Genomic DNA, 52,109 nt, shown 5'->3' with positions numbered 1-52,109 from the left:
GATCTCCTTCTCGTCGAAGATCAGCAGACTGCAAATCGTAGCTTATGTCAGTGTCCGAATTTCGGGGGGTAGCTCAGGGTTCCCCTACTTGGGCGGGGGAAGGCTAACAGCATCGCGGCTAAGAACTGCGAGATTGTCCAGAAGATGCTCGGAAGGAAAAGGGCACGCAAAGCTACCGCTCGATCAAACGAGGTATAGGCCCATGCCGGTGGTCTGGTACTTTAGGGTCTCGAGCGATGACGCTGGTTCAGGGCTAATCCAGGTTGGCCTCAGCGGAATTGCCTGAACAACCCGCCGGCGATATCGGCGATGTCGAAGACCCGCGCGTAGAGATGCTCGCGCGCCACGAAGGGTGCCGTGTCCGACCCTGTCATGTCCCGCTCCACCGCGGTAACCAACCGGCGCAGACGAGCCTGGTGAACACCGAGCCGGGTCTGGACGGGATCGGCCAGGATGCCGGCAAAGGCCGTGACAATTGACGCCGTGACAATCAGCATCAGAGCGACTGTGACAATGGTCAGGGGCGAGGCGCCGACAGGGAAAGCGCCGTACCAGAGGCCGCCCAGTCCACGGCCGAGCGGGAAGTTCCCAATCGCAGTGTCCATGACGTAGGTATCGGCCAGCGCAGGCGCCAGAGACAGCATGCCCGGGGTCAGGCGATGGAACAGCCAGGCGCCGAAACAGATCGTCAGAAGTGCCGTGGTCATCTCGGCCACGGCCGACCGGGTGCCGGTGTAGATCTTGATGGTCGCGGCGGCCCGCTCCGCCCGCCTGCGCGTCTCATCCTCGCTGAAGGAAGCGCCACCTTGAAGCGGAAGGGCCTCGGCGAAGCGATCAGCGATCGAGCGCCCCGAACCGTCCGGCCGCAGGGCAAAGACATGCTCGAGAAGCCCTTCCTCCACCGCGCGAGCCGTGCGCGTGGGCAGGATCAGGTGGACGCGCCCCAGAAAGCCTGAAGCATGTCTCAGGCGCACCATCCGGAGCAGGAACGCGCTGAGGCGCAGGAGCGCATGCAGGGGCGCCAGGACCACGTTGAGCGGAGCGCAGAGGATATCGAGGCCCAGGGCCCTGCGATGCAGTCGGGCCGTGCCCGCAAGGGAGAAGGTCGATGTGACATGACCCTCGACGCGCGCCCGCGCCTCGGCAAAATAGTCCTCGGGCCTCGAGGGCTGGGTCGCTTCACGCTGCATTGTCGTCCTCTCACCGGGCCGAGCCCCCTGCCCTCCCCATTCGCAGATAAGACACCCGCGGCCTGCTTCCAAGCGATGAGCAATGCCTGGCGCGCCAATAGCGGCTCACCCCGGGCGCAAGGAGTGTGCAAAACCTGGTGTTCATGCGGCTAGCTTTGTGACGCTCAACCTCCCGTCAAAGACGGTGGCCCGTGTAATCGCAACACGATGTGCGCCCTGAGGAGACCATCTCATGCGGCGCCGCTTGCCCATGCGGGGTGCCAACTTTGAGGCGCCCTGAACTATGTTCCGCATTCAGAGAAACGGGAAGCCCAGTTCACGAAGCTCTTCCCGAAGCGCCGTTCGCTTGGGTGACGCGAGCTTTTCGCTCAACACTTTCGTCCAGGCGGCTTCCGGAGTTTCGACCCCTCGTGCGCGGTAATAGTCAGCCAGTTGCCCGTCATAGGCGTGAACGGTCGCTTCGTGCGGGTCGGGCCGGTAGACATCTTGGTGAAGGACGCCCGTCAAACCGTGCCGGGGCTTTGGCAGGGGTGGGCGTTCCGGCCATCCGACACAGAGGCCGAAGACGACATAGCACCGGGGCGGGAGTTCCAGCACCTTCGCGACCTCGACCGGGTGGTTCCGCGCCGCGCCGATCATGACGCTGGAGAGGCCGAAGGATTCCGCAACGTAGGACATCGTCAGTCCGACAAGGGCGGCGTCTATCGATGCGACCAGTCCGGCCTCGAGGCCATACGCCGGATACTCCTTATCATACAGAGACAGAGCGTGTGCCACCCGATTCTGGTCGGCGCAGACTGCAAAGAAGGCCGGGCAGTCTACGATATGTTGCTGGTTCGTGCAGAGCTTTGCCAGGGCACGTCGCTTTTCAGGGTCGTGTACCTGGACGACGCTGTATTCCTGACGATTGGACGACGTAGGCGCCCGCATGCCGAGTTCGACTATCGACCGGGCCCAACTGTCCGGCACCGGATCGGGACGGAAGCGGCGCACCGTGCCTCTCCGCGTCAGCATCTGAGTGAATTCCGTGATCGGGGGTGCCGATTCGGTCTCTGTGGTTCGTTCCACAGCATCGGATGTTCCGTTTGTCGTCGCGTTCAAGGCTTCATCCCTTTTGTCACGGCCGCCGATCCCTAAGATACTGATCCCCAAGTGATAACTCAGGAATCCCGAGGGTGCTGGCCCGCCGCCAGTAAAGCACCATTGCCGTTCGGGGGAAAGAGGGCATCCACTTTCCCATACAATTTTGCATCCAAAACTTGACAGAATGCGGCGGCTCACTCAGTCTCGGTAAAATACGGACGGGAACTCTGGAGGAGAGGACCCCCAAGGCGGTCCAGGGAGGACACATCAATGACCATCAACGCCGATCCGGCGAAAGACACTCCGGCGCTGTTCGGACTCCGCAGTTACCTTGACGGGTCCTTGGGGAACAGCCGGGCGTTCGTTCTCGGGGCGCTGTCGCTCATCCTCGTCGGCGTGGGCTGGGAAGCCTCGGCGATCTATGGATGGGTGAACCCTCTGTTCCTGCCCACCATGGGCGAGGTCGGGGAGGCCATCGTCAAGATCGTGAGTCGCGACGACTTCGCCCATCACCTGGCGGTCTCTGGTTACGAGTTCGGCTGGGGCCTTGGGCTGTCGGTGCTGATCGGCGGAATTCTCGGCATCCTTGCGGGCTGGTTCAAGCCGGTCGAAGAATTTCTTCAACCGATCATAATCGCGGTGAATTCGATCCCGAACCTGGCCCTGATCCCGCTGCTGATCCTTGTCTTCGGCATCGGCACGCTGCCCAAGATCATCCTCGTCATGCTGGCCTGTATCGTGGTCATGGTGATGAACACCGCCGCAGGTGTGCAAAGCGCCGACAAGCAACTCATGCGCATGTCGCGCAGCTTCAAGGCGAACCAGTTCCAGCTTATCAGGACGGTCGTGATCCCATCGGTGGTGCCCTACTTCATGACGGGTGTGCGCATTTGCGTCGGCAAGGCGGTGGTGTCGGTCGCCGTGGCCGAGATCTTTGGCTCCACGGCGGGGCTTGGCCATATCCTGATCATCGCGCAATCGTCGTTCAACATGCCCGACATGTACGCTGCGGTCATCATCCTGACCGCGATCGGCATCGCGCTCACCCAGACGGCAGCGGTCGTCGAGCGGTTCTTCCTGCGCTGGAGGGGCTGAGACAGCGATGACCTACGTGATGCAATCCAATTCCTACAGAACGGAGGGCCCGACGGTGGCCGCAACAGCCCAAGCCGCCCGCGCGCATCTGACGGCGCCGGAGACAGACCCCAATCCCAAACTCAAGGTGGAGGACGCATGGATCACCTTCGGCACCAAGGCCGCTCCGTTTGTGGCCTGTGGCGGGGTCGAGTTCGAGGTGGCGGATCAGGAATTCATCGCCATCGTTGGTCCTAGCGGCTGCGGCAAGAGCACCTTCCTCATGGCGCTCGACGGGCTGCAGAAGCTCACCAGCGGCCGCATCGAGGTGAACGGCACCGAGGTCAGGGAGCCCGGGCGCGACCGCGCCGTGGTGTTCCAGGACGCGAGCCTACTGCCCTGGCGGTCGGTGATCGACAACGTCGCATACGGGCTCGAACTGGCCGGTCAGGGCAAGGCCCAACGATATGCCACGGCCCGGGAACTGATCGCGCTGGCAGGTCTCGCCGGGTTCGAGGATTTCTATCCTTCGAAGCTCTCCGGCGGCATGCGGCAGCGGGTGAACATCGCCCGCGCGCTGGCCGCAGACCCCGAAGTGCTGCTGCTCGACGAGCCGTTCTCCGGCCTTGACGCGCAGACCCGCGAGGTGATGCAGGCGGAGTTGCTGAAGATCTGGGGCGAGCGCAGGAAGACGGCGATTTTCGTGACCCACCAGATCGACGAGGCAGTGTTCCTCGCCGACCGGGTGATCGCCTTCGGTCGGCGCCCGGCGAAGGTGGTTCAGGAATGGCGCATTCCTTTCGACCGCCCGCGCGAGCTCTCGATCAAGCACAGCGCGGAGCACCGGCGCATCGAGAACGAGATCTGGGAGGTGTTGCAGGCCGAAGGTGCCGGCAGCGAGGAGTAACCCACCACACCGACATTGCATCCGCTTCGCGCGGCAGATGAGACGCCCGTGGCCATTACGCCCCGGGCGAACTGGAAAGTCCGGTCTATCAGGGAGGAAACGAAGACCATGAAACCCAAGTTCAAAAGTGCTGCCCTCTTGCTCGCGACCACGGCTGCGGTCGCTACGTCGAGCGGGGCGCTGGCGCAAGCCTGCGACATGAACGCCGAGGAGAACAAGCTCACCATCGCATCGACGGATGGTGTCAACCATGCCACGCCGTTCTTCGTGGCGCAGAGCGAAGGCTTCTTTGACGACGCCTGTCTGAACCTCACCAAGGTCACGCTCGGAAGCGCCGGAGCGCCGATGCTGGCGGCCCTGGCGGCTGGCGATGTGGACGTCTCCATCGCAGGTGCGGGCGCCTATCTCGCCTCGATCGTGAAAGGTATCACGCCCGGAAAGATCATTGGAGTGAACACCGACAGCAACTACATGATGCTGGCCCGCGAGGGGATCGACAGCCCTTCGGACCTGGCCGGCAAGGCCTACGGGATCTCTGGCATAAACTCCGGCGATCACCTCTGGTCGCAGGCAGTGGTGGAGCATTACGGGGTCGGGACGAAGGATGTGAACTGGATTCCGGTCGGCAACCCGGCGACCCGCCTCGCCGCGCTCATGCAGGGCTCGGTGGATGCGATCCAGATGAACGGCGCCTCCGCGCCGCCCGAAGCCTACGAGCATGTCATCGTTTCGATGGACGATAGCCCGGTACACTGGCTGGCCAACGGCTATTTCGCGCGTCAGGAGATCATTGACACCAAGCGCGATGCCCTGGTGCGTTTGCTCGCGGCCATCGGCAAGGGTGCTGCCGCGGCGCGGGCTGACAGCGCGAAGGCGATGAAAGGCTGCATGGATTCGGGCTCGACCGAAAAGGTCTGCGAGACGGTGGTAGACTTCGTGATGACCTCGAAGAACCCCTACAACTGGTCTGCGACCACCGGCATCCCGCGCGTCTCCGTGGAGGAGATGGTCAAGGCGATGGCCGAGTCCGTCCCCGAACTTCAGGGCAGGACGGCCGAAGACGTGGCCGACTTCACCATCGCGGCCGAGGGGAGCTGACAGGGCGCCTTCTCAACGCAAACAATGCGACGGGCGGGGCAAGCATATGCCCCGCCCTCTTCGTCAGTCGAAAGGGATCATTTGATGACTGAGGGAACACCCAGAACGATCGTCGTGAAATCCAGCGGCTCGGCGGAACCCGCTCTGGATCATGTTGCCGATGCCTTCACCAGGGAGACCGGCCACCTGGTCGAAGTCTGCTACAGCGCCGATCTCGACCGATATGATGTCCTCCTCGCGTCCCGGGATGCGGTGGAGCGGAAATTCCGGCCGGCGGGCACTGTCACGGGTCAGGGCGTGGTTGTCGGGCGCACGCAGCTTGGCATCGCCGTGCGGTCGGGCGTGCCTTGCTCCGACATGAGCACGTTGAAGGGCTTCTGCGACGCACTTCTGAATTCGGACCGCATCGTGCTGACACGCAACCACACATCGGGCCTCTACATGGAAGAGGTCCTGAGGAAGCTGGATCTAATTGAGCGCCTTTCCTCGAAAATCGAATATGCCGAAAATGGCCCCCGTCTCATGGATCGCCTCGTTGCCGGTCAGGGTGCGGAATTCGGCGTGCTGTCGATGAATGCCATCCGCACCTACTTCGGGCGCGGCATCGACCTCGCGGGTGCCCTGCCCGATGAAATCCAGTTGTCCAGGGATTTCGTCATCATCGCAGCCAACGGAAGCGGTCCGCAGGATGTTTCCGAAACCTTCGTCACCTTCTGTGGGGGGCCGGGCAAGGCCCTGTTCGAGACATGGGGGTTCGGGTGAGGCTGCCGCCCTCGGAACCCTGAACCCGGTGCCGCGCAAGGGGGAGGACCCGCGCGGCACCGGGTCGGTGTGTCACATCCAGACGTCAGGCAGCCAGCAAAAGGCGTTGCCGTCGCGTGCGATGTGACCGATTGCCGGAAAGGGCGCGTGGAAGAAGGCCAGCCGGATGTTGGCGTCGGCCACTTCCGAGAACTGGCGGCGGCGGGTGTCGGTCGCCTGATCGCCGTTCATGTCGAACGCCGCATGCCAGTCGGGCTGTCGGGCAAAGACGGTCGGATTGTTGCAGACATCCGCCATGAAGCGCAGCCGGTCCGTGCCGGACACGATGTCGAAGGCTGTCATGCCGGGCGTGTGTCCGGCACCGGGAATGGCCGTGATGCCGGGCAGAACCTCGTCGCCCCAGACGAAGCGTTCGACGCGCTCGCCGAGCGTGCCGAAAATCCTGCGGACATTCGCGAAATTGCCGCGCAGAGCCTCCGGCGCCTTCCCCATCTCTTCGTCCGACATCCAGAAATCCCACTCCGCCACCGGCACCAGAACCCGCGCGTTCGGCCAGGACGGGGCGCCGTCCGAGGTCAGGAGGCCAGAAATATGATCGCCATGAAAATGGCTGATCAGGATGCGGTCCACATCGCCGGGTGCATGGCCGGCTGCCTTGAAGTTCGCCGCGATCCGCCCCGCTGTAGGTGGCCCGTTTTCCCCGAAGCCGGGGTCGATCAGTGCCAGATGCTGCGGAGTCACGATCATGAAACCAGTGAAGGTGATGACCAGCCTGCCCGGACCGAACCCGGCCTGGGAAAAGACGGCCTCGACATCGGCCCCATCCGCGTTGCAGATGAAGCCGTCGCCGCGATCACGCGACACCGTTCCGTCATGCAGCGCCGTGACGGTGAAATCGCCGACGCTGGTGCGGCAGAAGGCGGGTGCTGTCATGTCGTTAGGTCCTTTGGCAGTCCTGCGGTCAACTCAGAGCTTGTCGCAAAGCTCTGGCACGGCGGTGAAAAGGTCGGCGACGAGGCCATAATCCGCCACCTGGAAGATGGGCGCCTCCTCGTCCTTGTTGATCGCGACGATGATTTTCGAATCCTTCATGCCGGCAAGATGCTGGATCGCGCCCGAAATGCCCACGGCAATGTAAAGGTCCGGTGCCACGACCTTGCCGGTCTGGCCGACTTGCAGGTCGTTCGGCGCGAACCCCAAATCCACCGCCGCCCGTGAGGCGCCGACAGCGCCGCCCAGCTTGTCCGCAAGCCGTCCAACCAGGGCAAAATCCTTCTCCGAACCGACGCCGCGCCCTCCGGACACGACAATGCCCGCCGATGTGAGCTCCGGCCGCTCGCTGACGGCAATCCGGTCCTCGACCCATGCCGACAGGTCCGGAAGATCGACGGCAGCCACCGTCTCCACTTGCGCGCCCGCTCCGTTTCCAGCCGCCTCGAAGGAAGCCGTCCGGAAGGTGATGACCTTGACGGGGTCGGTCGACTGGACGGTCTGGATCGCGTTACCGGCATAGATCGGCCGTTCGAAGGTCTCGCCATCGATGACTTTCGTGACGTCCGGCAGGATCATCACATCAAGCAGCGCGGCGACGCGCGGCAGGATGTTGCGGGCGTCCGTCGTCGACGGGGCGACGATATGGCTGAACCCCGCTGCCAGATCGGCAACAAGCACAGCCGTTGGCTCTGCCAGGCGCGGCCCGAACGCCGGGTTCTCGGCAACCAGGACCTTGGTAACGCCGTCGATCCGCGATGCCGCCTCCGCAGCCTCTGCGGCACGGTCCCCGGCGCAAAGCACCGTGATCTCTCCGAGGGGCGCGGCGGCGGCGATGCATTTCGACGTGGCATCCTGCGCCAGCTTTGACCCGTTCAGCTCTGCCAATACCAATACGGCCATCAGAGCGCCCCCCTATCCTTCAGTTTCGCGACCAGCGTGTCGACGTCGGCGACCATCTCGCCCGCCGTTCGCTGCGCCGGTTCCGTGGTCGAGACGACCCGCAGGCGAGGAGTGGCGTCGATGCCCAGGTCCGACAGCGCGATCTCATCCAGCGGCTTGCGCTTCGCTTTCATGATGTTCGGAAGGGAGGCGTAGCGCGGCTCGTTGAGGCGCAGGTCGACCGTCACGATGGCGGGCAGTCGCACCCGGATGGTCTGGAGGCCACCATCCACCTCGCGTGTGACAAGAACCATCCCCTCCTCCAGAGCCATCTCCGAGGCGAAGGTCGCCTGCGACCAGCCGAGGAGGGCCGAGAGCATCTGCCCTGTGGCATTCATGTCGTTGTCGATTGCCTGCTTTCCCGCGATCACCAGTCCCGGCGCCTCGCGGGCGATCACCTCCCGGAGGATCTTTGCCACAGCGAGAGGCTCGATGTCGGTATTCACGTCATCCGTGGCAACCACGAGGATCGCCCGATCCGCGCCCATGGCCAGCGCGGTCCGCAGCGTTTCCTGCGCCTGGCGGACGCCGATGCTCACGATGACGACCTCGTCCGCCTGCCCGGCCTCCTTCAGCCGGATCGCCTGTTCGACGGCGATTTCGTCGAACGGGTTCATCGACATCTTGACGTTTGCGAGATCGATGCCACTACCGTCCGGCTTGACGCGGACCTTCACGTTGTAGTCGATCACCCGTTTGACGGGTACGAGAACTTTCATGCGTTTTCTCCTCGGAATTCGGTCAGTGCCGTCCTGCCAAGCTGCGGCTCTCGGCGTTTTGACGGCATATATCCTGAGTGGCGCCCGGATCAGGCCGGAACGAAAGGGCGCGAAACCGGCCGGCCCGCTGACAACGGAAGTGCAACCACACCCTTGCCCGGCGTGGAATCCTTGCCTGCCTCGTTGCGGATATTGAGATCGAAGGTCACCAGACCGTGGTCCGATTTCTCGTCGAGCCCGGTGACTTCAGCCCAGGCGGTGAGCGTTTCACCCACCACGTTCATGGCACGAAACTGGAAGCTTGCCGACACGAGCCAGCCGGAGGGGCCGGCCCATCTGCTCAGAAGTTGCACGATGAACTGCTGCTTGAGCGAACCGCTGATCAGCAGCCCCGGCAACTTTTCATGGTTCAATGAGAAATCGAGGTCGTAGTGGATGCGGTGCCAGTTCTCCATCGCGGAGGACCAGCGCATCAGGTGGGTTTCGCGCAGCGGACCACGTGTCAGTTCGATCCGGTCGCCGAGGGCCACCCTGGCAAAGATCCTGTCTTCGGTCATCGGTAGATCCCCGTATTCTGGACCTTCAGCAATGGCCGGTCGTCAGACGTGTAGTAATCGGTGTCGATGACCACGAGGATCATCGGCCCCTTGCTGCCCTCGCGTTCGGTGATGGAGGCATAGCGGGACGTCATGCGCACCCGCTCACCGTGCCGCGCATGGTCGAAGAACTGCACCGTCACGCCGCCGTTCAGGCGCACGAGGTTCCGGACCGGGAGTTCAGGCAAGCCCCGGCTGCTCGACGCGACGCCGCCATCGAAATCGGGATTGCCCGCGTTCTCGGTGAGCACATCCGGAGAGCCGAAGGCTGCGCGGAACATGTGGGTCGGGAACAGCAGCGGGGCGATGGCACCGTCGCCCGCATACCGGGGGTCATCGTCCATCGTCGCCTGCGCGTAGCGCCTGACCTCGCTGCTTTCGACCGGGTGCGGAGCCTCGACCTCCGGGCTGGATATGCCCACGAAGTCAAGGATTTCATTGGTCAGCAATGGCAATTTCCGCCCTCCTCACCGGCGTCACCAAATTTGGATGCAAAATTACATACAAAAAATGTGGTGTCAATCGCCGGACCGTCAGAAACTCCCTCATTGCTATCGGATCATGCGGTGGCGGACAGATCGAAAACCGTCTGGTCTTCGAGCGACATGCCGAAGCTGGCCAGAATGCCCGCATCGCGTTGACCGACCAGCCGGACCTCGCCGTCCACGAGGATCATCGGCAGATCGTGACCCGGCAGCAGGATATTTCCCTCTCTCGCCCGCAGCAGGGACCACATCTTTTCGATGGTGGCCTCGCTCAGCGCGGCGTCGATGGTCATGTCAGTCCGTTTCGAGACGAACTCTGCCCGCGTCTTGGCCGCGTCCTGGGCGAAGATCACGTCATGGGTGTCGCCGGTGAGGACAAAGACGAGATGTCCCAGGGTATGTCCCGGACCCATCTCGACCCGCAGGTTCGGAAAGACTTCGTCGCCTTCCTCCAGCAGTGTCAGGCCGGGTTCGCGGGACAAGGCTTCGACATACATCTCCGGAACCGCCGTTTCGCCGGGCGGCATCGACCGTGCCCAATCCATCTCGATCCGACCGATGTAGAGCCGGGCCTGCGGAAAAAGCTGGTAGTTCACAATGTGATCCCAATGGGCATGGCTGAGCAGCAGGTCCGTGACGTCGGCGGGTGTCAGTCCGAGCACCTGCAGCCGATGCATCAGCGGCTTGCGCACACCGAACCCGCCGGTGTCGAGCAGGATGACCCGTCCGTGCCCCCGCAGAAGGACCACCGTGCTCCAGCCAATGCCTCCGTTCTGCGTGGATTTGCCGGGATAACCCGCCACGAGGATGTCGATCCTGTATCCACCCACTTCGGCGGGAAAGGCTGGCGGTTGTGACATCGGTCTTCCTCTATTGTACAAGATTTGGCTGGCGCGCGTACCCGTCCGGCCTTCCCAAAACGCCCGGGGGCTCACTTCCACAGCGCGGATGTTATTTTGCATCCAGAATAGCATTCAAGAAACTTGTTGCAACCATGATGAGCAGTTGGGCATACTCCCGAGACCGAAGAGCAATAACATTACGGGTGCAATCTTGAGCCAAAGCCAGGAGTCCTCCTCCCCGCGCAAAGCCGGCGATCTGAACGAGTCGGTGTATAACGCCCTGAAGGAAATGATCCTTTCCGGGCGCCTGCGACCGGGAGTGAGGCTTGTGCACCAGGATCTGGCGGATCAGCTTTCAGTGTCCCGTACGCCGGTGCGGGAATCTCTGGAGCGGCTTTACCAGGAAGGTTACGCCGGCCGCCGTCAGCGCCGCGGGTATTTCGTCGCAGAGGTGGGCGCGTCGGATGTCCGCGACCTTTACGGAACGCGCGAGGCGCTGGAGACCTACGCATTCCACGTTCTGGCCGCGCGCGGCTTCACCGCGGAAGAAGTTGACGAGCTGGAGCGTATCAATACCGAATACGCCTCGATGTTTCCGGCATCGGTCAACCGGGCACGCCTGAAAGTCGATCAGACCTTTCACCACACGCTGGCGTCCTTTACCGGGAATCAGCACCTCTGCAAGATGCTGGCGGCGGTCAACGAGAAGATCGAGCTGAAGCGGCGGCTCGACGGCTATGGGCTGGTTGTCGGCAACGAACCGCTCGAAGAGCACCTCGCCTTCGTTGCGGCCACCAAGAGCGGAAAATACGCGGAGGCAGAGGAAATCCTCCGCCACCACATCCGCGAGGCCAGCGTCCGCCTTCTGAAGCACCTCGAGGAAAACTTCGCCTTCAATGGCGACGTCTAGCGCAATTCCCCCGCGCGCGTCGACGCCGCCGCGAGCAGAAGCGCGACGTCGGCCTGGGTGGTGACAAAGCACACTCCCTCCCCGATATAGCGCCGCTGCCGCTCGCGGTCGCGGTCCCCGCCGAAACCTGCGATCTTGCCATGGCCCTTGCAGGCCGCGATCACCTGGCGCACGGCGCCGGCGATTTCGTCGCAGGCAAAATCTCCGGGCCGCCCCATCGCCATGAGCAGGTCGTTGCACCCGATGTGCAGCACGTCGACGCCGTCGACCGCCGCGATCTCCTCGACGTTGGCGAGGCCCTCGGTTGTCTCGATCATGCAGATCACCAGTGTCTCGCCATTCAGCGCCTCCGATGCGGCGGCTGGTGGCATCGCCTCGTACCCCAGCGCAAGGCAGGGGCCGGCGAAGGACCTCTTGCCGACGGGAGGGTAGCGGCAGGCATCGACCACCCGTCGCGCCTGCCCGGCGGAGGCGATGTCCGGCACGATCACACCCCCGGCCCCGGCGTCGAGCCAGATCGGGATCATCGGGTCGTCGAAGCCGCGCACCCGCACGAGCGGCGTAATCCCAGCGACGTTCGCCGCCACCGCGATGTTGCCCACGGCCTGCGGGTCGAACACCGCATGCTGGGCGTCGAGAAACAGGAAGTCGTGCCCCGACTGCAGCGCGATGGGCACGATTTCTGCCGAGCGGACCACGCGGACGATCAGCCCAAGCGCCAGTTCGCCGTCGTCGAGCAGGGCCTTCGTCCTGCTCCGTCGGAGGGGGTGCCCGCTCATTCGGCGGCTCTGGTCGCGGTGCCCGCGGCCCGGCGTTGCAGGTAGGACCGCAGGGCGGCGACGCATTCAGCGGGTTTCGAGGCCGAGATCATCCGCCCCTCGGTGGTGATCGGAACAACGGCCAGTTCCACATCCGGAATGCGGGCCTGCCACTCGCGACGGAAGGCGACCGGCGGTTTCGGCACGTCGCTGTCGATGACCAGTACCGGAACCGACAGACCGGGGAGCATCTCATGCTCTTCGGTATCCCAGGCGAGGTCGAAGATTCCGCTGATCACGCTTGGCTCGGACCGGGAGTAGAGCGCGTTCCACCAGTCCAACATCTCGGCGCTCACCTCGCCCAGCCGCTCCGGCATGGTCCGCTCGGACCATTCCCGCACCGACTCGCTGCCGCCTTCCAGCGTCGGACGCAGCGCCCGGGAATCTCCGGGAATGGTGCGGATGCTGACCGGCGTGCAGACCAGCGTCAGGCTGTGCAGCCGCTCCGGGTGGGCATGGGCGAAGTGCAGGCCGATCCGCCCACCCAGCTTCGTGCCGACGAAATGCACCTTCTCCAGCCCGAGCCGGTCCATCAGCGCCACGAGATCGTCCGCGAAATTGCGCATCGACCACGGAAAATCGAGCGGCGGAACCGTCGACCGTCCCCAACCGCGCAGATCGACTCGCAGCACCTGGTAATCCGCCGAAAGCGGCGGCACCCAGGCGAACCACTCTTCCGACGCGCCTCCGATCCCGTGAACCAGAAGGATCGTCTCCGGCTTTGTCCACGGTTCTGCAAAGCAATCCAGCTCATAATGCAGGGTCAGCGTCTCGTCGATCTTCACGTCGGGCATGCCCGTATCCTCCCCGTTTTCAGCCTTCTCCTCCGAAAGCCGCTTGACAGTCTGCCATTTAGGATACCAAATTGCATCCAATTATTCATCCGGTAAAGCATCGTCTGCACGATTGCAAGCCGGGGAATGACGGATCAGGCTGAGGCGTCGGACAACGGCCAAGGCGACGGGCTGCTCCCGCCGCTGCGGGCTGCCGATGCCTTTGGCGGCAAGACTGGAAGGAGGTTCGAGGATGTCCCAAAGCGGCGGCGTCTATCTGTACGTGTCCGAGGACAAGGCGAAGCGGATCAGGGTGCTGAGGCTCGGTTCCGATGGCACGCTGGAGCCGGTGCAGAACTACGACCTCGGCGGCGAAGTCCAGCCGATGACCGTGTCGCCGGACCGGCGGACACTTTATGCGGTTGTCAGAAGCGAACCGCGAACCGTGGTCAGCCTTGCAATCAACCGGGCGGACGGCACGCTGTCGACCCAACACCGAACGCCCCTTCCGGAAAGCTCGCCCTACCTCAGCACCGACAAGACCGGCCGTCACCTGCTGGTGGCCTTCAACATCGTCGAGCCGAGGACGCGGCGCAGCGGGCTGATCGGCAGCTATCCGATCGGCCCGACCGGCGCGCCGCTACTCCCGGTGACATTGATCCGCACACCACCCAAGATGCACGCCGTCCTCACGGACGCGTCGAACCGCTTTGCATTGGGGCCGAGCTGCAACGGCGACATGATCATGCGCTACCGCTTCGACGAGCGGACGGGAGAGCTTGACCCGGACGGGCTGGCGCCGATCCTCGTGCGACCGGGCTCCGGCCCGCGCCACATGCGATTCCACCCGAACAACCGCTACCTCTACCTGATGAACGAATACGACGCCTCGGTGGTGGCTTTCCGCTGGAAGCCCGAGACAGGCATGCTCTACGAGCTGGAAACCTACAGCGCCGCCCCGGACATGGAGCCCGGCGAGGACTGGGAGGGCGGCTGGCGTGGCGCCGATGTGCAGATCAGCCCCGACGGGCGCAATCTCTATGCCTCGGTCCGCAACTCCAACACCGTCGCACATTTCCGGGTCGATCCACTGACCGGACTGCTGAGCCTTGTCGCCCACCACGACGCCGCGCGCGAGCCGCGCAGCCTGTGTGTCGACCCGTCCGGCCGTTTTCTGATCGCGACGGGGATGCAATCGGCCTGCCTCGTCGTCTATGCCATCGACCCCGCAGACGGGACCCTGAGCCGCAAAGACGTCGTCCCGACGGGCAAGGGGCCCAACTGGATCGAATGTGTCCCGCTGCCCTGAGCGCCGGGACCACAACGGAAGGACTTGACTATGAAATACACGAACCTCGGTGCGTCCGGCCTGCAAGTCAGCCGCGTCTGCCTCGGCGGCAATTCCTGGGGATCGAAGGGCAAGCGCAAGTGGACCGGGCTCGATGCCGAGGACACGAAGCCCTTCCTGAAACGCGCCCTCGATCTGGGTGTCAATTTCTTCGACACCGCGCCCTCCTACAACGCGGGCGCCAGCGAGGAGATTCTGGGCGAACACCTCGTGGGCTCTGTCCCACGCTCGGAACTGGTGCTGCTGACCAAGGCCGGAATGCCGCGCGGGGAGCCTCATCAATGGGGCCTAGGGCGAAAGCGCCTGATCGCCAGTGTCGAAGACTCCCTGCGGCGGCTTCGGACCGATCACCTCGACCTGCTGGTGCTGCACCGCTTCGACCCGCGCACGCCGATCGAGGAGATCATGACCACGCTGCACATGCTCGTGACGGCGGGCAAGGTGCGCTACGTCGGCGCCTCCACCATGCCCTTCCGGCATTTCATGCGCATGCACCTGTTCGCAAAGGTCAACGGGCTGACGCAGTTCATCGAAATGCAGAACTTCTACAACCTCCTCTACCGCGAGGACGAGCGAGAGCTGGTGCCGTTCTGCGAGGAAGAAGGTATTGCCCTGACCCCCTACAGCCCGTTGGCCAAGGGCATCCTGTCCGGCAACCGGGCCGCCGATGGCTCCGGCGCCTCCGAGCGTGCGCAGGCCGATGCGGCGCGCACGCAGGAATTCTACCGCGACCACCAGCCGGCCATCCTCGATGCGCTGGCAAAGGTGGCCGGGGCGCATGGGGTGAAGCCCTCGCAGATAGCGCTGGCCTGGCTGCTGCATCAAAGATCCGTCGCCGCGCCGGTCGTAGGCGCGACCAAGCTCGACTACATCGACGATGCGGCGGCGGCGGTGGACATCGCGCTCGGCGCCGACGAGTTTGCGAGCCTCGAAGCGCCCTATCAGGCGCGCAGCGTGGTCGAGTGATGCCCGTGGCGCCTCCCGTCAGGGAAGCGCCACAATTTCCAGCCAGTTCGGCCCCTCGCCCGTGGCGGTATCCGCCATCCGGTCGAGGGCGCCGGTCTCCGGGTCGATCCGGAACGCGGCGATGCAGGCGGAAAGCTGCCCCGCCGCGTAGAGGAAACGCCCGCCGGGATCGACGGCAAGGCTGCGCGGGGTCCTGGCGGTTTCATGGTGCCCGGCCAGCGCCAGCCGCCCGGTTCCCGGGTCGGCCCCGAAGACGGCAATCGTATTGCACTCCCGCACCGAGGCGAACAGCCAGCGCCCGTCCGGGGTGAAGGCAAGGTCCGCAGCCTCCACGTTGGGGTGAACGAAGCCGGGGGGCACGGCGGAGGCGATCTGGATCTCGTGCAGCGAACCGTCCGCCGTGTCGAATTCCCAGGCGACGACACAACCGTCGTATTCGTTGACGGCATAGAGAAACCGCCCGTTCGGATGAAACTGCAGATGCCTCGGCCCGGCCTTGGGCAGCGTCATCACCGGCGCCAGCCCGTCGGCGCTGAGCCTGCCCCGGGTCGTGTCGAGCCGGTAGCGCAGGATCAGGTCGCTGTCGCAGGAGGTGGCAAGGACGAAACGGTTCGTCGGATCGGGGATCGCGCAATGCAGCTTGGCGGACGTCCGCAAGATCGCGGGCGGCTGCGTTACAGCGCCATCGGGTGCAAGCCTGTTGAGCGACAGGATGCCGGTGCGGCGCTGGCTCCTGGGCGGGTTGCAGGCCCCGATCAGCCAGCACCCGCTGCGTTCGGTCGTGAGGTAGACCGTGCTATGCGCGGCCTCCGCGACATCCAGCAGAGTCAATGTGCCGGTTGCCCCGTCGATGGCGAAGCGGGCGATGCGCCAGGGCTCCTCGCGCAGCGAGGCATAAAGCTGTGTCCGGTCTTTCGACAGCGCAAGCGGCATGACAGGGCCGTCGAGCTCGGCCTCCTGTATCCGGGCAAGCGCACCGCTCAAAGGGTCGAGCGAGAAGACAGAGACCCGGTTCCCTCCTGCTTCGGAGGCATATAGAAAAATGCCTCCGCCCATCAGGCGTTCACGTCTGCGGCTTGGGTGAAGCCATGTGCGGCAAAGATGGCGGCTCCGGCCTCGGCGCAGAACCGGACGAACGCCTCGGCGATCAGCGGATCGCGGGCGGAGGACGCCGGAGCGACGATGAAATCGCGCAGGTATTGTACGGGGGCCGGAAGCGGCCCGACCAGCGTGACGCCTTTGCCGGCATAGGTCCGGAACTCGTTCATCGAGAGAAAGGCCAGATCCCGCCCCTGCCCGGCAGCAAGGCAGTCCATCACCGCCGGACCGTTCTCCAGCCGCAGGATGCGCCCGGCGATGCGGTCGTGAAGGTGCAGCCTCTGGAGCATATCCTCGACGTAAAGACCGGTGCTGTGGTTGAGGGTCACAAGCACCGTCTCCGCACCAAGCACGGCCTGGGACAGCGCGGCAACGGACCCGATTTCCGGCACTTTCACGCCGGACCGGATGCCCACACCGATCCCCATCTGCCCGACCACGACGCCCTCGTCCGCGATCCTCCCTGCCGGACGAAGCTTCCGCTCTATCGCATCGCGGGAGGCAACGATGACATCCGGCGCGGGAATATCCCGATTGTAGGTGACGCCGACGGAATACCCAGTGGCCGCGTGGAACGCCCCGGCGACCACATCCAGCGCGGGCTCGGCGGACCCGCTGGACATCACGGTCAGGGTCACTGGAACCCCGCTTCGGCGAGGATCGGCAGCCCCTCCGCCCCACAGAACTCAGAAAAGGCCCGCGCCACCGACTTGTGGCGGCTGGCGATCAGCGGCACCGCCACGAAATCCCGGAAGAGCTGCGCGCCTTCGGGCAGCGGCCCGGCGAGCGCGATCCCCCGGCCGCGATAGCGCTGGATCTGGTTCAGCGAGAGCACGGTGCATTCGCGCCCGGTCCCCTTCAGCAACCGCTGCATCGAGGTTGGGCCGTCCGGAAAGAACTCGATCTTTTCCGACATTTCGACGCCCATCCCCCACTCCTCCAGCAGATCGCGCATGTAGAAGCCCGAGGAATGAGTGGTCAGCACCAGCCCGTCGAGCGCCCGCAGGCTGCCCTTGAAAGCCTCCAAGCCGGAGACATCGGGCAGCGGCGCACCGTCGCGCACCGCCACCCCCAGCCCCATCCGGCCGATGGGCACCTCGCCGGTCTCGACGGCCCCCGCAGGGCGGAACCGGCGGGCAAGCGCGTTGGTCGAGGAGATGATGACGTCGAACGCCTCGCCCCCCTCTCCGATGATCTTGTCGTCGTAAGTCACGTTGACCTTGTGGCCCGTCGCCGCCTCGAAGGCCCGCGCCACCTGTCCCAGGGCAGGGTCGGCCGAGCCGCTCGACATGACCTTGATCTCTTCACCCGGCATCCCGGCACCCTCCCCTTTCGACTGGTCAGACCATCTTGATGAACAGCGTCCGCCGGGGCTCTCCGTTCAGCGCCTTGGTATAATGCCCCTTGCCGGTCGGGTCATCCTGCAGGAACACGTCGCCCGCCTTGAACACCCGCGAGGTGCCGTCGCTGGCCACGATCTCGAGTCCGCCTTCAAGCACCACCACGAGCGTCTTGTTGGGCGCGGTGTGCCAGTCGTTGTCGTATTCGCCCTCGGTCTCGCGGAAGAACACGCCGGTGGCGGGGATCACGTCCGAGGACACGCGGAACGTCTTCTCGTCGGTGCGCGGCTCCAGCTCGACCTCCTTGAAATGGGTCAGGCCGTCGTCGCCGCTGTACATGTGGGTATAGGTCAGTGCCATCCTGGTCTTCCTTCCGTTGAGATATCCATTCCGGTCGCGGCTCAGCCGATGCCGACCGCGTAAGTCCGTTCGCGCGTGTAGGAGAGCACCTCCTCCGCGCAGTTGCGCTTTCCGAAGCCGCTTTGCTTGAAGCCGCCGTTCGGCACGCCGGGATCGAGCGGCGCGCTGGTGTTCACGTAGCAGAGACCGGATTCGATCCGTTTGCCGATCCGCAGGCCCTCCTCGACCGTCGGCGCGAAGACGCGGCAGTTCAGGCCCATGTCGGTGTCGTTGGCAATCGCGACGACCTCGTCTTCGGTATCCCAGGGGATCAGGCAGACCACGGGGCCAAAGATCTCGTCACGCGCGATCTGCATGTCCGGCGTGACATCGCTGAACAGCGTCGGCAGGACGTAGTATCCCTTGTCCATGCCGTCCGGACGAACGCCCCCGAAACGCAGCGTCGCACCCTCTGCCTTGCCGATGCGGACATAGTCCATCACCCGCACGAAATGTCCGCCAAAGCCCAGCGGCCCCATCTGCGTGGCAGGATCGCCCGGGTCGCCGACGACCACCTGCGCCATCAGCCCCGCCAGCCGCTCGACAACGTCGCCGTAGATGGAGCGATGCACGAGCACCCGCGTCGAAGACTGGCAGGACTGGCCTGCATGGGTCAGGTTCATGTTCTTGAGCGCGAGCTTTGCCGCGAACTCCGGGTCCAGCCCGCCGGTGAGGATCAGCGGGTTCTTGCCGCCCAGTTCCAGCGTCACATGCTTGATGCCATGCGCCGCACCTTCGAGAATGCGCCGCCCGGTCGGGACGGAGCCGGTGAAGTTGATCCGGGGAATCGCAGGATGGGCCACGATGGCCGCGCCAACCTCGTGGCCATGGCCCGTCAGCACGTTCACGATCCCCGGCGGAAAGATGTCCCGCGCCAGTTCCGCAAGCGCCAGTGCCGACAGCGAGGCCTGCTCGGGCGGCTTTGCCAGCACGGCATTGCCGGTCAGAACCGCGGGGGCGATGGCCTTGACCGCGAAGTTCTCCGGGTGGTTGAAGGGGATGATCTGGCCGACGATGCCATAGGGCTCGCGCGCCGTGTAGACCAGCGTGTCGCCCGAGGACGGAAACTGCCGCCCTGTCAGGTCAAGCGCGTATGCACAGTATTCTCCGATCCACCTCACAGACCGCCGGACATCCGCCAAGGCCTTGCTCCGGGTCATGCCGGCGTCGCGCACGTCGTAATCGGCAAGTTCGTCCTCATGCGCGGCAATCGCCCTGGCATAGCGTTCGAGGTATTTCGTCCGCTGCGCCACGCTCAGCGCCTTCCAGCCGTCCAGCGCGGGGCGGATCGCGGCGACGGCCTGATCCACATGCGCCGCCGTGCAGGCCGCGATCTCGCCCAGGTGGCTCTCATCTGCCGGTGAGATGACGGGAATGCTCCCGCAGCCGTCCAGCACCACCCATTGCCCGCCGATGAACGCCTGTCGCCCGTCCAGCGGAATGTCCAGTTTGCTCATGCCTTTACCCCGGTGCCTGCCTCTTCCCGAACTCCCGGCGATCAGGATGGACCGCCGGGGGTGATCAGGTCCAGTCAGCCGTCCTGCATCTGCGACTGGAAGGTTTCGAGCACCTTCTGTTCCTTCTCGGAATAGTCCTTCCAGTCGAGCGGCGCGTTCACGCTGCGGTCGTCGAAGAACCACGACTGGTCATAGACCCAAGGCTTCGGCACATCGTCCCGCGCCGAGGGAACGCCCACCAGCTCTACCCAGAGCGCCTGGCCCTCCTGCGACATGCCCCAGTCTGCCCAGAGCTTCGCCGCGTTGGGGTGCGGTGCAATCGAGGAAATCAGTCCCGGCGCGAACAGGACCGGCGACGGCGAGGTGATCAGGAACTCAAGCGGTGCCCCCTGCTTGGCAGCCAGCGCGGCGGTCGGGAAACCGCTCATCAGCGCCACGTCGAACTCGCCGGACATCAGCCCGTCGAGCAATGGACCGGAGGAGGGCCGCACGATCGGCGTATTGGCCACCAGCCCATCCCAGAGGCTCGGGTCGTCGCCGTATTGCAGCAGATAGGAGCCGGTGCGCCCATTCGAGGTGGACCCGCTGATCATACCGATGCGGCCCTTGAAGCGCGGATCGGTCAGGCCCTTGTACGACTTCACCAGTTCGATCTCTTCATCGCTCAGCGCCCCGACACGATAGACCGTCACGTTGCTCTGGCGCAGCCACGGATACCAAGTGCCGCTCTGCTTGGCGGTATCAGGGAAAACCGAGTCGTCCGAAATGACGAACTCGCCGAAGGCGCCGTCGTCGATGAACTTTCCTAGCTGGATCTGGTCGGATGGAAATTGGAGGTAGTCCGTGATGCCTTTGCCGCTGGCCTGCTCGGCCGAGAATTTCTTCACGATCTGCGAACCGTTCTGCATGGTGTAATCGACCTTGATGAACGGATAGTGCTCGTTGAACTTGGCTATCATCGCCTGGGTGGTGATATCGTCCCCGAAGCGCTGAAGGGTCAGGGTCAGATTTCCCTCTTCGGCGGCGGCGCGGATGATCTCGGGGGTCGATGCGGGCAGGTTGGTCTTGGCCCATTCGATTGCGGCGCCGACATCCGAATTCTGCGCTGACACCGCCCCCAAGGAGAGTGCAAGTGCTGCGGCCCCGGTGGTCATTGCGGCGAATGCGCGTCTGGTGAATTTCGTCATGTGCATATTCCCTCCCTGAATCGCACGCCCGTTGCTCCTCCGCCCGGGCCACTGCAGCGAAGTATATCGGGGCTAATTTATTATGCAATAGTGGATGCAAAATAGAATGCATAAGTCTCCCAACCTGATGTGAGGTGCGGCTAAGAGCCTATTTTCGTTGCAAAGTCAGACGTTGGAGTTCAATCTTCTCGACGCAAAATTGCGGTTGCATAAGTGTGCTAAGCCTCGACTTTCCCATTTAGGATGCTATATTGCATCCTAAAAATGTGGAGGGACTTTTGACCACGATTCTGTTTGCCGGAGACATTAATCTGAAGGATGTCGTTGCGCCGGACGCTCCGTTTCCCAAGGTGATCGATGTGCTGTCCGACGCCGACCTGAGGTTCGCGAATCTGGAATGCAGCTTCTTCGAACCGAAGGACGCGCTTTCCGAACCCGCCGACGGACTACAGGCAAGAATTGCCCTGGCCGAGGCTCTGAAGATCGCCGGGTTCGACGTTGTCGGCACTGCCAACAACGGCAATTACGGACCCGAGGCGATCCTTCAGACCTCTGCCACCCTGCGCGAGCACGGCATCGCAGAGGTTGGCGCAGGCGCGGATCTTGCCGCCGCGCGAAAGCCCGCCATCCTTGAGGTGAACGGGCAAATGGTCGGCCTCCTGCAACGCACCTCGGTCTACTGGCCTTTGGGTCACGAGGCCACGAACCACACGCCCGGCGTCGCGGTTCTGCCCGGCCACACCTCCTACATGCTTCAGATCCACCGGACCGGCCACAAGGTCCCGCCGCTGAATCGCCCAGGCAACCCGCCCGAGATCATCACTTGGGCCGATCCCAAGGCGCTGGACCAGCTTCGCGGCGACATCGAGGACCTGCGCGCAAAGTGCGACATAGTCATCGCCTCTCACCACTGGGGGCTGAAGCGAGATGTGCTGGCCTACATGCCCGAGATTGCCCACGCCGCCATCGACGCAGGAGCCGACGCAGTGATCGGGCACGGACCGCATTTCCCGATGGCGGTCGAAATCTACAAGGGCAAGCCGGTCTTCTACTCGCTGAGCAGCTTTTGCTTCAATGTCGGTCACAGCGGCAAGCGCAGCGGCAACTGGAGCGGGATGATGGCGCGGATCAACTTCGAGGGCCGCAAGCCCGCCGAGGTGGCTTTTCGCTGGGTACGCCACGATGCCGAGAACCGGACGTGGTTCCCCGACCCGGCGGAAGAAGAGGCCAACCTCAAGGACGTGGCCGCGCGCAGTGCCGTCTACGGGACGCGCCTCAGTATCGACGGAAACGAAATTCGCGTCGCCCTCGACTGAGACGCGATACGACACTACGACATTGCTGCAAAAGAAGGACGGCGCGGGATGATCCCGCGCCGTTTTCGCTTATCCCTGCTCGTACTTGAGCCAGGTCCGCGCCGGGGTGCCGGCATGCGGCACGGGAGCCGGGAAATCGTCCGGGTCGGCCGGGGCCACGATGACCTTGGGGCCAACGGTCGGTGCAACCTCCAGTTCCTTTCGTAGCTCCTCGATGGTGTTCACCCGAACGGCCTCGGCGCCGATGGCCTGCGAGATTGCGACGAGATCGCCGGTATCGAGGTCGGCACCCACGTAATGCCCGTTGAACCAGTGCATCTGGTGGCCCTTCTCGGCCCCCCAGGCGGCGTTGTCGCAGATCACGATGCGCACGGGGATCTTGTGCTCTGCCGCCGTGATGAGCGAGGGCAGAGACAACGAGAATGCCCCGTCACCCAGAACCGCCACCACCTCGCTGTCGGGCCGCGCCAGAGCCGCCCCGAGGGCGCCGGGCATACCGAAGCCGAGCCCCGCCAAAGAACCGGTGTAGATGAAGCCCTTCGGCTGGGCATAGGGGATCATGCAGAAGGTCCATTGGGTGGTGGAGCCCACGTCGCCGACGTAGATCGCATTCGGAAGCATGTCGCCAAGCGTCTTGTAGACCGCGGCGGGCTTGAGGAACTTGCCGCCCTTCAGCAGGGCGGGCTCGGCCAGACCGGCGCGCTCTTCCTCCCACTTCGCCCGCTCCGCGACGGCCTTGTCGCGCCAGTTTGCGCGGCTGACCTTGCCGCGCGCTGTCAGTTCGGCATTCAGCGCTTTGAGGAACCGGTGCGCGTCCGCGACGATGCCCAGTTCCACCGGCATGTGCCGCCCGACCGTCTCGGCATCGGAATTGACGTGGATGATGGGCGCATCTTCGGGCCAGAACTTCGTCCCGTAGTAGGCGACCTTGGTGTAGCGGTGCAGGCGCGAGCCTATGACCAACACCAGATCAGACTCCGACAGCAACTGCATCGCCGCCTTGGAACCGCGCCGCCCGACGCTGCCCAGCGACAGGGGCGCTGTCGGGGGAATGGCGGAGTTGTGCCCGAAGGTGGTGCAGAGCGGGATGTCCCCGATCTCGCTGATCGCATGGAGATCGGCCCAGGCCCCTGCATCCTCGCCGCCCTGCCCCACGACGAAGATCGGGCGGGCGGCCTTTTCGATCATGTCGGCCACCTCGCCGATGGCCTCGGCATCGACCATCGTGTCGTACTTGGCGCGATAGGACATGCGCGAGGCGGGCGGCGTCCATTCGAAGCTGCCCTTCAGCACGTCGGTCGGGACTTCGAGGAACACCGGCCCCTTCTTGCCCGAGGTGGCAATGCGGAAGGCGCGTTGCAGGAATTCAGGCAGGCGATCGGCGCTCGGCACCCGGGCGGACCACTTGGTAAGAGGGCGCATCACGCCGACCTGGTCGATCTCGTGCCGCCCGTCATTGTCGACATTGGCGCTGTTCGGCCCGGCGGTGATGCCGAGGATCGGCGCGTGCATCTTCATCGCCGTGGCAAAGCCGGTGGCGAGGTTGGTCAACCCCGCGCCGTTCTGCACGAGACAGACGGCGAGTTGCCCGTTGGCGCGGGCGAAGCCATGCGCCATATGGCTGGCCGTTTCCTCGTGCCGTGTGCCGACGAAGGTCATCTTCGGCGACCGTCCCACGAGGTCGAACACGTCGAGGATATTGCCGCCGATGATGCCGAAAACGTGCGTTACGCCCTCGATCTCCAGCGACTTCACGATCGCTTCGCCCGCTGTTACTTCCATCGTTTTCGGTTCCTGACCTGCAAGTTCGTCTTTCATCTCGTCTTTCTCCAATAAGGGTGTCTCAGCTCGCCATGGCCTGCGCGTCCGGCAGGATGACGATGTTCCTGTCGGCAATGCGGATGCGGCATGTCGCGTCCGGTTCCAGCCGCACGTTCGGGCGTGACAGCGCGATGGCGCGCAGGGTCATGTCGTCAAGTTCGATGGATGCGGCGGTTACCTGCCCGACAAAGGACACCTCCCCGATTCTCGCGGGTATCCCCGGGTCGGTCTCGTGCGTGCCGATCTCGACATACTCGGGCCGGATCATGATGGGCACCGTCTCGGCCCCCGCAGGAACTTGGCCCTCTGCCTGCCCAGCGTCGAAACTCATCCTGTCGTTTACCACCAGCCGCACCCCGCCCAAGCCGTTCTGGACCCGCGCCGACACGATGTTGGTGTTGCCCACGAAGTCCGCCACGTAGCGGTTGCGAGGGGCGTGGTAGATCTGCTGCGGCGTGCCCACCTGCGCGATGTTGCCCGCGCTCATCATCACGATGCGGTCGGCCACGACCACCGCCTCGCCGATGTCATGGGTCACGTAAACGGCTGTCTGGCCAAGCTGCTTCAACACTCGGCGCAGTTCCGCCCGCACTTCCTCTCGCAACCGAAGGTCCAGATTCGAGAGCGGCTCGTCGAACAGCACTACATCCGCCTGCAGGGCAAGTGCCCGCGCCACCGCGACGCGTTGTTGCTGCCCGCCGCTCAGTTCCGAGGGGTAGCGATCCGAGAGGTGCGACAGGCCGAGCAGCCTCAGCACATCACCCACCCGTTCCTTGATCACGGCTTTTGCGATCTTCTGGACGTGCAGCCCGTAAGAGACGTTCTCCCACACGGTCATGTGCGGCCAGAGCGCGTAGGACTGGAAGACCATCGCGATGTTGCGGCGATAGGGTGGGACGGACACGCCGTCCGCGAACAGTGCTTCGTCGCCCACGGTGATCCGACCCGATGTCGGGGTTTCCAGCCCGGCGATGCAGCGAAGAAGCGTGGTCTTTCCACAGCCCGACGGACCAAGCAAGGCTATTACTTCGCCTTTGCCCACCGTCAGGTCGATGTCGCTCAAGGCGGTAAAGGCGCCGAACTTTTTGGTAAGGCTGTCGATCCTGAGCTCAGCCAATGGCCTTCTCCTTTTTCAAGGCGGGAGTGGCAGTCGTGCCACGGCGCCGGCGTTTCGTGACATGGCCCATCTCTGTGTTGTAACCAGGGATGAGGCGGATGGATTCGATGCAGAGAAAAGTGACGCCGATCAGCAGAAGGGTGACCGGGTAGACCGCATTGAGCAGCGCCGAGTCGAGCTGATTGAAGATGATGAGCGGCATGGTTACCGTTGCCTGCGTGTAGAGAAGCACGGTGAGGTTCACCTCTTGCGCGTATTTCACGAACAGCACCACCCAGGTATTGGCGAGCGTCGGGCGCAACAGCGGGAACTGTATGTCCCGGATCACCTTTGCACCCGAGGCACGGCTCATGTAGGCGGCCTCGGTCAGCTCGCTGTGGACCTGTTGGAGCCCGGCGTTGATCGACCGCACACCGTAGCCCATGTAGCGCATCGCATACGCCAGCCCGAGGCCGAAGAGCGTACCGTATAGCGGCAAGGGCGTGGAAAAGTAGAATGCCAGCACGCCGAGGCCGAGAACAATGGACGGGACGGCGACAGGGAATGCGATGACGTAGTCGACAACGACCCGCCCCTTTGCTTTCGTCCGTACAATGAAGAAGCTGATGAAGAGGCAGACAACAACTGTGCAGATGCCACCCAGCCCCGCGAGTACCAGCGTGTTCTTGATCGCTGTCACCATCTGCGGATTGTTGAACATTGCTGTCCAATTGTAGAATGACATACCGTCCAGCGTCAGTTCCGGTGTCGGGAAGCGCCGCAGCGATCCCCAGAGCAGCGCGAGAATGGGCGCCACGACGGACAGGAACAGATAGAAGGCGATGATACCCGCCGCGACCCACTTCCACAGTCCGAGTTCGACGGGGCGCGGCATGCGGGCGGACTTTCCCGCCATCGCAGCATAGCGGTCGCCCATCTTCATGTAGCGCCGGAACAGGTAGATGCCGACCGCGCTGAACCACAGCAGCATGGTCCCGCCCGCCGCCGCGCGATTGTAGTCTGGGTCGGACAGCGAGAGGTCGATGTAGATCTGTGTCGGCAGCGTCTGGAAGTTGAACTGGATGCCGAGGAAATAAGGCACCGCGAACTGCTCGGAGGCGAAGACCCCCACCTGCAGCAACGACGACACGATGGTCGGCGTGATCAGCGGCAGGGTAATGGAACGGAAGGTGCGCACCAGCCCCGCCCGCGACATTTGCGAAGCATCATCCATCTCTCCCGCCGCCGCCGTAAAGGCGCTGGAGATCAGCAGGAACGAGATGGGAACGAAGTGGATAGTGGTGACGAAGATGATCCCGCCATAGCTGTAGATGTTGCCAAGGTTCTGCCCCGAGAACCCCAGCGCCCGAGCGGTCTGGCTCAGCAGCCCCGAACGCGGCGCGCCGATGGCGGCCCAAGCGATGGCGAGGAACAGCGGTGACATATAGAAGGCGAGCGTCATGAACCGGGTGAACTGTCGCCGGAACGGCACGTCCGCCCGCACGAGGACCCAGGCCATCGGAATGGCGATCAGGGTCGAGAGGAGCGAGACCTCGACCCCCATCAGGAGCGAATTCGTCAACGCCTTCAGAAGTTTCGGATCGCCATAGGCCGCGATCATCGTAGACAGGGTGAAATTGGTGTCAGCCCCCTTGAACGAGCCGTCCGAGAAGGCGGTGATCAACAGGAACAGGATGGGGATGAAGACCACGGCCGTGACGCTGAACGGGATGGCGTATAGCGCGATCCGGTCGGCCCCTCCCAGCAGCATGGTTCTTGGTGATCTGTCGCTCATCGTCCTGTCCTCCCCTCCGGTCCCCTTGGTACCGAAGCTCTGTTTCGCTATCCCGACCCCCGCCTTCGCGGGATCAGGCGTTCGCCTGTGCCCCGGCCCGCACGGCGGGCGACACCATCAATCCGGTCAGCGCTGACACGTCCGGCACCTGGTCGAGCCCGGCCAGCGCCGCGCTGAGCGCCGCTACCCGCTCCGGCGGCAGGTACAAAGCAGCGTTTGTCCGCAGCTTGGTCATAAGTTCCGCCGGCGTCAGCGGGTTCTTCGGATGACCTTTCGGCACTTCCACCCGCTCGCTGACCACCCGCCCGTCCGCGAGCGCGAAATCCAGACGCGGCTCTCCGGTTTCGGGAAGGTCCGGGTCGATCTCGATGGAGACATTGCGCGCCAGAAGCGCCACCTCCGGGTTCGCCATTGCCTCGGGCCGGTAAAGGTCGAGCCCGCCGCTGCCTGCCTTCAGAGCGGCGGACAGCGTGTAGGGCAGGCTGAACTGTGCTTCCAGTACGGTGCTGACCGGGAACTTGGAAAGTTGGCGCTTGTGCAGGTGGTGGCCGTTGATCGTGATGGCCTTTACGTCGTCATACGCCAGCCCGTGCTTGCGGGCCGCCTCGAACAGCGCGTCGAGCGAGCTGTGGATGCGTCGGCACGAGGCATAGGGCTTGAACCCCGCGTGCAAGATCTCCCACTCGGAACCGAGCCCGCGGATGACATGCTCGGGATACCACGCCTCGCCCTGCAGGAAGGTACCATAGAACCCGCCCCAATCAGCCTCCAGCACGCGGCTCGGCCCGGTGATCCCTTCGCGGGCGAGAAAGGCCGCCGCCACCCCGCAGCGTGAAGCGAGGCCGGGATGCACCCGCTTGTTGGTGTTGCCCTCGTCGATGAAGGCCCAAGTGCCCCCTGCGGAACTCGCCGCAATTCCGATGGCGTTGCGCAGGCCAGCCGCATCGAGCCCCAGCAGCTTTGCCGCCGCGACTGCCGCGCCGAACGGTCCGAAGAGACTGGTCGAATGCCAGCCCTTTTTCTTGAAGGACAGGAAGCCCGGCTGGCCCGGCGCCGCGCCGCCCATCGCGATGCGGAACGACACCTCGTAGCCGGCTGCCACGGCCGCGATCAGCTCCTCGCCGCTCGCGCCGACCACCTCGGCCACCCCCACGGCAGCAGGCACCACGACCGATCCCGCGTGATAAGCCAGGCTGAAATCGTCAATCTCGCGCGTGTGGACGGCGACACTGTTGGCCATGACCGCCAGCGGCAGCGGTGCCTTCAGGTCAGTGCCCCAGAGCCGCGCATTCCCCGAGCCGCCGGACATCGCCAGCACTGCGCGGTGCAGCTTGGCCGCCTCGTCCGTGGCCGATCCCACGATGCCGCAGCCCATCGCGTCAAGGATCAAGAACCGCGCGTGTGTCCGCACCTCCTCGGGCAGCGTGGCATAATCCAGCCCCGCCGCGAAGTCCGACAGCATTTCGTTCAAGCTCTGCCCGGTCATCGTCTTCCCCTGTGTGTTTTACTGCCGCGGGCAGGAGCACCGCCCGCGGCTCAGCCGGTCTCAGCCCTGCTGAAGCTCGGCCTGATACTTGTCGACCACCGCCTGGTTCTTCTCCGAGAAGTCGTCCCAGTCGAGCGCCACATGCGTCGACGGATCGTCGAAGAACCAAGGCTGTTGCTGGCACCATGCCTTGGCCACGTCGTCGCGAGAAGAGATGGTGCCGGTCAGCTCGACCCACAGGTTCTGGCCCTCCTGCGACATCGCCCAGTCCTGGAACAGCCGCGCCGCGTTCGGGTTCGGCGCCAGCGCCGAGACCGCGCCGGGCGCATAAAGCACGGGCGAGCGAATGCTGACCCCGAACTCAATCGGCGCGCCGCTGAGGGCCGCGCCGACCGCCGTCGGGAACCCGGACATCAGCGAGATGTCATAGCCGCCCGACAGCAGGCCCTCCATCAGTTGCGAGGACGAACCGCGCACCATCGGTTCGTTGGCGACGATCCCCTCCCAGATGCCGGGGTCGGAATGTTTCTGCAGGACGTAGCTGCCCGCCGACACCACGGAGGTGCTGATGTTGTTGATCCCGAGCCGCCCCTTGAAACGCGGATCGCCCAGACCTTCGTAGCTGCGTACGAGCTGCTTTTCCTCGTCGGTCAGCGCGTCCTTGCGGTAAACTGTGGTGCTGTGCTGGCGCAGCCAAGCGTACCAGGTGCCGCTGCGCTTCGCGATCTCCGGGAAGGCGGCATCCTGCGACACGACGAACTCCGCGATGGCGCCCTGCGTGATGTAGCCGCCGGATTCCTTGAGGTCGGAGGGCAGTTGCAGGTAGTCGCTGATCCCCTTGCCGGAGGAGACCTCGGCCGTGAACTTCTTGGTGAAGCCCGAACTGTTCTGCAGCGTGTATTCCACGTCGAGGAACGGGTAGTGCGCCTTGAACGCGTCGATCAGCCTCGCCATCGCGGTATCGTCCAGGAACCGCTGCATGGTGAGCACGAGGCGGCCTTCCTTCGCCGCGCCGTTCACGATGTCGGGCGTGGAGTTGGGCAAGTTCAGCCGCGCCCATTCCACAGCCTCCTCTACCGTCGCCGCGGCCTGCGCCCGCGACAGCCCGGGCATGGCGGAGAGCATCGTCGCCCCCACGCCGATCCCGAAATATCCCAGTGCCGAGCGCCGGGTGATGTCCTTCGAAGTCGTCTTAGTCATTGTCGGTCCCTCCCGTGGATCGTTGGTCCGGGGCCGCATGGCGCGGCCCCGCCGGTCGGATCAGCCCGCTTGAAGGGCGCTCTTGTAGGTGTCGATCACCGCTTCCTGCCTGGCGGCGAAATCGTCCCAGTCGATCGGAACCTGGCCGTTCTTGTTCTCGAAGAACCACGGCTGCTGCTGCGACCAGCAGGGCTTGGTCCCGGCGAGCGCCGACATGGCGCCCGAGACGCCCACCCAGATGTCCTGCGCTTCGACCGAGTTGAACCAGTCCTGCCAGACCTTCGCCGCGTTCGGGTTCGGCGCCAGGGCCGAGATCGCGCCGGGCGCGAAGGTGACGGGCGAGGGGTTGGTCAGTCCGAACCTCAGCGGTGCACCGTCCTGAGCCGCCCGCGCGGCGATGGAGAAGCCGTTCATCAGCGCCACGTCGTATTCTCCGGACAACAGCCCGTCGGTCAGCGGCGAGGAGGCTGTCTTGACCTGCGGCGCGTTGGCGACCAGCTTGTCCCAGAGGCTCGGGTCCGGCCCATGCATCAGCACGTAGCAGCCCGCCTGTCCGTTCGAGGTGCTGACACCCACGATCCCGATGCGGTCCTTGAAGCGCGGGTCGGTGATGCCGTCGTAGGTATGCATCATTGCGACCTCTTCCTCGCTCAGCGCACCGTCGCGCCAGCAAGTCACGCCGTGCTGCTCCAGTGCAGGATAAAAGAGACCGGTGTCCTTCGCGATGGCCGGGTAAAGATCCTCGTTCGAGATGACGAACTCGGTAAGGTTGCCCGCCTCGATATAGGCCTTGGTGTTCAGGAGGTTCGACGGCAGGTGGATATAGTCGCTCACGCCCCGGCCCGAGCCGACCTCTGCGTTGAACTTCTGCATCACCTGCGAGCTGTTCTGGAGCGTGTATTCCGCGGCGATGAACGGATACCGCTTGTTGAAGGCGGTGATCATCGTCTTCATCGCCTCGTCGTCGCCGTGAAGCTGGAGGGTCAGCACAAGCTTGCCCTCGGCCGCTGCCGCATTGAGGATGTCCGGGGTCGTCGCGGGCAGGTTGGCGCGCGCCCATTCCACCGCTTCGTCAAGTCCAGCCGCTCCCTGCGCCCGCAGGATCGCAGGTCGCGCCATGACGGCGGCGGCAACACCGGCACCGGCCATCCGCAGCGCGTCGCGCCGTGTCAGACCCGTCTTTGCGTCTTCAAATCCCATGTCATCCTCCCTGATGTGACGGCGCGTGTGCTGCGCCCTTCCGGTCGCCATCCTCCAACGGCGGGCCGGTCTTCGCTCCTGCGTCGAGCGACCGGAACAGTGCCGGGGTGTTCCCCTTGACGAATGTTCCGGCCATGTCGGCGGCCCCCGGCAAGGCGCTCCGCCTGCCGGGGGCGCCGCTTGGTCACTGCGCCGCGACGGCGGGCGCCATCTCCAGCGCGGCCTTGGCGGCGCCGGTGCCGGAAATCCGGCCCCAGTTGGCACCTGCCATCATCCCCGAGCCCGAGGCATAGCTACCGTGGAACAGCCCGCCGACCAGCTCGCCCGCCGCCCAGAGGCCGGGGATCGCGCGGCCCGAGACGTGCTGCACCTTGCCGGTCTTCGGCTCGATCTTGACCCCGCCGAAGGTGAAGGTGATGCCGGCGCGCACGATGTAGGCCTCGAAGGGCGCTTCATCGATGGTCATGGCAAAGTTGCTCTTGGGCAGCGGCAGGCCCTCGGTGCTGACCCCGTCCAGTGCATAGGCGCTCGGCTTGGCCTCCTGGTCCTTCGGCACGGCGGCGTTGAACTCGTTGACCGTGCGGACCAGCCGCTTGGCGTCGATGTCGAAGATCTCGGCCAGCTTCTCCAGCGTGTCGGCCTTGGCGCTTGAGGCGTGTTCGTAGCTCGACGGGAAGAGACCCGTCCGGCGCACCTTTGCATCCATGATCTGGTAGGCTACGCCGCCGGGCTGCTGGATGATCGCGCGCCCCATCTTGGCATATGTGGCGGAACGCAGGTCGCTCGCCTCGTCCACGAAGCGCTCGCCGTCCGAGTTCACCATGATCGAGAAGGTGTACATGTAGCGGCTCATATGCCCGCCCTCGCCGACCTGGCTGGGCAGCTTGAACTTGGGCAGTTCGTAATCCTGCGGCGAGGCGTGGCAGGTCGACCACGAGCCGTGTGGCATGGCGCCGATGTCCAGCGCCATGCGAATCCCGTCGCCGGTGTTGAAGGGAACGCCGCGGACATGGACCGTGTCCCAGTTGTGGCCGAGATATCTGGCGCGCATCTCCGCATTGGCCTCGAACCCGCCGCAGGCCAGCACCACGGATTTCGCATGGAAGTTCACGTATCCGTCCGGGGTCAGGGCGCGCACGCCGGTGACGCGGCCCGTGTCGTCCTGAAGGAAATTCGTGGCCGAGGTCTCGTAGTGGAAGTTTCCGCCTGCTGCCTCGACATAGCCGAAGTTGCGGGACTGGAGACCGTGGCCGCCGCCGTCCATCGACAGCACGAACTGGGCGCGGGGTCCGAAGTTGGGCACCCAGCGGTGGCCCTTGCTCGCCAGCCAGTTGATCGTGTTGTAGGATTCCTCGACGTGAACCTCGAGCATCTCCTGATCCGAGCGGTAGTCGGTCACCCGCATGATCAGCTCGGTGAGATCGTCCTTGGTATGGGCGGGGAGCAGTTCGTTGATCTTGTCGATCTCGGCGTTTGTCGGGTTCGCCATCAGCGGCTTCAGCTGATCGACGGAGTCATAGGCAAAGCGCATGTGGCCGGTGAACATGCTGTTGCCGCCGCGCTCCTTCTTCGGCGCCTTTTCGAGGATGCCGACGCTGACGCCCTGATCCAGCGCAGCCAGCGCCGAGGTCAGCGCGGCGTTCCCGGCGCCGATCACCAGCACGTCGTATGTATAGTCCTTTGCCATATCCTTCTCCCTTTCTGTCTCGCCGTCCGCGCGGCTGCGCTCCGGCCTGTTCCAGTCCGCGGCCCCGCGGGCCGCTATGCCTTATCCTCGTCCAGCCCCTCGGGCCGGCCGTCGCCCTGGGTCAGGAAGACCCGGAAACCCTCGTCGATGCGCCGCCGCAGGTAGGGCATGTCGACGAACCCCTTGCCCCCGGCCCCCTTGGGCGGCCTGGCCGACAGCGACGTACCCGCCGCGATGCCGTTTCGCTGGCAGGCCGCCAGCATCCGGGTGCGGAACTCCACAAGCTCGGGGTCTTCGAGGTCGATCGTCCCCTCCTTGGCGAAGGCGTGCCAGGCGTGCTTGGCGCCGAACATCATCCCCGAAAGCCCCGGCACCGACGCGATCTCGTCGATGTTCTCCAGCGCCTTCGGCGTTGCCACGATGGCGATGAGCGCCAGCTCTCCGTCCGGGTTGACCGGCCAGAGGTCGGCCATGTCGCGGTACTCCTCGAACTTCGAATAGCCCCAGTAGCGCATCGCCAGCTTCGGCCAGACCCGCCGTTCGCCGGAAATCCGCCCCTCCGCGTCGCGCCGCGCATAGCGCATGGCCGAGACCAGATCGGCCACGTCATCGGCGCTTTCCGCATAGGGCAGCAACAGGCCGAGCGCGCCGTAGTCCAGCGCCTGGCTTGCTATCCAGCGTACCCGCTCGCTGCCGTGATGCGGCAGGCGGACGATGGGCGTGGGCGAGGCAAACATGTTTCCCGTCGCCGCCATCCGCCGCCGGCTCTGCATCCATTGCAGCGTGTCGCCCAGCTTCGGCAGGTCGAACCCCTCGTGCTCCAGGTCCACCATCGTGAAGTCGAAGGTGGAATCCCCCATCGCCCGCGCCCCCGCGATGTCACCGCAATGCAGCGACCCGCCGAAGGCCGGTTTGCCGCTCCGCAGAAGCTCGATCAGCCTGTTGCGCGAGGGTGCCATGCTGCCTCCGCTCAGGCCGGGGTCAGATCGTGGTAGATCCGCCCCTTGCCGTCTTCGGTTGCCTTGAACGCCGCCTTGAGGTTCACGCCCTCGGCCTTGGCCAGCACGATGGTGAAATGCGACACTTCGAGGTGCGAGCGCACCAGCGTCCCCGGCATCAGGTGGCCGCAGATCGTCTCGTCCGCCGAGGTGACGACAACGTGGATATGGACGTAGGGCTCTCCGTCCTTGTATTCGCCGATCCCGCCCGAACCCTCGGTGGTGCCGATGATCCCGTGCCCGGTCAGCTCCAGCGGCCCCTCAAGCTCGATCACTTCGATCCGGGTGGAGGGATCGTGCGACTTCGACTTGAATTTCTGCACCCGCGCCTTGGTCACGCTGCCGGTGATGTCGACCACCACGCCCGCCTCGACGTCATGCTCGACGGCGGCATCCTTCACGGCCTGAAGCAGATCCTGCCCCTTGTCGAGCCGCACGAAGATCAGCTCCGTCAGCTTGGCCTTTACCGAATAGCTCATGTCCTGCGCCCTCCCCAGGCGGTCATTTCGTCAGTGCGATGGCGTCGCGACACACGTTACGGAAGATCGAGGTATCGGTGCCGTAGCTGATCCCGCCGAAGCCCATCGCCAGCAACTCGCGGCAATAGTCGTGCGTGTGGATGGGCGAGGACGGCGCCAGCAGCACCTTTCCCGCAGCCTTCGTCTTGGCCACCGCCTCGCGCGCCACCGAGAGTAGCGGTTCCTCGGTCAGCGGGGCGCCCGGCACGCCGTAGGATTGGGCGAGATCGCCGATGCCGATCCAGAGCACGTCCACCCCGTCGACGGCGAGGATCTCGTCGAGGTTCTCGATCCCCTCCTTCTCCTCCACCAGCGGCATGATGATGACCTCGTCATTCGCCTGCTTCCAGAATTTCGACCACGGCACCCCGTCCGCGCCGTACCGGCTGCCCCGCACCTGCCCGCACTTGCCGCGTTCGCCCTCGGGGGCGAACTTCGCCGCGGCCACTGCCCGCTTCAGATCGTCGGCGCATTGCACATGCGGCACGATCACTCCCTTCGCGCCGGCATCCAGCGCCTTCATGATCAGCAGCGGCTCGATATCCGCCACCCGGACCATCGGGATCATGCCGCTGACCTCGGCCGCGCGGGTCAGGTTCTCCACGTCCGCAAAGCTGATCGACGTATGCTCCATGTCGATCGAGACCCAGTCGAAGCCCGAAAAGCCCATGATCTCGACCAGCGCGGCATTGCCCGTGAAGCACTGCATGCCCAACAGCGCCTTCTTCGTTTCCAGCCGCTTCAAAAGCGCGTTCGTCATTCAGAGACCCTTCCCAATTTCCGTGCTCGCAGTGCTGAGCATTTTTGGATGCAATACTACATCCACTATTGTGGCTGACAATATGGCATGTTCGAATTCCATGACAAAGTCTCATCCGTGAGATTTGCGTGGAGTCTCGACCGCGGGCAACGGCGCACTCGTGTGTCGAGCTTTCCCAAGGACAGCGTCATCGTGCTCCCCGAGCCTGGGCGGCGGCAAAGTCACATCCGGCATCCCGCTTCCGAGCGTAAACCCGAGACGCGAGACCGAGAACGCCCGGCCGATGGCCGTATCGTCAAAGGTCTTGATAATCTGACGGGCCGCCACCTGGGGATGGGAAAACGCGCTGCGGAGATCGAGAATCGGTCCGGCGGGCACATTGGCCTCGGCAAGAACCGTATCCCAGTCGACGGCGCCTTTCGTCGCGAGGTACTTTTCCAGCTCCACCCTGAGCTCGTCGCGATGGGTGACGCGAAGCTGTCTCGTGACGAAGCGCGGCTCAGTCTTCAGATGCGGCGCTCCGATGGCATCGCAGAGTGATTCGTATTGCTTCTGATCATTGGCCACGATGTTGATCGTGCCCTCGCCGGTCCGGAACGCTCCTGACGGAGAAGACGCGCCGTTCTCGTTGCCCATCGGCTTTGGCACCCGCCCCGCATTGAGGAGACCGGACGCGGGCCAGGATGTCAGCCCCGCCAACGAGGCATCTAGCATCGAGACGTCGATGAACTCCCCTTCCCCCGACACCGTGCGGCGATAGAGTGCGGCGCAGATTGCAAAGGACGCGGTGATCGCGGCAAGCGAGTCGCAGACCTGGTAGCCCGAGCGCGTGGGCGCGGTCTCTTCCGATCCGGTGAGGCTCATCAGCCCGCAATAGCCTTGGATGATCTGGTCATAGGCCTGGCGCCCGGCAAGCGGGCCGTTCTGTCCGAAGCCGGTGATCGAACACCAGACGATGTCCGGGCGGATCTGCCGCGCGACCTCGTAATCGAACCCAAGCCGTGTCATCGTGCCGGGCCGGTAGTTTTCCAGAACGACGTCGCAGGTCGCAACGAGGTCCCGCACGCCGGCAATTCCTTCGGGCGACTTGAGATCGAGCATCACGGACTTCTTCCCGGCATTCGTCGCCAGGAACGAAACCCCCATCTTCTCCTTGTTGAGGGCCTCGTCCGCGCCCAGACTCCGCGCGAGATCACCGCGTTCGGGCGGTTCGACCTTGATGACTTCGGCCCCCAGCAACGCAAGCTGATACGAACACAGGGGTCCGGCAATGATCGCACTCAGATCGAGAATGCGCACGCCCTCCAGCAAGCCTCCCATCTCTCTCCTCCCCTTCCCGTTCAGACCCATTGCGACAGGCTTCCGCCCGATTTCACTGCACCCGGCAGCGGATGGCCGACGATGTCCTCGGCCAGTTTCGCCGCCTCGATCATCCGCTCGATGTCGATGCCCGTCTCGATGCCGAGATCGCGGCACAGGAACACCAGATCCTCGGTGCAGACATTCCCTGCCGCCGCCCGGTTGCCCGCGAAGGGGCAACCGCCCAGCCCCCCCACGCAGGCATCGAAATGCGCAACACCCAATTCCAGCCCGGCAACGGCATTCGCGATGCCCATGCCCCGCGTGTCATGCAGGTGAAGCGACAGTTCGAGATCCGGCCAGCGGGTTCTGACCGCCTCCAGCACCGCACGGATGCCGCGCGGCGTCGCCCAACCCATCGTGTCCGAAAAGTTCATCAGGCGGATGCGTTCGCCCTGTTCCTGCGCAATGGCGACGATTTCAGCCACCTGCGCCACCACCCGCTCGACCGGCACCGGCCCTTCGAAGTTGCAGCCGAACGCCGCCATGACCGAGCCCCGCTCGATGGGAATGCCCGCGGCCTTGTAGGCCGCCGCCATCTCGCGCTGTTGCGCGAGGTTGTCCGCGAAGGTGCGCTTCTGGTTGCGCAGCAGGAAGGTTTCCGAGGCGGTCAGTGCAATCGACCCCTCCAGATGCAGCTTGCCGGTCGCAATCGCCCGCTCCAGCCCGCGCTGGTTCAGCCAGAGGCCAATGAACTCCACACCGTCGCGCGGGATGATCCCGTCCACGACCGACTCGGCATCGGCCATTTGCGGGACGGCCTTGGGATGCACGAAGGACACCGCCTGGATCTGGCTCACTCCCGTCTCGGCCAGCGCATTGATCAGTTCGATCTTGCGGTCCGTCGCGATGGGAGCCTTCTCGAACTGGAAGCCTTCGCGCGGGCCTTCCTCGGTGATGTGGATGCGTTTCGGCAAGTCGGACATCGGGATCAGTCCACCGCGCCCGCGTCCGACAGGATGTGCCGCGCGATCAGGTGACGCTGGATCTCGCTCGTCCCGCCGCCGATCTGCGCATGACGCAGGTACTTGTAGAAATGCGTCAGCGGCAGTTCCGAGCTTTCGCCCATCGCGCCGTGGATCTGGATCGCGTGGTCGATGCAGCGCGCGCCCCATTCGGTGCTCACCAGCTTGACCAGCGCCGCTTCGGTCCGCACGTCCTCGCCCGCATCGGCACGCGAAGCCGCCTCGTAGGTCATCGACCGCAGCGCCTTGAGGTCGATGTACATGTCGACCAGACGCCACTGGATCGCCTGCCGTTCAGAAATCGGCTTGCCGAAGGTCGAACGGCTCTTGGCCCAATCCACCGACATTTCGATCGCACGCCGCATCTTGCCGAGCGCCAGCGGCCCCCGCATCAGACGGTCGTGGATCGTCAGCCACTTCTGCCCCAGCCGGAAGCCGTTGCCGACCTCGCCCAGCACGTCCTCTGCCGGGACCCGGCAATTGTCGAAATGCACGATGTACTGCCCCGCGCGCGGGCTGAGCCAGGTGGGGATGCCCGCCTCCTCGATTTTCACGCCGGGATTTTTCCGGTCGACGAGGAACATGGTGATTCCACCGCGCTGACGCTTGTCGGGGTCGGTCACCGCCTGCACCATCAGCACGTCGCATTCGTTTGCGTTCGAGATCCACATCTTGGTGCCGTTGATGACCCAGTCCGAGCCTTCCCGGACCGCCTTGGTCTTCATCATCCCGCCCGGATCGGACCCCGCGTCCGGCTCCGTCTGTGCAAATGCGGTGGTCTTTTTCCCGTCGATCACCGGCTTCAGGTAGTTGTCGATCTGGTCGCCCTTGCAGCCGTAAAGGATGTTAGGGACGTTGGCGAAGGGAAACGGAACGGCGGTGTACATGAACTCTTCCATCGCCACGACCTGCGCCAGTTGCGACAGGCCCGCGCCGCCATGTTCTTCGGGCACAAGCAGGTAGAAGAGGCCGGTTTCCTTCGACAGGCCCATCAGACGGTCCGCCGTCTTCTCGTCGTAAACGTAGCGGAGGTTCAGCGTCTCCTTCACGCCATGGGCGTGGTCCTTGCTGAGCAGGAACTGCTTTTCGAGAGGCAGCAGCTCGTTGCGGACGATGTCGCGCGCCACATCGCGGATCTGCCGAACTTCTTCGGGAAGCTGGAAGGCGCCGAGGTCGGCCTGCGAATCCATCATGTTCATGTCTCTCTCCCTAATTGGATGCAATATAGCATCCCGAATTGCTCACGCCAGCGATTAATTCGGAAATCGGCGGATTTCATGCAATTTTCCCGTTCAGAATCGCGCAAGCCCCCGCAGCGCGGGAAACTTCCGGTACCAGATGAGGGTGGCGCCCAGCGTCACCGCTCCGCCGACGGCGACCGCCACAGGCGCACCAAACATCGCAGCCATCGAGCCCGCCCGGAAATCGCCCATCTGGTTGGAGGCATTCACCGTCACCGAGTTGACCGCGCTCACACGGCCGCGCAGGGCATCGGGCGTATCGAGCTGAATCAATGTCTGGCGGACGTAGACGCTCACCATGTCCGCCGCGCCGTAGAGGTACAGCGCGCCGAGCGACAGTAGGTAGTGTCGCGACAGGCCGAACAGCACGATGGCGATGCCGAACACCCCGAGCGACACGAAGAAGGCCCGGCCGACATGCCAGGGGAACCGGAACCACGCCAGCAACGCACCGACGCTGAAGGCGCCGACCGCGGGCGCGCCCCGCATCAGGCCAAGCGCCTCGGGTCCCACATGCAGGATGTCGACCGCGTAGACCGGCAGAATGCCCATGACGCCCCCGAACAGCACGGCGATCAGGTCGATCGAGATGGCGGCGAAGACTGTCGGCGTCTGCCAGATATGGACGAACCCGCCCAGGAACAGACCGAGCGAAAACGGCTCAGGCGCTTCGATCCGCAGGTCGGTGCGGATGGTCAGCCCGGCCACGGCGGCGACAAGGAAACAGGCCGCGGCCACCAGATAGACCACCTGCCCGCCGACGGCGATCAGCACTCCGCCAAGTGCCGGGCCGACAAGCTGGGCGATCTTGGTGATGGACGAGGCCCCGGCCACCGCATTCGAGAACACCGCACGGTCGACCAGCTTCGGCAGGGTGGAATGCAACGCCGGATGCACAAAGGCATGCGCAGAACCCGAGACGAGCAACAACAGGAACACCGGCCAGACCGCCGCCCCGCCAAAGGCGAACCAGCACCCGATGGCCGAGATCGACAGGAAATGCAGCAGCATGAAGGTTCCGATGATCCGGCGACGGTCGACGCGGTCGGCGGCAACGCCTGCCGGAATCGAGAAACACAGGATCGGCAGGAACATGAACAGCCCGATCAGAGCGAGGTCCATCGGGTCCCCGGTGCGGGCGTAAACGTCCCAGCCCACGGCGACCGAGAGCATCTGGAACGCCGTCACGAGGCAGCCCCGGCAGGCAAGAAACCGAAGGTAGTCTCCGTTCCGTCTCAGGCTCCGGGGGACATCACCGGCTACGGCATCGCTCATTCCGCACCCCTAGCCAAGTTCGGGCTCCATCTGACGGGCATCGGTCCGCGCCAGATGACATGCCGTCCGATGCCCCTCCGCTCCTTGCAGCGCAGGACTCTCCGTCCCGCACCGGTCCATTGCCAGCGGACACCGGGTGTGGAACGCGCAGCCGGGCGGAGGGTTGAGCGGGCTGGGGATCTCGCCGTCCAGAACGGTCTTCTCCTTCCGGGCGGCTGGGTGTGCCGGCAGCGACGCCGCCAGCAGCGCCTGCGTGTAGGGATGCCTCGGCCGGGTGAAAAGCTCTTCACAGGGGGCGTCCTCGACCACCTTGCCGAGATACATGACCACCACATGATCGGCCATGTACCGGATCGTCCCGAGCTGGTGAGCAATGAGCAGGTAGGTCAGTCCGAATTTCGGCTGGAGATCCTTGAGCAGGTTCATCACCTGCGCCCGGACCGACACATCCAGGGCGGAGACCGGCTCGTCGAGGACGATCATCTTCGGTTTGGAGGCCAGCGCCCGGGCGATGGCCACCCGTTGCCGCTGCCCGCCGCTCAGCTCATGCGGAAAGAGGTCGGCCAGACCGGCGGGCAAGCCCACCTCGGCCAGCAGTGTCGCGGTCCGCGTGCGCACCTCGGCCCCGGAGGGCCGCTCGAATGCCGTCATGGGCTCTGCGAGGATCGCGCCGACCCGCATCCTGGGATTGAGCGAAGAATACGGGTCCTGAAACACCGCCTGCACCGAGCGGCGATACTCTCTTGCCTCGTCGCGGCCGAGCGTGGCCAGCGGCTTGCCCTGCCACAGGATGTCCCCGCCGGTAGGCCGCTCCATCTGAAGGATCAGCTTGGCCGTGGTCGATTTTCCGCAGCCGGATTCCCCTACGATGGCCAGAGTCTTGCCCGCGCCGATTGACAGATTGATCCCGTCCACCGCCTTCACCCAGCCGACGGCCCGGTCGCGGATGATGCCGCGGGTCACGGGGAAATGCTTCTCCACCCCCCGGCATTCCAGAAACGGCACCGCCATCATCCCGCCCTCCAGCAACGTGCCATGTGGCCCTTTGAGACCTCCACCGCCGGGGGCGCCTCGATCCGGCACTGGGCCATGCACTTCGAACAGCGCTCCGCAAAGGCGCAGCCGACGGGAAGGTCGTGCAAGGCAGGCGGCTGGCCGGGGATCGCGGGCAGACGCTCCGGCACGTCATCGAGATCGGGCAGCGAGGCAAGCAGAGCCTGCGTGTAGGGATGCTGCGGATTGTCGAAGATTTCCAGCGTGCTGGCTGTCTCGACGATCTGCCCGGCATACATCACCGCCACCTCGTCGCACATGTCGGCCACCACGCCGAAATCGTGGGTGACAAAGATGATCGACATGCCGCGCTCGGCCTGGATGTCACGCAAGAGGTTCAGAAGCTGCGCCTGAATGGTGACGTCGAGCGCCGTGGTCGGCTCGTCCGCGATCAGAAGCGATGGCTGACAGGAAATCGCGATGGCCGCAACCACCCGCTGCCGCATCCCGCCGCTCAACTGGTGCGGCCAGGACGCCATGCGCAGTTCCGGCTCTGAAATCCGGACTGCCTTCAGCGCAGCGACGGCACGGTCCCACAGGCTTTCGCGGCTGCCGCCCTGATGGATGCGGATCGCCTCCATGATCTGATCGCCTATGGTGAAAACCGGATTGAGCGAACTCATCGGGTCCTGAAGCATCATCGAGATTCGCCCACCCCGGACGCGGCGCATCTCGTCGTCGCTGAGGGTCAGCAGGTCCTCGCCTTCCAGCAGGATCTTGCCCGCGACGATCCGGCCCGGGGGGTCCGGCACCAGCCGGATCAGCGACATGGAGGTCGCGGATTTGCCCGATCCGGATTCGCCCACGAGGCCCAGCGTCCTGCCCCGGCCAACCGAGAACGACACGCCGTTCACAGCCTTCACCACGCCCCGGCGGGTGTAGAAGTAGGTATGCAGGTCGCGCACTTCGAGCAGCGGGGCAGTCCCGGCGGCGACGTTTCTTTCCAGTTCGGTCGTGGTCATCCCCGCCCCTCAGATTTGCCGCTGCCGCGGGTCCATGACCTCGCGCAGCCAGTCGCCGAAGATGTTGAGCGAGAGGCAGGTCGCGATGATCATCAGGCAGGGGAACAGCGATACCCACCAATGCGTATCGAGGATGTTGCGCCCGTCGGTCACCATCCCGCCCCAGGACGGTGTCGGCGCCGGAATGCCCACCCCGAGGAAGCTGAGCGAGGCCTCGGTCATGATCACCCAGCCGACCTGGAGGGTGAACAGGACGGCGAGCATGTTCAGCAGGTTCGGGAAGATGTGCCGCAGCACGATCCGCCAGGCAGGAATGCCGATCATCTGCGCATATTTCACATAGTCGCGCTCCTTGATTGACAGAACCTCGGCCCGCGCCATACGTGCGAACTTGCTCCAGACCATCAGCACCATGACGAAGATCAGTCCCGGGATGCTTGCCCCCAGCAACGTCGCCAGCACCAGCGCCAGCAGGATCGTCGGAAAGGCGAACATGGCATCTGTCACGCGCATGATGATCCCGTCCCAGCGTCGGTCGTAGCCTGCGACGATGCCCAGCAGCGTACCCACCGCTCCGCCCAGCAGCAGCGCGACCAGCCCGACGGCGATGGACACCCGGGTGCCGTAGATCAGCCGGCTCAGGATGTCCCTGCCCAGCTTGTCGGTGCCGAGGAGATGCTCTGCCGTACCGCCGTCCATGAAGGCGGGAGGCGCCAGCTTTTGCAGGAGCGCCATGGCGTTCGGATCGTGCGGCGCCAGCGTGCCCGAAAACACCGCCATCGCGCCCACGCCGAGCAGGATCGCGGATGGCACAAGCGGCACAGGGTTTCCCGAGCGGCGCTTCGGCGGACGCGCCGGGCGTTCTGCGGGCAGGGTTCTAGCTTCCATAGCGGATCCTCGGGTCGAGCCAAGCGTAAAGGATGTCCACCAGCAGGTTCACGCTGATCGACACGGCCGCGAGCAGCAGGACGATGGCCTGGATCAGCGGGAAGTCGTGCCAGAGCACCGCCTCGTAGGCGAGCCGCCCCAGACCGGGCCAGGAGAACACCGTCTCCGTCACCACCACGCCGCCGACGATCAGCGCGAAATAGAAGCCGACGAAAGTCAGCACCGGCAGCACCGCGTTGTGCAAGGCGTGTTTCCAGATCACCCGCGCCTCGGACAGTCCCTTGATCCGCGCGAGCTTCACATAGTCGCTGTCGAGCACGTCGAGCATCCCCGACCGCACCAGCCGCGTGATCCCGGCCAGCACCATGCTGGAGCCCAGCGTCACGGCGGGCATGATGAGGCTCTGCCATCCGGTCTGGCCAAAGCTCGGCAGCCACCGCAACTGAACCGAGAAGATCAGGATCAGCAGCACGCCCATCGCAAAGTTCGGCACCGACTGTCCGAAGAGCGCAATCACGCGCGCCACCGTGTCTATCCACGTGCCCTTGCGCACCGCCGCGACGATGCCGAGCGGAAGCCCAACGACCACGGCGATGGCCATGGCGGCGGCGGAGAGGAGGATGGAGCTTGGCAGCCGCTCCCCGATCAGCTCGGTCACAGGTGCGCTGGTCTTGATCGAAACGCCGAAATCGCCCTGTAGCGCATTCGCGATGAAATAGCTGTATTGCACCACCAGTGGCCGGTCGAGACCGAGTTGTTCGCGCAGCCGCGCCGCGTCTTCCTCTGTCCCGAACTCGGGCAACAGGAGCATCACCGGATCGCCCGACATCCGCGCCAGCATGAAGACGACGACACTGACAACCAGCAGCGTCACCAGACCCTGGAAGCAGCGGCGGAAGATGTAGCGGCCCATCAGCCTGCCACCCGTTCTTGAACCCGCGCCACCGCCGGATCTTCGCGCAGCAGCGCGGTCAGCTCGCGCATGTCCCGGAGGGTTTCGAGACGGGCAACCAGCGCGATCATCGCCTCCACCCGATCGGAGGACACCGGCACGGCAGCATGTGTCGCGCAATCGCGGGTCTTGTCGGCCAGATCGGCCCAGTCCACCGGGTTGAGCGGATGCCCGAGCGGGTACTCCACCCGCTTGGTAAAGGTGCCCCGCCGTGTGCGCACCTCCAGCACCGCGGCCGCCGGGACATGTGCGTCCAGCGACGGGTCGACCAGCGGAGAGACCTTGTTCGCAACGCCGATCACCTCGGGATCGCGGATCGCCTCCGGTGTGAAATCCTCGATCTTCATGCGCCGCCGGACCAGCGCCACCGCGACCGTGTAGGGCATGGAGAACTGCGCATCGACAAGCGTGCGCGGGTTGCGCTTGACCTCCAGCGGGTCGAACTGGCTGTGCTCCTCGCGCTCGACATGGGCGACGACTGCCTCGATCTCCTCGGCGCGAAGATCATGCTCGACTGCCAGCGCGAGCGCCGCGTCGATATGGCCGTGGTTGAAGCGGCAGGTCGGGTATGGCTTGAAGCTCAGCCTGTCGCCCTCGAACCTTTGACCAATCCCGTCGGTCAGCGCCACCGGGTCGTAGCGCCCCTGGTTGTAGGTCGCATAGAGCCCGCGCTTGCCTTCCAGCGCATTGCGTGCCGCCGTGATCCCCCGCGCAGCCATCAGCGCTGACAGCACGCCTCCCCGCGCGGCGAATCCGATGCCCATGCGCTTGGCCACGGCCCCGTCGAGATTGGTCTGCTGGTTTCCCGCCGCCTGCGCATAAGCCAGACCCAGGGCGTGGGTCATCTGCTCCTCGGTCAGTGCCAGCAGCTTGCCCGCCGCCAGTGCGCAACCGAAAAATCCGTAGACCAGTGTCCATATGAACCCGGCCGGATAGGCGGGCCAGGCCAATCCCAGGCGGCTGACCATGTCGGTCCCCAGCGCGACCGAGGTCAGGAAGTCCTTGCCGCTCACCCCACCCATCTGATCGGCCAGCGTCAGTGCGGCGGAGATGGTGGAAACCGAGGGATGCAGATGCGCGATCTCGTGCGTGCTGTCGTAGTCCAGCGCATGCGCCATCGCACCATTGGCCAGGCAGGCATCCAGCAGCCCGACCTTGCCGCCATGCACGAAGACCGACGCCTCGGGCCGCCCGCCGAGATCGCGGGCAAGGTCCACGACCTCGGGGACCCCGGCAGACGCACTGCCCCCCAACACGCAGCCGAGGTAATCGAGCATGTCCATCTTGGTCGCCTGAACGGTCGAGACCGGGAGATCGCGAAATCTCGTACCGACCGCCGTGCAAGCAAAGGCGCAGGAAGCATCCAAGGTATCGGTCCTTCGGTCGGAGTTGGTCGCCCCGCCCGGATCAGGCGGGCGGGGCACGGCATCACCGCGAGCGGATGACGTCCGTCAGGCGGATGCCGTAGGGGCTCTTGCCGAGGTTCCAGGCCGCGATCTTCTCGGGGTTCGCCGCATAGAGGCTGTCGATCTCGGCCATGCCGCCACCGAAATGCTCGTCGCGGATATAGGCCGCGACATCGGCCGTGGCCTTGCCATAGGTCTCGATATCCGGCGCGGCGGCCGCGTCCTCGATCATCTTCTCAAGTTCAGGGAAGGCCACCTTGCCGTCCGGCGTCACCCCCTTGGAGCCGTTGCCCTTGCTGTGGAACTGACCGTACTGAACCGGCTGGACCAGCGCACGCTGGCCGTAGTTCTGCACCGCGACGTGGTTGGCCACCTTCGCGGGGTCCATCATCTCGGCCCGGAAGGTCGAGAAGGTGGTGTTGTTGAGGTTGGTCTTCACCCCGATGGCATTCCAGTAGCCCGCGATGGCTGTGGCGGCGTCCACCAGCTCCGGCACCCCGGCCCGGCTGAACAGGTCGATATCGACCGTGACATCCCCTTGCGGCCAGCCTTCCTTGAGCAGCGCTTTTGCCCTTTCCGGGTCGTAGGGATAGATCTCGCCGGCGCGATAGCCCACGGCCCAGTCGCCGTAGGCACCGCCGTCCGACTGTATCTTGCCGTAACCGCCGAAGATCCCCTTGACGATGGCATCGCGGTCGATTGCCAGCATCAGCGCCTCGCGTACCTTCTTGTTCCCAAGCGGCACGTCGGGGTTCCACATGCCGTACAACATAAGGTTGATCGACGTTGCCCCCGACTTGGCAAAGATGGTGAAGCCGTCCGCATCGAGATCCGGCGCCCTCTGACGGCTCACCTCGATCACGTCCACCTGCCCCGACTTCAGCGCGGCGACCGCGGCGCTTTCTTCGGGCAGCACGAAGATGTTGAGATGATCGAAGCGTGGCTTGCCGAGCAGCCAGTGCTCGCCTTCGATGGCATCGAACTTCATGTGCGTATCGCGCCGCAGGTCCGTCAGCCGATAGGGACCCGTCCCGATGGGCGCGTCGTTGAAGGCCTGTTCGCCGGCCTCCTCGAAATAGGCCTTCGACATGACCATGCCTTCGGTCCCGAGAGCCCGGGAGAGGTCATAGAGCAGGAAGGCATAGGGTTGTGCCGTGCGTATGACCAGCTTGAGCGGCTCGACCGCCTCGACCGATTTCACGTTCGAGCGCAGCGAACCGGCATAGGTCGACTTGCTGTTCTCGGAAGCGAACCGCTCGATGGAGAACTTCACGTCTTCGGAGGTCAGCGGGCTGCCGTTCTGGAACGTCACCCCGTCCCGCAGGATCACGGTATAGACTGTTTCGCCGTCGCCCTCTTCGACGGTCCAGTCTTTGGCAAGGCCACTGGTCTTGTCGAGATTTGCCTCCAGATCGCAGCCGATCAGCCATTCGTACATGAGCGACAGATACACCCGTTCGGACGTCGGCGCCTGCGTCGGGTCTCCCACCTGGCGCCCGAGCGCGGGCATCGCGACGTTCAGAACATCGAATGCCTCGGCTCCGGCTGTCAGCGCCATGCTCGGGGCCAGCGCGGCCGTCAGCACCCCACCAGTCCCGGCGATGAATGCACGGCGCGAAATTCCCGAAAAGTCAGTCATACCGGTCTCCTCTTCCAGCAAGCTGCCGGGACAGAATAGATGGATGCGATTTTGGATGCAATAAAAAATCCAAAAAATTCGTCCCGTGAAGTCACCGCCGACCCGCATCGCGTTGGTTGGCCAAACGGTTCCGCCGGCCGCGTCACATCGCAGCCAGGAGGCGCCGGAATCGTGAAACCACTTCGGCTTGCATCAACCCGAAGGCGTTCCAGTCAATGCGGCGGAGTCTGCCGGGGTCTTCCGCGAACCGGTCCTGTCGTTCAACCCACGAGGGGGTGGCGTCGAAGCGCGGAGACATGTGACCGGTCACCCGAACCGCGACACCTGCGGGCCTGCGGCATCGAACACCCGGCGCGCCTGCGGAAACGCATGCCGGATCCGATCGGGTGCAGTCGCTTCCTGTGCACCGCTCATCCAGAAATTCCACTCTGGCTCCGGAACGTGAATCCTGGCTTGAGGGAATGCGAGACCTCGCCGCGGTCCGGTCAGGCCAAGGATGTGGTCGCCGTGGAAATGCGTGATGACTATGTCTGTGACATCGTGAACGCCGAAACCCGCCGCCGCGAGGCCTTGGGTCAACAGGCCGGTGCATCCGGGACCGCCCGGCCCGAAGCCCACATCGAACAGGATCAGTTCTCCGTCACGTTCCAGGCCGAAAACCGTGACGGTCAGGGTGAAATTGCCTTCCGCCATGCCGGAGCCCCGCAGCGCCAGGGCCACCGTCTCGGGCGCTGCGTTCCGGACAAGGTCCGGTTTCAACGGCCGGTGATTGCGCCCCTCGTGAAATGCGTAGAAGGTCAGAAGTCCAACCCTTGTCCTGTGCAAGTCGGCGGATGGTGTGTTCAGGCTCATTCGTCGCTCCTTTTGCCTTACCGTGCAATTGTCCGCATAGGCACCTGCGCCGCGAACGGCCGCGCCGACGGTCACCTTCGGCGCATCGCGGAAGAGATATGGTTTCGCAGTGCTAGACTGTCGCATCGCGCGCACTTCCCGATGAAGATCAAGATTTCTGCATTATATCTTGCATGCAGTATTGTGAGTGGATTAGTAGCTGCATGCAAGCACATCCGCCCAAGGCGGAGGCCGCCAGCCATGCAGACTATTCGTGTAGGGCGGGACGGGCCCGCATCCTTCCGACGGGAAACACTGGACATGGCGCAATTCGCCGCGACAAAAGCCGTTCTCGTCTATGTGGCGGTGTTCTTCCTGACCAGCATTGCGCTGCGCGGCGGCAAGCTGCTAGTGGCGCTCGGGGCCCTTCACCTGGGAGCGAACGCGTTTCTGGTTGGCATTCTGGCAGCCGGTTTCGCGGTCATGCCGCTAATCCTCTCGGTGCCCGCCGGGCGCGTTGCGGACCGGATCGGACCGCAACGGCCAATCCTGTTCGGCAGCTGCGCGATGGCGCTTGCGCTAGTCCTGCCGGTCCTGTACTATCATTTGGCCGTTCTTTTCCTGTGTGCCGTGCTGCTGGGACTTGGACAGATCGCAATCCAGATTTCGGTCCACATCGCCGTGGGCCTCATCAGTACTGCCGAGCAACGGTCCGGCAATTACGCCACTCTAACGCTTGGCGTCTCGGTCGCCGCCTTCGTCGGGCCGCTGATCGTCGGCGCAACGTCCGATCATTTCGGTCTTCAGCCTGCCTTCGCCGTGTCCGCAGCAATGGCGGTCCTGATCGCCCTGCCCGCCTTGCGATTCAGCCGCAGCATCGCGTTACCGCCCGCGAAAGCACGCGACCGCAAGGGAGAGCACCTCCTGGATCTGGTGAAGGGCCGCGCTTTGCGGCAAGTCATTGTGATGAGCGCGGTCGCAATGACCGGCGTGGAGCTCTTCGCCTTCTACATTCCGGTCTACGGGACGTCGATCGGCCTCTCGGGGACGACCATAGGGATGGTGCTGGCCGCCTACGCTGCAGCGGCCGTCTTCGTCCGCCTCGGCGCCCGCTATCTTCTGAAGGGCCGGGACGAAGCACTTGTCCTTTGTTTCGCCATGCTCGTATCGGCCGGGGCGTTTGCCTTGCTACCCGTCTTTCCGAACGTCCATGCCTTGTTGTCGCTCTCTTTCCTGCTCGGGCTCGCACTTGGCCTCGCCTCGCCTCTCACGCTGTCGCTGTCCTACAGCCGGGCACCCGAGGGCCGGTCAGGCGAGGCGCTGGGACTGCGTATCACGGTCAACAAGATCACGCAGATTGCGGTACCTCTGACTTTCGGAGCCTTAGGGGTCGCGTTCGGCGTCGCGACGGTTTTCTGGGGAAATGCGGTGATCCTCCTGCTCGGCGGACTGATTTCTGCGGCCGGACTTAGGCCTCGACCAGGGGGTTCCGCAGAATGATCGCCGCGAAGGCGTTCTTTTTTGCTCAGGCCCGTAATCTCATGGTCTCGCATTGTGAACGGCCCCCCGTTTCGACCGGACACTTGGGCATAACCATGGAGGCTTAGGCATATGCCTGAGCACGTGCTTATGTCTGAGATAGATATCATCACCGATGGCGGCCGTCGACGCCGCTGGACTGCCGCCGAGAAGCTGCGGATCGTGGAAGAGACGCTGGACGACCGAGCCAGCATCTCGGTGGTCGCGCGCCGCAATGGCGTGGCGCCGAACCTGCTGTATCGTTGGCGCCGGCTTATGCTCAAAGGGGGGAGTGTCGCTGTGTCCGAGGGTAATCTCCCCATTTTTAACGGGGCGCATTCGTAGAACTTACGCGGCCATTTTCAGCTTCATGACGGGTGTGATGCCGCCGATGCCCATGTTTGGACGATCGTTGTTATATGTCCAGAGCCATTGTGTAGCCTGATCCTGTGCCTCCTCGATGCTCTCGATGATGTATTGATCCAACCACTCGTGCCGAACCGTCCGGTTGTAGCGCTCGACATAAGCGTTCTGCTGCGGTTGGCCGGGTTGGATGTGCTGGATCGTTATACCCTGCTTCTCAGCCCACATTCTGAGCTTCTCGCTGATGTATTCGGGGCCATCATCCACCCGAATGGTGCCGGGCTTACCGCGCCACTCGATGATGCGGTCCAGGCTGCGAATGACCCGCTCTGCGGGCAACGGGAAGTCCACCTCGATCCCCAGCCCTTCTCGGTTGAAGTCGTCCGGCACATTTAGCAGCCGAAAGGCACGGCCGTCGCCGAGGCGATCCGCCATGTAGTCCATCGACCAGGTCACATTGGGCGCGTCTGGCACCGCCAAGACATCAGGCTTCTCCCGTTTCAGCCGCTTTCGGGGCTTGATCCGCAGGTTCAGTTCCAACTCGCAGTAGATCCGATAGACGCGTTTGTGGTTCCACGGGTGACCTTTGACGTTCCGCAGATGCAGGAAACACAGGCCAAATCCCCAAGTCTTTCGCGCATCTGTCAGCCCCGTCAGCAGATCGGCAATCACCTCGTTCTCGTCCTTCAGCTTTGGGCTGCAACGATAACAGGTCTCGCTGACCCCGAAGGCCCGGCACGCCAGCGCGATGCTCACGCCCCGTCGTTCCACCGTCGTTTCGGCCATCTCGCGCCGTTGAGATGGCCGATCTACTTTTTTCCAAGCGCTTCCTTTAACAGATCGTTCTGCATGCTCAGCTCCGCATACATCCGCTTCAGCCGGCGGTTCTCTTCTTCCATCGCCTTCATCTGGCTAACCATTGACGCATCCATGCCGCCATACTTGGCACGCCATTTGTAAAACGACGCATCGCTCATACCATACTCGCGGCAAAGCTCGGCAACCGGAACACCGCCTTCGGCTTGCCGCAGGATCGCAAGGATCTGCGCCTCAGTGTATCTGCTTGTCTTCATTCAAAATCTCCTCAAATATCTTGCCGAGAAAATTCTACTTTTGAACACCACTAATTTTAGGGGAGATTACCGCCTGAGCTTTCCGATCCTGCGCAAACGCGTCGGGTTCTGACCCTGCTTCTGCCGTCGGAATACTAACGACCCCGCTCCCCCAAGGACCGCTCTTGACCGCCCTTGCAAAAAGGCGGTCCTTTCGCATTGGCGGGTTCCAAGGGATGCGATGATCGCGTTCCGCCCGCCTCAGCCATTCCCATTGCCTCCATAGAATGGCGTCGGGTCTAGTCGAAAGACTAATGGGCAGGCTTTCGACTTGCGTCCTAGGACACAAGCCGCCGGGCCCTTTCAGCAATTCGAGAAATCGTTCCAGCACTCCGCTGAGCGGTAAACAGAGTCAATGATGGCGCCTGTACGATCCCTCGGCCGACAATCTCCCCGGTCGTCAACGCACCTACCCGTGCACGCTCCTTGACCCCGGCTGTATTCTCCATGCCGCGGACCATACCCGCCGCCCCACCAAACACGTTCGGCCCTACCACCACCATGAAATTCCCCGACAGCCCGCGCACTATGAGCGGCGTCGCGGCAACGAAGCCCTTTGCCAGGAACACCATCACGAAGAACGGAATGAGCGAGCCGATATTGGTCGCGGAACCCGGATCGCCGAGCTGCGCGAGGAGCGCATTTGCCATGCCGACGACAGTCGAGAACATTGCCGCGATGACGACGGGGTAGAAGGCATGGCTGACGGTGGTCGAGACCCAGCGGTGGAAGAAATCCTTCGTCGCCTCGAAGAGCGAGAGCGCGATCATGACCGGTGCGAGGCCAAGCATGAGGGTCAGCATCATCTTGGCGAATATCAGCACGATGCCGGTCATGAAGCCGAGGAGGCTCAGGAGCACAAGGCCGATGCCACCGAGGATCGCGCCGGTCATCCAGTTGAGGTTGCTGCCGATGGCGTTCAGATACTGGCTGAACTTCTCGATCAGGAAGTCAAATTCAGAAGCAAAGTAGGTGGCCCCTGCCCCGCCGCCCCCCACGGACGAGATCAATGCGCCCGCGACATAGTCCAAGCCTCCGATCACCGCGTTGGCGACCGCATTGAATTGCACCCAGTTGAAGGCGAAGAGCCCGACCAGCAAAAGCTTCAGGAGGTACCAGAAGAAGCTCGCGCCATCCATGCTGCGGTACTGGAAGGCCATGTTGATGAAGAGCCCGATGGCCGAGAGGGTCACCATCAGCAGGACGATCGTGCCGATATTGCTCGCGACCGCCCCGAACTGGGACTCCGCGGCATCGGCGAGGAAGGCATCGGCCGTTCCGACCATCCAACTGACGACACCCATTACCAGTTACCTTGGCCTTCGCAGATCTGTCGTACGCCGGCTTCCAGCGACTTGCGTGTATCGACCCACTCAAGCCGCACTGCGGTATGATCTGGTTGTGGCAGTGCATCGAACCGATCTTGGTACTCTTTGTCAGCACCATCCCATGCCGGAAATCGAACCTCGCAGGAACAGTCCCCAGTTTCTGCGATCCGCTCCCAAGCCCGCAACTCGTATAGGTCCATCATCGTCAGCGCCTTGTAAGCCTCGCGCGGATGCAGTTCATCCATCCAGGCAGGGCGCGCGGGGCGCTCGTTGCAGATGCGGTACTGCTGCGGCGCCATGTCAACGGTGAGGTCGGTCGACACTTCGGGCGCGCCCTCGGCCAATGCCGGACCGGC

General features: G+C 64.1%; 49 protein-coding genes and 1 pseudogene. 10 read left to right on the top strand and 40 right to left on the bottom strand.

What is annotated here, in order from left to right; genetic code table 11:
- Positions 1–269 precede the first annotated feature (269 nt).
- Complete coding sequence (locus tag ACN0RJ_RS22195; protein WP_417725713.1) at positions 270–1,190, bottom strand: DUF6635 family protein; 921 nt, start codon at positions 1,188–1,190, stop codon at positions 270–272.
- Positions 1,191–1,484: 294 nt separating this feature from the next.
- Positions 1,485–2,291 (bottom strand): nitroreductase family protein, encoded by an 807-nt coding sequence (locus tag ACN0RJ_RS22190; protein WP_417725712.1) that lies wholly within the window; start codon positions 2,289–2,291, stop codon positions 1,485–1,487.
- A gap of 252 nt (positions 2,292–2,543) precedes the next feature.
- Here ACN0RJ_RS22190 and ACN0RJ_RS22185 point away from each other — a divergent pair, with 252 nt between their 5' ends.
- The 4 genes from ACN0RJ_RS22185 (at position 2,544) to ACN0RJ_RS22170 (ending at position 6,114) form a co-directional block, all read left to right on the top strand.
- The gene (locus ACN0RJ_RS22185) at positions 2,544–3,368 is read left to right on the top strand and encodes an ABC transporter permease (protein ID WP_417725711.1); all 825 of its coding nucleotides are present in this window, start codon (positions 2,544–2,546) and stop codon (positions 3,366–3,368) included.
- Positions 3,369–3,375: 7 nt separating this feature from the next.
- Positions 3,376–4,254, top strand: a complete 879-nt coding sequence (locus ACN0RJ_RS22180; protein WP_417725710.1) for an ABC transporter ATP-binding protein — start codon at positions 3,376–3,378, stop codon at positions 4,252–4,254.
- Positions 4,255–4,362: 108 nt separating this feature from the next.
- A complete protein-coding gene (locus ACN0RJ_RS22175; protein ID WP_417725709.1) occupies positions 4,363–5,352 on the top strand; it encodes an ABC transporter substrate-binding protein in 990 nt (329 codons plus the stop codon).
- A gap of 84 nt (positions 5,353–5,436) precedes the next feature.
- Complete coding sequence (locus tag ACN0RJ_RS22170) at positions 5,437–6,114, top strand: substrate-binding domain-containing protein (protein ID WP_417725708.1); 678 nt, start codon at positions 5,437–5,439, stop codon at positions 6,112–6,114.
- 72 nt (positions 6,115–6,186) lie between these two features.
- Here the strand turns inward: ACN0RJ_RS22170 and ACN0RJ_RS22165 are convergent, their stop codons facing one another.
- The 6 genes from ACN0RJ_RS22165 to ACN0RJ_RS22140 form a co-directional block, all read right to left on the bottom strand.
- Complete coding sequence (locus tag ACN0RJ_RS22165) at positions 6,187–7,047, bottom strand: MBL fold metallo-hydrolase (RefSeq protein WP_417725707.1); 861 nt, start codon at positions 7,045–7,047, stop codon at positions 6,187–6,189.
- 33 nt (positions 7,048–7,080) lie between these two features.
- Entirely contained in the window at positions 7,081–8,007 is a 927-nt protein-coding gene (locus ACN0RJ_RS22160) for an electron transfer flavoprotein subunit alpha/FixB family protein (RefSeq protein ID WP_417725706.1), read from the bottom strand.
- On the bottom strand, positions 8,007–8,765 hold the full coding sequence (locus ACN0RJ_RS22155; protein ID WP_417725705.1) for an electron transfer flavoprotein subunit beta/FixA family protein: 759 nt from the start codon (positions 8,763–8,765) through the stop codon (positions 8,007–8,009). Before ACN0RJ_RS22155 ends, ACN0RJ_RS22160 begins: the two co-directional genes overlap by 1 nt.
- 89 nt (positions 8,766–8,854) lie before the next feature.
- Positions 8,855–9,322 carry a hypothetical protein gene (locus ACN0RJ_RS22150; protein ID WP_417725704.1) on the bottom strand — a complete coding sequence of 156 codons (468 nt, stop codon included), beginning with the start codon at positions 9,320–9,322 and terminating at the stop codon, positions 8,855–8,857.
- Positions 9,319–9,816: an FAS1-like dehydratase domain-containing protein gene (locus ACN0RJ_RS22145; RefSeq protein ID WP_417725703.1), complete on the bottom strand. Its 498-nt coding sequence runs from the start codon at positions 9,814–9,816 to the stop codon at positions 9,319–9,321. The genes ACN0RJ_RS22150 and ACN0RJ_RS22145 overlap by 4 nt, the downstream gene beginning before the upstream one ends.
- A gap of 104 nt (positions 9,817–9,920) precedes the next feature.
- Positions 9,921–10,706 carry an MBL fold metallo-hydrolase gene (locus tag ACN0RJ_RS22140; RefSeq protein ID WP_417725702.1) on the bottom strand — a complete coding sequence of 262 codons (786 nt, stop codon included), beginning with the start codon at positions 10,704–10,706 and terminating at the stop codon, positions 9,921–9,923.
- 193 nt (positions 10,707–10,899) lie between these two features.
- Between ACN0RJ_RS22140 and ACN0RJ_RS22135 the strand changes: the two genes are divergently transcribed.
- Positions 10,900–11,598: a GntR family transcriptional regulator gene (locus ACN0RJ_RS22135; RefSeq protein ID WP_417725701.1), complete on the top strand. Its 699-nt coding sequence runs from the start codon at positions 10,900–10,902 to the stop codon at positions 11,596–11,598.
- On the opposite strand, the gene ACN0RJ_RS22130 is transcribed toward ACN0RJ_RS22135, so the two are convergent.
- Both ACN0RJ_RS22130 and ACN0RJ_RS22125 read right to left on the bottom strand, forming a co-directional pair.
- Positions 11,595–12,377, bottom strand: coding sequence for an HpcH/HpaI aldolase family protein (locus ACN0RJ_RS22130; protein WP_417725700.1), 783 nt, complete (start codon positions 12,375–12,377; stop codon positions 11,595–11,597). The two genes, ACN0RJ_RS22135 and ACN0RJ_RS22130, sit on opposite strands and share 4 nt — an antisense overlap.
- Positions 12,374–13,210, bottom strand: coding sequence for an alpha/beta fold hydrolase (locus tag ACN0RJ_RS22125; RefSeq protein ID WP_417725699.1), 837 nt, complete (start codon positions 13,208–13,210; stop codon positions 12,374–12,376). Before ACN0RJ_RS22125 ends, ACN0RJ_RS22130 begins: the two co-directional genes overlap by 4 nt.
- Before the next feature lie 232 nt (positions 13,211–13,442).
- Between ACN0RJ_RS22125 and ACN0RJ_RS22120 the strand changes: the two genes are divergently transcribed.
- Positions 13,443–14,498 (top strand): lactonase family protein, encoded by a 1,056-nt coding sequence (locus ACN0RJ_RS22120; protein ID WP_417725698.1) that lies wholly within the window; start codon positions 13,443–13,445, stop codon positions 14,496–14,498.
- A gap of 30 nt (positions 14,499–14,528) precedes the next feature.
- Positions 14,529–15,503 (top strand): aldo/keto reductase, encoded by a 975-nt coding sequence (locus ACN0RJ_RS22115; RefSeq protein ID WP_417725697.1) that lies wholly within the window; start codon positions 14,529–14,531, stop codon positions 15,501–15,503.
- A gap of 18 nt (positions 15,504–15,521) precedes the next feature.
- Here the strand turns inward: ACN0RJ_RS22115 and ACN0RJ_RS22110 are convergent, their stop codons facing one another.
- From ACN0RJ_RS22110 to ACN0RJ_RS22085, 6 genes are all read right to left on the bottom strand, one after another.
- Complete coding sequence (locus ACN0RJ_RS22110) at positions 15,522–16,559, bottom strand: lactonase family protein (protein ID WP_417725696.1); 1,038 nt, start codon at positions 16,557–16,559, stop codon at positions 15,522–15,524.
- On the bottom strand, positions 16,559–17,239 hold the full coding sequence (locus ACN0RJ_RS22105; protein ID WP_417725695.1) for a substrate-binding domain-containing protein: 681 nt from the start codon (positions 17,237–17,239) through the stop codon (positions 16,559–16,561). Before ACN0RJ_RS22105 ends, ACN0RJ_RS22110 begins: the two co-directional genes overlap by 1 nt.
- Positions 17,236–17,916, bottom strand: coding sequence for a substrate-binding domain-containing protein (locus ACN0RJ_RS22100; RefSeq protein ID WP_417725694.1), 681 nt, complete (start codon positions 17,914–17,916; stop codon positions 17,236–17,238). The genes ACN0RJ_RS22105 and ACN0RJ_RS22100 overlap by 4 nt, the downstream gene beginning before the upstream one ends.
- Positions 17,917–17,941: 25 nt before the next feature.
- Positions 17,942–18,301 (bottom strand): hypothetical protein, encoded by a 360-nt coding sequence (locus ACN0RJ_RS22095; protein WP_417725693.1) that lies wholly within the window; start codon positions 18,299–18,301, stop codon positions 17,942–17,944.
- 41 nt (positions 18,302–18,342) lie between these two features.
- Positions 18,343–19,797 (bottom strand): aldehyde dehydrogenase family protein, encoded by a 1,455-nt coding sequence (locus tag ACN0RJ_RS22090; RefSeq protein ID WP_417725692.1) that lies wholly within the window; start codon positions 19,795–19,797, stop codon positions 18,343–18,345.
- Positions 19,798–19,871: 74 nt separating this feature from the next.
- Complete coding sequence (locus ACN0RJ_RS22085) at positions 19,872–20,984, bottom strand: ABC transporter substrate-binding protein (RefSeq protein ID WP_417725691.1); 1,113 nt, start codon at positions 20,982–20,984, stop codon at positions 19,872–19,874.
- Between the two features lie 278 nt (positions 20,985–21,262).
- Here ACN0RJ_RS22085 and ACN0RJ_RS22080 point away from each other — a divergent pair, with 278 nt between their 5' ends.
- Positions 21,263–22,300, top strand: a complete 1,038-nt coding sequence (locus ACN0RJ_RS22080; RefSeq protein ID WP_417725690.1) for a CapA family protein — start codon at positions 21,263–21,265, stop codon at positions 22,298–22,300.
- A gap of 69 nt (positions 22,301–22,369) precedes the next feature.
- On the opposite strand, the gene ACN0RJ_RS22075 is transcribed toward ACN0RJ_RS22080, so the two are convergent.
- From ACN0RJ_RS22075 to ACN0RJ_RS21975, 21 genes are all read right to left on the bottom strand, one after another.
- A complete protein-coding gene (locus ACN0RJ_RS22075; protein ID WP_417725689.1) occupies positions 22,370–24,118 on the bottom strand; it encodes a thiamine pyrophosphate-binding protein in 1,749 nt (582 codons plus the stop codon).
- 25 nt (positions 24,119–24,143) lie between these two features.
- Positions 24,144–25,238 carry an ABC transporter ATP-binding protein gene (locus ACN0RJ_RS22070; RefSeq protein ID WP_417725688.1) on the bottom strand — a complete coding sequence of 365 codons (1,095 nt, stop codon included), beginning with the start codon at positions 25,236–25,238 and terminating at the stop codon, positions 24,144–24,146.
- Entirely contained in the window at positions 25,231–27,012 is a 1,782-nt protein-coding gene (locus ACN0RJ_RS22065; RefSeq protein ID WP_417725687.1) for an ABC transporter permease, read from the bottom strand. Before ACN0RJ_RS22065 ends, ACN0RJ_RS22070 begins: the two co-directional genes overlap by 8 nt.
- Positions 27,013–27,085: 73 nt before the next feature.
- On the bottom strand, positions 27,086–28,498 hold the full coding sequence (locus ACN0RJ_RS22060) for an MmgE/PrpD family protein (RefSeq protein WP_417725686.1): 1,413 nt from the start codon (positions 28,496–28,498) through the stop codon (positions 27,086–27,088).
- A 60-nt stretch (positions 28,499–28,558) separates the two neighbouring features.
- Positions 28,559–29,698 (bottom strand): ABC transporter substrate-binding protein, encoded by a 1,140-nt coding sequence (locus ACN0RJ_RS22055; protein ID WP_417725685.1) that lies wholly within the window; start codon positions 29,696–29,698, stop codon positions 28,559–28,561.
- Positions 29,699–29,758: 60 nt separating this feature from the next.
- Positions 29,759–30,898 (bottom strand): ABC transporter substrate-binding protein, encoded by a 1,140-nt coding sequence (locus tag ACN0RJ_RS22050; protein WP_417725684.1) that lies wholly within the window; start codon positions 30,896–30,898, stop codon positions 29,759–29,761.
- Positions 30,899–31,082: 184 nt separating this feature from the next.
- Positions 31,083–32,585, bottom strand: a complete 1,503-nt coding sequence (tcuA, locus tag ACN0RJ_RS22045) for an FAD-dependent tricarballylate dehydrogenase TcuA (protein ID WP_417725683.1) — start codon at positions 32,583–32,585, stop codon at positions 31,083–31,085.
- Between the two features lie 74 nt (positions 32,586–32,659).
- On the bottom strand, positions 32,660–33,544 hold the full coding sequence (locus ACN0RJ_RS22040; RefSeq protein WP_417725682.1) for an aldolase/citrate lyase family protein: 885 nt from the start codon (positions 33,542–33,544) through the stop codon (positions 32,660–32,662).
- 11 nt (positions 33,545–33,555) lie between these two features.
- A complete protein-coding gene (locus ACN0RJ_RS22035) occupies positions 33,556–34,062 on the bottom strand; it encodes a PCC domain-containing protein (protein ID WP_417725681.1) in 507 nt (168 codons plus the stop codon).
- A gap of 22 nt (positions 34,063–34,084) precedes the next feature.
- Entirely contained in the window at positions 34,085–34,861 is a 777-nt protein-coding gene (locus ACN0RJ_RS22030; protein ID WP_417725680.1) for an HpcH/HpaI aldolase family protein, read from the bottom strand.
- 111 nt (positions 34,862–34,972) lie between these two features.
- Positions 34,973–36,181 carry a CaiB/BaiF CoA transferase family protein gene (locus ACN0RJ_RS22025; protein ID WP_417725679.1) on the bottom strand — a complete coding sequence of 403 codons (1,209 nt, stop codon included), beginning with the start codon at positions 36,179–36,181 and terminating at the stop codon, positions 34,973–34,975.
- 20 nt (positions 36,182–36,201) lie between these two features.
- Positions 36,202–37,146, bottom strand: a complete 945-nt coding sequence (locus tag ACN0RJ_RS22020) for a hydroxymethylglutaryl-CoA lyase (RefSeq protein WP_417725678.1) — start codon at positions 37,144–37,146, stop codon at positions 36,202–36,204.
- A 5-nt stretch (positions 37,147–37,151) separates the two neighbouring features.
- Positions 37,152–38,384, bottom strand: coding sequence for an acyl-CoA dehydrogenase family protein (locus ACN0RJ_RS22015; RefSeq protein ID WP_417725677.1), 1,233 nt, complete (start codon positions 38,382–38,384; stop codon positions 37,152–37,154).
- A 93-nt stretch (positions 38,385–38,477) separates the two neighbouring features.
- Entirely contained in the window at positions 38,478–39,701 is a 1,224-nt protein-coding gene (locus tag ACN0RJ_RS22010; protein ID WP_417725676.1) for an MFS transporter, read from the bottom strand.
- 9 nt (positions 39,702–39,710) lie between these two features.
- Positions 39,711–40,715 carry an ABC transporter ATP-binding protein gene (locus ACN0RJ_RS22005; protein WP_417725675.1) on the bottom strand — a complete coding sequence of 335 codons (1,005 nt, stop codon included), beginning with the start codon at positions 40,713–40,715 and terminating at the stop codon, positions 39,711–39,713.
- Positions 40,712–41,716 (bottom strand): ABC transporter ATP-binding protein, encoded by a 1,005-nt coding sequence (locus tag ACN0RJ_RS22000; RefSeq protein ID WP_417725674.1) that lies wholly within the window; start codon positions 41,714–41,716, stop codon positions 40,712–40,714. Before ACN0RJ_RS22000 ends, ACN0RJ_RS22005 begins: the two co-directional genes overlap by 4 nt.
- A 9-nt stretch (positions 41,717–41,725) precedes the next feature.
- Positions 41,726–42,538, bottom strand: coding sequence for an ABC transporter permease (locus tag ACN0RJ_RS21995; protein WP_417725673.1), 813 nt, complete (start codon positions 42,536–42,538; stop codon positions 41,726–41,728).
- 55 nt (positions 42,539–42,593) lie between these two features.
- On the bottom strand, positions 42,594–43,517 hold the full coding sequence (locus tag ACN0RJ_RS21990; protein ID WP_417725672.1) for an ABC transporter permease: 924 nt from the start codon (positions 43,515–43,517) through the stop codon (positions 42,594–42,596).
- On the bottom strand, positions 43,517–44,980 hold the full coding sequence (locus ACN0RJ_RS21985) for an MmgE/PrpD family protein (protein WP_417725671.1): 1,464 nt from the start codon (positions 44,978–44,980) through the stop codon (positions 43,517–43,519). Before ACN0RJ_RS21985 ends, ACN0RJ_RS21990 begins: the two co-directional genes overlap by 1 nt.
- Before the next feature lie 4 nt (positions 44,981–44,984).
- A complete protein-coding gene (locus tag ACN0RJ_RS21980; RefSeq protein WP_417725670.1) occupies positions 44,985–46,601 on the bottom strand; it encodes an ABC transporter substrate-binding protein in 1,617 nt (538 codons plus the stop codon).
- A gap of 306 nt (positions 46,602–46,907) precedes the next feature.
- The gene (locus ACN0RJ_RS21975; RefSeq protein ID WP_417725669.1) at positions 46,908–47,453 is read right to left on the bottom strand and encodes an MBL fold metallo-hydrolase; all 546 of its coding nucleotides are present in this window, start codon (positions 47,451–47,453) and stop codon (positions 46,908–46,910) included.
- A gap of 300 nt (positions 47,454–47,753) precedes the next feature.
- Here ACN0RJ_RS21975 and ACN0RJ_RS21970 point away from each other — a divergent pair, with 300 nt between their 5' ends.
- Together ACN0RJ_RS21970 and ACN0RJ_RS21965 are read left to right on the top strand one after the other, a co-directional pair.
- Positions 47,754–48,932 (top strand): MFS transporter, encoded by a 1,179-nt coding sequence (locus tag ACN0RJ_RS21970; protein WP_417725668.1) that lies wholly within the window; start codon positions 47,754–47,756, stop codon positions 48,930–48,932.
- A gap of 111 nt (positions 48,933–49,043) precedes the next feature.
- Positions 49,044–49,259: pseudogene (locus ACN0RJ_RS21965) on the top strand (transposase); the annotation flags it as partial.
- A gap of 39 nt (positions 49,260–49,298) precedes the next feature.
- On the opposite strand, the gene ACN0RJ_RS21960 reads toward ACN0RJ_RS21965, so the two are convergent.
- The 3 genes from ACN0RJ_RS21960 to ACN0RJ_RS21950 all read right to left on the bottom strand — a co-directional run.
- Positions 49,299–50,386, bottom strand: a protein-coding gene (locus ACN0RJ_RS21960; RefSeq protein WP_417725667.1) for an IS3 family transposase whose coding sequence is annotated in 2 segments (ribosomal slippage) — positions 49,299–50,125 and positions 50,125–50,386 — 1,089 coding nt in all. Because the reading frame shifts where the segments join, the coding sequence is not laid out codon by codon here.
- 317 nt (positions 50,387–50,703) lie between these two features.
- Complete coding sequence (locus ACN0RJ_RS21955) at positions 50,704–51,729, bottom strand: type IV secretion system protein (RefSeq protein ID WP_417725666.1); 1,026 nt, start codon at positions 51,727–51,729, stop codon at positions 50,704–50,706.
- A partial coding sequence (locus ACN0RJ_RS21950; protein ID WP_417725665.1) for a hypothetical protein occupies positions 51,729–52,109 on the bottom strand: 381 nt, incomplete at its 5' end. The genes ACN0RJ_RS21955 and ACN0RJ_RS21950, both read right to left, overlap by 1 nt.

This window comes from Salipiger sp., from assembly GCF_048261495.1.
Lineage (GTDB): Bacteria > Pseudomonadota > Alphaproteobacteria > Rhodobacterales > Rhodobacteraceae > Salipiger.
Note: the sequence above shows the minus strand (reverse complement) of the source record. Positions and strands in the feature narration are given on the sequence as shown.

What these genes read in the sequence shown, in the direction of transcription:
- ACN0RJ_RS22195 (WP_417725713.1), bottom strand. Translation starts at nt 1,190, where the DNA reads ATGCAGCGTGAAGCGACCCAGCCCTCGAGGCCCGAGGACTATTTTGCC.
- ACN0RJ_RS22185 (WP_417725711.1), top strand. Translation starts at nt 2,544, where the DNA reads ATGACCATCAACGCCGATCCGGCGAAAGACACTCCGGCGCTGTTCGGA.
- ACN0RJ_RS22180 (WP_417725710.1), top strand. Translation starts at nt 3,376, where the DNA reads ATGACCTACGTGATGCAATCCAATTCCTACAGAACGGAGGGCCCGACG.
- ACN0RJ_RS22175 (WP_417725709.1), top strand. Translation starts at nt 4,363, where the DNA reads ATGAAACCCAAGTTCAAAAGTGCTGCCCTCTTGCTCGCGACCACGGCT.
- ACN0RJ_RS22170 (WP_417725708.1), top strand. Translation starts at nt 5,437, where the DNA reads ATGACTGAGGGAACACCCAGAACGATCGTCGTGAAATCCAGCGGCTCG.
- ACN0RJ_RS22165 (WP_417725707.1), bottom strand. Translation starts at nt 7,047, where the DNA reads ATGACAGCACCCGCCTTCTGCCGCACCAGCGTCGGCGATTTCACCGTC.
- ACN0RJ_RS22160 (WP_417725706.1), bottom strand. Translation starts at nt 8,007, where the DNA reads ATGGCCGTATTGGTATTGGCAGAGCTGAACGGGTCAAAGCTGGCGCAG.
- ACN0RJ_RS22155 (WP_417725705.1), bottom strand. Translation starts at nt 8,765, where the DNA reads ATGAAAGTTCTCGTACCCGTCAAACGGGTGATCGACTACAACGTGAAG.
- ACN0RJ_RS22150 (WP_417725704.1), bottom strand. Translation starts at nt 9,322, where the DNA reads ATGACCGAAGACAGGATCTTTGCCAGGGTGGCCCTCGGCGACCGGATC.
- ACN0RJ_RS22140 (WP_417725702.1), bottom strand. Translation starts at nt 10,706, where the DNA reads ATGTCACAACCGCCAGCCTTTCCCGCCGAAGTGGGTGGATACAGGATC.
- ACN0RJ_RS22130 (WP_417725700.1), bottom strand. Translation starts at nt 12,377, where the DNA reads ATGAGCGGGCACCCCCTCCGACGGAGCAGGACGAAGGCCCTGCTCGAC.
- ACN0RJ_RS22125 (WP_417725699.1), bottom strand. Translation starts at nt 13,210, where the DNA reads ATGCCCGACGTGAAGATCGACGAGACGCTGACCCTGCATTATGAGCTG.
- ACN0RJ_RS22120 (WP_417725698.1), top strand. Translation starts at nt 13,443, where the DNA reads ATGTCCCAAAGCGGCGGCGTCTATCTGTACGTGTCCGAGGACAAGGCG.
- ACN0RJ_RS22115 (WP_417725697.1), top strand. Translation starts at nt 14,529, where the DNA reads ATGAAATACACGAACCTCGGTGCGTCCGGCCTGCAAGTCAGCCGCGTC.
- ACN0RJ_RS22110 (WP_417725696.1), bottom strand. Translation starts at nt 16,559, where the DNA reads ATGGGCGGAGGCATTTTTCTATATGCCTCCGAAGCAGGAGGGAACCGG.
- ACN0RJ_RS22100 (WP_417725694.1), bottom strand. Translation starts at nt 17,916, where the DNA reads ATGCCGGGTGAAGAGATCAAGGTCATGTCGAGCGGCTCGGCCGACCCT.
- ACN0RJ_RS22095 (WP_417725693.1), bottom strand. Translation starts at nt 18,301, where the DNA reads ATGGCACTGACCTATACCCACATGTACAGCGGCGACGACGGCCTGACC.
- ACN0RJ_RS22090 (WP_417725692.1), bottom strand. Translation starts at nt 19,797, where the DNA reads ATGAGCAAACTGGACATTCCGCTGGACGGGCGACAGGCGTTCATCGGC.
- ACN0RJ_RS22085 (WP_417725691.1), bottom strand. Translation starts at nt 20,984, where the DNA reads ATGACGAAATTCACCAGACGCGCATTCGCCGCAATGACCACCGGGGCC.
- ACN0RJ_RS22075 (WP_417725689.1), bottom strand. Translation starts at nt 24,118, where the DNA reads ATGAAAGACGAACTTGCAGGTCAGGAACCGAAAACGATGGAAGTAACA.
- ACN0RJ_RS22065 (WP_417725687.1), bottom strand. Translation starts at nt 27,012, where the DNA reads ATGAGCGACAGATCACCAAGAACCATGCTGCTGGGAGGGGCCGACCGG.
- ACN0RJ_RS22060 (WP_417725686.1), bottom strand. Translation starts at nt 28,498, where the DNA reads ATGACCGGGCAGAGCTTGAACGAAATGCTGTCGGACTTCGCGGCGGGG.
- ACN0RJ_RS22055 (WP_417725685.1), bottom strand. Translation starts at nt 29,698, where the DNA reads ATGACTAAGACGACTTCGAAGGACATCACCCGGCGCTCGGCACTGGGA.
- ACN0RJ_RS22050 (WP_417725684.1), bottom strand. Translation starts at nt 30,898, where the DNA reads ATGGGATTTGAAGACGCAAAGACGGGTCTGACACGGCGCGACGCGCTG.
- tcuA (WP_417725683.1), bottom strand. Translation starts at nt 32,585, where the DNA reads ATGGCAAAGGACTATACATACGACGTGCTGGTGATCGGCGCCGGGAAC.
- ACN0RJ_RS22040 (WP_417725682.1), bottom strand. Translation starts at nt 33,544, where the DNA reads ATGGCACCCTCGCGCAACAGGCTGATCGAGCTTCTGCGGAGCGGCAAA.
- ACN0RJ_RS22035 (WP_417725681.1), bottom strand. Translation starts at nt 34,062, where the DNA reads ATGAGCTATTCGGTAAAGGCCAAGCTGACGGAGCTGATCTTCGTGCGG.
- ACN0RJ_RS22030 (WP_417725680.1), bottom strand. Translation starts at nt 34,861, where the DNA reads ATGACGAACGCGCTTTTGAAGCGGCTGGAAACGAAGAAGGCGCTGTTG.
- ACN0RJ_RS22025 (WP_417725679.1), bottom strand. Translation starts at nt 36,181, where the DNA reads ATGGGAGGCTTGCTGGAGGGCGTGCGCATTCTCGATCTGAGTGCGATC.
- ACN0RJ_RS22020 (WP_417725678.1), bottom strand. Translation starts at nt 37,146, where the DNA reads ATGTCCGACTTGCCGAAACGCATCCACATCACCGAGGAAGGCCCGCGC.
- ACN0RJ_RS22015 (WP_417725677.1), bottom strand. Translation starts at nt 38,384, where the DNA reads ATGAACATGATGGATTCGCAGGCCGACCTCGGCGCCTTCCAGCTTCCC.
- ACN0RJ_RS22010 (WP_417725676.1), bottom strand. Translation starts at nt 39,701, where the DNA reads ATGAGCGATGCCGTAGCCGGTGATGTCCCCCGGAGCCTGAGACGGAAC.
- ACN0RJ_RS22005 (WP_417725675.1), bottom strand. Translation starts at nt 40,715, where the DNA reads ATGATGGCGGTGCCGTTTCTGGAATGCCGGGGGGTGGAGAAGCATTTC.
- ACN0RJ_RS22000 (WP_417725674.1), bottom strand. Translation starts at nt 41,716, where the DNA reads ATGACCACGACCGAACTGGAAAGAAACGTCGCCGCCGGGACTGCCCCG.
- ACN0RJ_RS21990 (WP_417725672.1), bottom strand. Translation starts at nt 43,517, where the DNA reads ATGGGCCGCTACATCTTCCGCCGCTGCTTCCAGGGTCTGGTGACGCTG.
- ACN0RJ_RS21980 (WP_417725670.1), bottom strand. Translation starts at nt 46,601, where the DNA reads ATGACTGACTTTTCGGGAATTTCGCGCCGTGCATTCATCGCCGGGACT.
- ACN0RJ_RS21975 (WP_417725669.1), bottom strand. Translation starts at nt 47,453, where the DNA reads ATGAGCCTGAACACACCATCCGCCGACTTGCACAGGACAAGGGTTGGA.
- ACN0RJ_RS21970 (WP_417725668.1), top strand. Translation starts at nt 47,754, where the DNA reads ATGGCGCAATTCGCCGCGACAAAAGCCGTTCTCGTCTATGTGGCGGTG.
- ACN0RJ_RS21955 (WP_417725666.1), bottom strand. Translation starts at nt 51,729, where the DNA reads ATGGGTGTCGTCAGTTGGATGGTCGGAACGGCCGATGCCTTCCTCGCC.